Source organism: Micropruina sp., assembly GCF_047606365.1.
In the GTDB taxonomy this organism is placed as follows: Bacteria; Actinomycetota; Actinomycetes; order Propionibacteriales; family Propionibacteriaceae; genus Micropruina.
In genome coordinates this window covers 1-56,346 of the sequence record NZ_JASGEN010000145.1, presented here as the reverse complement: position 1 = coordinate 56,346, position 56,346 = coordinate 1, and the positions used below count along the sequence as shown (strand labels likewise).

General features: G+C 67.4%; 55 protein-coding genes and 1 other RNA gene. 14 read left to right on the top strand and 42 right to left on the bottom strand.

Features of this window, described 5'->3' with window-relative positions:
* Nucleotides 1–9: 9 nt before the first annotated feature.
* Nucleotides 10–2,796: a preprotein translocase subunit SecA gene (gene secA / locus QM624_RS16880; RefSeq protein ID WP_415093951.1), complete on the bottom strand. Its 2,787-nt coding sequence runs from the start codon at nt 2,794–2,796 to the stop codon at nt 10–12.
* A 309-nt stretch (nt 2,797–3,105) separates the two neighbouring features.
* On the opposite strand from secA, the gene QM624_RS16875 reads away from it, so the two are divergent.
* From QM624_RS16875 to QM624_RS16865, 3 genes are all read left to right on the top strand, one after another.
* Nucleotides 3,106–3,513: a YciI family protein gene (locus QM624_RS16875; protein WP_415093931.1), complete on the top strand. Its 408-nt coding sequence runs from the start codon at nt 3,106–3,108 to the stop codon at nt 3,511–3,513.
* A gap of 8 nt (nt 3,514–3,521) precedes the next feature.
* Nucleotides 3,522–4,661 carry an RNA polymerase sigma factor gene (locus QM624_RS16870; RefSeq protein ID WP_415093929.1) on the top strand — a complete coding sequence of 380 codons (1,140 nt, stop codon included), beginning with the start codon at nt 3,522–3,524 and terminating at the stop codon, nt 4,659–4,661.
* Between the two features lie 127 nt (nt 4,662–4,788).
* On the top strand, nt 4,789–6,255 hold the full coding sequence (locus tag QM624_RS16865; protein ID WP_415093927.1) for a diacylglycerol kinase family protein: 1,467 nt from the start codon (nt 4,789–4,791) through the stop codon (nt 6,253–6,255).
* Nucleotides 6,256–6,333: 78 nt separating this feature from the next.
* Here QM624_RS16865 and QM624_RS16860 read toward each other — a convergent pair whose 3' ends face one another.
* From QM624_RS16860 to QM624_RS16850, 3 genes are all read right to left on the bottom strand, one after another.
* Nucleotides 6,334–7,728: a GntP family permease gene (locus tag QM624_RS16860; protein ID WP_415093925.1), complete on the bottom strand. Its 1,395-nt coding sequence runs from the start codon at nt 7,726–7,728 to the stop codon at nt 6,334–6,336.
* 73 nt (nt 7,729–7,801) lie between these two features.
* Nucleotides 7,802–9,436: an N-acyl-D-amino-acid deacylase family protein gene (locus QM624_RS16855; protein WP_415093923.1), complete on the bottom strand. Its 1,635-nt coding sequence runs from the start codon at nt 9,434–9,436 to the stop codon at nt 7,802–7,804.
* A 9-nt stretch (nt 9,437–9,445) separates the two neighbouring features.
* Nucleotides 9,446–10,759: an amino acid deaminase gene (locus tag QM624_RS16850; RefSeq protein WP_415093921.1), complete on the bottom strand. Its 1,314-nt coding sequence runs from the start codon at nt 10,757–10,759 to the stop codon at nt 9,446–9,448.
* A gap of 150 nt (nt 10,760–10,909) precedes the next feature.
* On the opposite strand from QM624_RS16850, the gene QM624_RS16845 reads away from it, so the two are divergent.
* A complete protein-coding gene (locus QM624_RS16845; RefSeq protein WP_415093919.1) occupies nt 10,910–11,674 on the top strand; it encodes an IclR family transcriptional regulator in 765 nt (254 codons plus the stop codon).
* A complete protein-coding gene (locus QM624_RS16840) occupies nt 11,671–12,072 on the top strand; it encodes a RidA family protein (protein ID WP_415093917.1) in 402 nt (133 codons plus the stop codon). The genes QM624_RS16845 and QM624_RS16840 overlap by 4 nt, the downstream gene beginning before the upstream one ends.
* Before the next feature lie 75 nt (nt 12,073–12,147).
* Here the strand turns inward: QM624_RS16840 and QM624_RS16835 are convergent, their stop codons facing one another.
* From QM624_RS16835 to QM624_RS16820, 4 genes are all read right to left on the bottom strand, one after another.
* Complete coding sequence (locus QM624_RS16835; RefSeq protein ID WP_415093915.1) at nt 12,148–13,353, bottom strand: winged helix-turn-helix domain-containing protein; 1,206 nt, start codon at nt 13,351–13,353, stop codon at nt 12,148–12,150.
* A gap of 207 nt (nt 13,354–13,560) precedes the next feature.
* Complete coding sequence (locus QM624_RS16830; protein WP_415093913.1) at nt 13,561–14,310, bottom strand: transposase; 750 nt, start codon at nt 14,308–14,310, stop codon at nt 13,561–13,563.
* A 329-nt stretch (nt 14,311–14,639) separates the two neighbouring features.
* A complete protein-coding gene (locus tag QM624_RS16825; RefSeq protein WP_415085776.1) occupies nt 14,640–14,978 on the bottom strand; it encodes a P-II family nitrogen regulator in 339 nt (112 codons plus the stop codon).
* On the bottom strand, nt 14,975–16,342 hold the full coding sequence (locus tag QM624_RS16820) for an ammonium transporter (protein WP_415093911.1): 1,368 nt from the start codon (nt 16,340–16,342) through the stop codon (nt 14,975–14,977). The genes QM624_RS16825 and QM624_RS16820 overlap by 4 nt, the downstream gene beginning before the upstream one ends.
* Before the next feature lie 246 nt (nt 16,343–16,588).
* On the opposite strand from QM624_RS16820, the gene hpf reads away from it, so the two are divergent.
* Nucleotides 16,589–17,209, top strand: coding sequence for a ribosome hibernation-promoting factor, HPF/YfiA family (hpf, locus tag QM624_RS16815; protein WP_298133082.1), 621 nt, complete (start codon nt 16,589–16,591; stop codon nt 17,207–17,209).
* 144 nt (nt 17,210–17,353) lie between these two features.
* Here the strand turns inward: hpf and QM624_RS16810 are convergent, their stop codons facing one another.
* The 7 genes from QM624_RS16810 to QM624_RS16780 all read right to left on the bottom strand — a co-directional run bounded on the left by QM624_RS16810 (nt 17,354) and on the right by QM624_RS16780 (nt 23,593).
* Complete coding sequence (locus tag QM624_RS16810; RefSeq protein ID WP_415093909.1) at nt 17,354–18,046, bottom strand: ComF family protein; 693 nt, start codon at nt 18,044–18,046, stop codon at nt 17,354–17,356.
* 68 nt (nt 18,047–18,114) lie between these two features.
* A complete protein-coding gene (locus tag QM624_RS16805) occupies nt 18,115–19,869 on the bottom strand; it encodes a GerMN domain-containing protein (RefSeq protein ID WP_415093907.1) in 1,755 nt (584 codons plus the stop codon).
* Nucleotides 19,866–21,416: an MtrAB system histidine kinase MtrB gene (gene mtrB / locus QM624_RS16800; protein WP_415093905.1), complete on the bottom strand. Its 1,551-nt coding sequence runs from the start codon at nt 21,414–21,416 to the stop codon at nt 19,866–19,868. The genes QM624_RS16805 and mtrB overlap by 4 nt, the downstream gene beginning before the upstream one ends.
* Entirely contained in the window at nt 21,413–22,123 is a 711-nt protein-coding gene (gene mtrA, locus QM624_RS16795) for an MtrAB system response regulator MtrA (RefSeq protein WP_415093903.1), read from the bottom strand. The genes mtrB and mtrA overlap by 4 nt, the downstream gene beginning before the upstream one ends.
* Nucleotides 22,124–22,293: 170 nt before the next feature.
* On the bottom strand, nt 22,294–22,857 hold the full coding sequence (locus QM624_RS16790) for a YqgE/AlgH family protein (RefSeq protein WP_415093900.1): 564 nt from the start codon (nt 22,855–22,857) through the stop codon (nt 22,294–22,296).
* Between the two features lie 71 nt (nt 22,858–22,928).
* A complete protein-coding gene (locus QM624_RS16785) occupies nt 22,929–23,336 on the bottom strand; it encodes a type II toxin-antitoxin system VapC family toxin (RefSeq protein WP_415093898.1) in 408 nt (135 codons plus the stop codon).
* Nucleotides 23,333–23,593 carry a FitA-like ribbon-helix-helix domain-containing protein gene (locus QM624_RS16780; protein ID WP_415093896.1) on the bottom strand — a complete coding sequence of 87 codons (261 nt, stop codon included), beginning with the start codon at nt 23,591–23,593 and terminating at the stop codon, nt 23,333–23,335. Before QM624_RS16780 ends, QM624_RS16785 begins: the two co-directional genes overlap by 4 nt.
* A 101-nt stretch (nt 23,594–23,694) precedes the next feature.
* Between QM624_RS16780 and QM624_RS16775 the strand changes: the two genes are divergently transcribed.
* The gene (locus QM624_RS16775; protein WP_415093894.1) at nt 23,695–24,225 is read left to right on the top strand and encodes a YdeI/OmpD-associated family protein; all 531 of its coding nucleotides are present in this window, start codon (nt 23,695–23,697) and stop codon (nt 24,223–24,225) included.
* 57 nt (nt 24,226–24,282) lie between these two features.
* Nucleotides 24,283–24,816, top strand: a complete 534-nt coding sequence (locus tag QM624_RS16770; RefSeq protein ID WP_415093892.1) for a helix-turn-helix domain-containing protein — start codon at nt 24,283–24,285, stop codon at nt 24,814–24,816.
* Between the two features lie 187 nt (nt 24,817–25,003).
* On the opposite strand, the gene QM624_RS16765 is transcribed toward QM624_RS16770, so the two are convergent.
* Entirely contained in the window at nt 25,004–25,270 is a 267-nt protein-coding gene (locus tag QM624_RS16765) for a hypothetical protein (RefSeq protein ID WP_415093890.1), read from the bottom strand.
* A gap of 1 nt (nt 25,271) precedes the next feature.
* Nucleotides 25,272–25,481 (bottom strand): hypothetical protein, encoded by a 210-nt coding sequence (locus QM624_RS16760; protein WP_415093888.1) that lies wholly within the window; start codon nt 25,479–25,481, stop codon nt 25,272–25,274.
* 352 nt (nt 25,482–25,833) lie between these two features.
* On the opposite strand from QM624_RS16760, the gene QM624_RS16755 reads away from it, so the two are divergent.
* On the top strand, nt 25,834–27,882 hold the full coding sequence (locus QM624_RS16755) for an ATP-binding protein (RefSeq protein ID WP_415093886.1): 2,049 nt from the start codon (nt 25,834–25,836) through the stop codon (nt 27,880–27,882).
* A gap of 26 nt (nt 27,883–27,908) precedes the next feature.
* On the opposite strand, the gene QM624_RS16750 is transcribed toward QM624_RS16755, so the two are convergent.
* Both QM624_RS16750 and QM624_RS16745 read right to left on the bottom strand, forming a co-directional pair.
* Entirely contained in the window at nt 27,909–29,591 is a 1,683-nt protein-coding gene (locus QM624_RS16750) for a UvrD-helicase domain-containing protein (protein ID WP_415093884.1), read from the bottom strand.
* The gene (locus QM624_RS16745; protein WP_415093882.1) at nt 29,588–31,501 is read right to left on the bottom strand and encodes an ATP-dependent nuclease; all 1,914 of its coding nucleotides are present in this window, start codon (nt 31,499–31,501) and stop codon (nt 29,588–29,590) included. Before QM624_RS16745 ends, QM624_RS16750 begins: the two co-directional genes overlap by 4 nt.
* A gap of 267 nt (nt 31,502–31,768) precedes the next feature.
* Between QM624_RS16745 and QM624_RS16740 the strand changes: the two genes are divergently transcribed.
* Nucleotides 31,769–33,310, top strand: a complete 1,542-nt coding sequence (locus QM624_RS16740; protein ID WP_415093880.1) for a recombinase family protein — start codon at nt 31,769–31,771, stop codon at nt 33,308–33,310.
* Here the strand turns inward: QM624_RS16740 and ssrA are convergent.
* Nucleotides 33,309–33,678: a transfer-messenger RNA gene (gene ssrA, locus QM624_RS16735) on the bottom strand. The two genes, QM624_RS16740 and ssrA, sit on opposite strands and share 2 nt — an antisense overlap.
* A 52-nt stretch (nt 33,679–33,730) precedes the next feature.
* On the bottom strand, nt 33,731–34,345 hold the full coding sequence (locus QM624_RS16730) for a DUF1707 and DUF4870 domain-containing protein (protein ID WP_415093878.1): 615 nt from the start codon (nt 34,343–34,345) through the stop codon (nt 33,731–33,733).
* A 135-nt stretch (nt 34,346–34,480) separates the two neighbouring features.
* On the opposite strand from QM624_RS16730, the gene QM624_RS16725 reads away from it, so the two are divergent.
* Nucleotides 34,481–35,326 carry a maleylpyruvate isomerase family mycothiol-dependent enzyme gene (locus QM624_RS16725; RefSeq protein WP_415093876.1) on the top strand — a complete coding sequence of 282 codons (846 nt, stop codon included), beginning with the start codon at nt 34,481–34,483 and terminating at the stop codon, nt 35,324–35,326.
* 79 nt (nt 35,327–35,405) lie between these two features.
* Here QM624_RS16725 and QM624_RS16720 read toward each other — a convergent pair whose 3' ends face one another.
* The 11 genes from QM624_RS16720 to QM624_RS16670 all read right to left on the bottom strand — a co-directional run bounded on the left by QM624_RS16720 (nt 35,406) and on the right by QM624_RS16670 (nt 46,817).
* A complete protein-coding gene (locus tag QM624_RS16720) occupies nt 35,406–37,466 on the bottom strand; it encodes a glycosyl hydrolase (protein WP_415093874.1) in 2,061 nt (686 codons plus the stop codon).
* On the bottom strand, nt 37,463–38,200 hold the full coding sequence (locus QM624_RS16715; protein ID WP_415093872.1) for a hypothetical protein: 738 nt from the start codon (nt 38,198–38,200) through the stop codon (nt 37,463–37,465). Before QM624_RS16715 ends, QM624_RS16720 begins: the two co-directional genes overlap by 4 nt.
* A 40-nt stretch (nt 38,201–38,240) precedes the next feature.
* The gene (locus QM624_RS16710; RefSeq protein ID WP_415093870.1) at nt 38,241–39,965 is read right to left on the bottom strand and encodes a glycosyltransferase family 2 protein; all 1,725 of its coding nucleotides are present in this window, start codon (nt 39,963–39,965) and stop codon (nt 38,241–38,243) included.
* A 319-nt stretch (nt 39,966–40,284) separates the two neighbouring features.
* Nucleotides 40,285–40,758 (bottom strand): SsrA-binding protein SmpB, encoded by a 474-nt coding sequence (gene smpB / locus QM624_RS16705; RefSeq protein ID WP_415093868.1) that lies wholly within the window; start codon nt 40,756–40,758, stop codon nt 40,285–40,287.
* 73 nt (nt 40,759–40,831) lie between these two features.
* On the bottom strand, nt 40,832–42,199 hold the full coding sequence (locus QM624_RS16700; RefSeq protein WP_415093866.1) for a peptidoglycan DD-metalloendopeptidase family protein: 1,368 nt from the start codon (nt 42,197–42,199) through the stop codon (nt 40,832–40,834).
* A 51-nt stretch (nt 42,200–42,250) separates the two neighbouring features.
* The gene (gene ftsX, locus QM624_RS16695) at nt 42,251–43,153 is read right to left on the bottom strand and encodes a permease-like cell division protein FtsX (protein ID WP_415093864.1); all 903 of its coding nucleotides are present in this window, start codon (nt 43,151–43,153) and stop codon (nt 42,251–42,253) included.
* A gap of 51 nt (nt 43,154–43,204) precedes the next feature.
* Complete coding sequence (ftsE, locus tag QM624_RS16690) at nt 43,205–43,891, bottom strand: cell division ATP-binding protein FtsE (protein WP_298131160.1); 687 nt, start codon at nt 43,889–43,891, stop codon at nt 43,205–43,207.
* Between the two features lie 208 nt (nt 43,892–44,099).
* Entirely contained in the window at nt 44,100–45,209 is a 1,110-nt protein-coding gene (prfB, locus tag QM624_RS16685) for a peptide chain release factor 2 (protein ID WP_415093862.1), read from the bottom strand.
* A gap of 60 nt (nt 45,210–45,269) precedes the next feature.
* Nucleotides 45,270–45,701: a VOC family protein gene (locus tag QM624_RS16680; RefSeq protein WP_415093860.1), complete on the bottom strand. Its 432-nt coding sequence runs from the start codon at nt 45,699–45,701 to the stop codon at nt 45,270–45,272.
* 59 nt (nt 45,702–45,760) lie between these two features.
* Nucleotides 45,761–46,171, bottom strand: a complete 411-nt coding sequence (locus QM624_RS16675) for a helix-turn-helix domain-containing protein (protein ID WP_415093858.1) — start codon at nt 46,169–46,171, stop codon at nt 45,761–45,763.
* Nucleotides 46,172–46,226: 55 nt separating this feature from the next.
* Entirely contained in the window at nt 46,227–46,817 is a 591-nt protein-coding gene (locus tag QM624_RS16670) for a TetR/AcrR family transcriptional regulator (RefSeq protein WP_415093856.1), read from the bottom strand.
* A gap of 85 nt (nt 46,818–46,902) precedes the next feature.
* On the opposite strand from QM624_RS16670, the gene QM624_RS16665 reads away from it, so the two are divergent.
* A complete protein-coding gene (locus QM624_RS16665) occupies nt 46,903–47,685 on the top strand; it encodes a hypothetical protein (protein WP_415093854.1) in 783 nt (260 codons plus the stop codon).
* Here the strand turns inward: QM624_RS16665 and QM624_RS16660 are convergent.
* On the bottom strand, nt 47,641–49,932 hold the full coding sequence (locus QM624_RS16660) for an excinuclease ABC subunit UvrA (RefSeq protein WP_415093852.1): 2,292 nt from the start codon (nt 49,930–49,932) through the stop codon (nt 47,641–47,643). The two genes, QM624_RS16665 and QM624_RS16660, sit on opposite strands and share 45 nt — an antisense overlap.
* 82 nt (nt 49,933–50,014) lie before the next feature.
* On the opposite strand from QM624_RS16660, the gene QM624_RS16655 reads away from it, so the two are divergent.
* Entirely contained in the window at nt 50,015–50,980 is a 966-nt protein-coding gene (locus QM624_RS16655) for an arsenic resistance protein (RefSeq protein WP_415093850.1), read from the top strand.
* Nucleotides 50,981–51,058: 78 nt separating this feature from the next.
* Here the strand turns inward: QM624_RS16655 and QM624_RS16650 are convergent, their stop codons facing one another.
* The 7 genes from QM624_RS16650 to QM624_RS16620 form a co-directional block, all read right to left on the bottom strand.
* The gene (locus QM624_RS16650; RefSeq protein ID WP_415093848.1) at nt 51,059–51,406 is read right to left on the bottom strand and encodes a TfoX/Sxy family protein; all 348 of its coding nucleotides are present in this window, start codon (nt 51,404–51,406) and stop codon (nt 51,059–51,061) included.
* Nucleotides 51,407–51,420: 14 nt separating this feature from the next.
* The gene (locus QM624_RS16645) at nt 51,421–51,780 is read right to left on the bottom strand and encodes a nuclear transport factor 2 family protein (RefSeq protein ID WP_415093846.1); all 360 of its coding nucleotides are present in this window, start codon (nt 51,778–51,780) and stop codon (nt 51,421–51,423) included.
* 44 nt (nt 51,781–51,824) lie between these two features.
* Nucleotides 51,825–52,259, bottom strand: coding sequence for an SRPBCC family protein (locus QM624_RS16640; RefSeq protein WP_415093844.1), 435 nt, complete (start codon nt 52,257–52,259; stop codon nt 51,825–51,827).
* Nucleotides 52,252–52,587 carry an ArsR/SmtB family transcription factor gene (locus tag QM624_RS16635; RefSeq protein ID WP_415093842.1) on the bottom strand — a complete coding sequence of 112 codons (336 nt, stop codon included), beginning with the start codon at nt 52,585–52,587 and terminating at the stop codon, nt 52,252–52,254. The genes QM624_RS16640 and QM624_RS16635 overlap by 8 nt, the downstream gene beginning before the upstream one ends.
* 205 nt (nt 52,588–52,792) lie before the next feature.
* Nucleotides 52,793–53,425, bottom strand: coding sequence for a maleylpyruvate isomerase family mycothiol-dependent enzyme (locus QM624_RS16630; RefSeq protein ID WP_415093840.1), 633 nt, complete (start codon nt 53,423–53,425; stop codon nt 52,793–52,795).
* A gap of 110 nt (nt 53,426–53,535) precedes the next feature.
* Nucleotides 53,536–54,108: a dihydrofolate reductase family protein gene (locus tag QM624_RS16625; RefSeq protein ID WP_415093838.1), complete on the bottom strand. Its 573-nt coding sequence runs from the start codon at nt 54,106–54,108 to the stop codon at nt 53,536–53,538.
* A gap of 175 nt (nt 54,109–54,283) precedes the next feature.
* Nucleotides 54,284–54,976, bottom strand: coding sequence for an alpha/beta fold hydrolase (locus tag QM624_RS16620; protein WP_415093836.1), 693 nt, complete (start codon nt 54,974–54,976; stop codon nt 54,284–54,286).
* Between the two features lie 49 nt (nt 54,977–55,025).
* On the opposite strand from QM624_RS16620, the gene QM624_RS16615 reads away from it, so the two are divergent.
* Entirely contained in the window at nt 55,026–55,724 is a 699-nt protein-coding gene (locus tag QM624_RS16615) for a helix-turn-helix transcriptional regulator (RefSeq protein ID WP_415093834.1), read from the top strand.
* A 149-nt stretch (nt 55,725–55,873) separates the two neighbouring features.
* On the opposite strand, the gene QM624_RS16610 is transcribed toward QM624_RS16615, so the two are convergent.
* Both QM624_RS16610 and QM624_RS16605 read right to left on the bottom strand, forming a co-directional pair.
* Nucleotides 55,874–56,023 (bottom strand): hypothetical protein, encoded by a 150-nt coding sequence (locus tag QM624_RS16610; RefSeq protein WP_415093832.1) that lies wholly within the window; start codon nt 56,021–56,023, stop codon nt 55,874–55,876.
* A 105-nt stretch (nt 56,024–56,128) separates the two neighbouring features.
* Nucleotides 56,129–56,346 (bottom strand): integrase core domain-containing protein (locus tag QM624_RS16605; protein ID WP_415093830.1); only part of this gene is annotated, 218 nt, incomplete at its 5' end.

The window sequence follows — 56,346 nt, the reverse complement described above, 5'->3', positions numbered from 1 at the left end:
GAGTGGTGCTCAGCCGCGGCGGCCGCGTCCGTGGCAGAGCTTGTACTTCTTGCCCGAGCCACAGGGGCAGGGGGCGTTCCGGCCGACGCCGGCGTACGGGTCGTCGTCTTCCTCGCGGCTGCTCACGGCCTCGCCGGTCTCGGAGGGGGCCGAGTAGGCCATCGGACGCTGCTGGCGCTCGCCGAGGCCCTTGGCCTTCACCACGGGACGGGCCTTCGGCTCTTCGGCTTCCGGCTCTTCCTCATCGGCGGTCGCGCCGATCAGCTCCTCCATCACCTCGGCCGACATCGGGACGCCGGTCGGGTCGGTCTGCAGGCCGACACTCGGCTGCTGCACGTTGACCTCGAGGTTGAACAGGAAGCCGACGACCTCCTCCATGAAGGCCTCCATCATGGCGTTGAACATGTCGCCGCCCTCGCGCTGGTACTCGACCAGCGGGTCGCGCTGCGCCATGGCGCGCAGCCCGATGCCCTCGCGCAGGTAGTCCATCTCGTAGAGGTGTTCACGCCACTTGCGGTCGAGCACGGTGAGCAGCACCTGGCGCTCCAGCTCGCGCATGGTCTCCTCGCCGAGCTCCTCCTCGCGGCGGTCGTAGGCGGCCTGAGCATCGGCCTTGAAGTCCTCGACCAGCTCGTCCGGGGTCATCTCGACACCCTCGTACTCGGAGCGGTCCAGGCCGACCGGGTACAGCGTGCCGACCTGGGTCCAGAGCTGCTCCAGGTCCCACTCCTCGACGAAGCCTTCGGTGTTGGCCCGCACATACTGCCCGACGACCGAGTCGACGGTGCCGCGCAGCTGCGTCTCGACGTCGGCACCCTCGAGCACCCGGCGCCGGTCGCCGTAGATGGCGTGCCGCTGCCGGTTCATCACGTCGTCGTACTTGAGCACGTTCTTGCGCATCTCGAAGTTCTGCGCCTCGACCTGCTCCTGGGCCTGCTGGATGGAGCTGCTGACCCGCTTGTTCTCGATCGGGACGTCGTCGGGCACCTTCAGCGCCACCATCACCCAGTTGATGATGTCGGACTTGAACAGCCGCATCAGGTCGTCCTCGAGGCTCAGGTAGAACCGGCTCTCACCCGGGTCGCCCTGACGTCCGGAACGACCACGCAGCTGGTTGTCGATGCGCCGCGACTCGTGCCGCTCGGAGCCCACCACGTACAGACCGCCGAGCTCCACCACCTCGTCATGCTCGGCCGCGACCTGCTTCTCGATCTCTTCGATGGCCTCGGCCCAGGCCGCCTCGTACTCGTCGGGGTGCTCGACCGGATCGAGTCCCTTGGCGCGCAGCGCGGCGTCGGCCATGAACTCGGAGTTGCCACCGAGGATGATGTCGGTGCCTCGTCCGGCCATGTTGGTGGCCACGGTCACCGCACCCTTGCGTCCGGCCATCGCGATGATGGCGGCCTCACGGGCGTGGTTCTTCGCGTTCAGCACCTCGTGCTTGACGCCGGCCTTCTTCAGCAGCTTCGACAGGATCTCGGATTTGGCGACGGACGCCGTGCCGATCAGGATCGGCTGGCCCTTCTCGTGCCGCTCGGCGACGTCTTCGACCACCGCGGCGAATTTGGCCGCCTCGGTGCGGTAGATCAAGTCCTTGCCGTCGACCCGGATCATCGGCTTGTTGGTCTCGATCGGCAGCACACCCAGGCCGTAGATCTTCTGGAACTCGCTCTCTTCGGTCTTGGCCGTGCCGGTCATGCCGGCGAGCTTGTCGTACATCCGGAAGTAGTTCTGCAGGGTGATCGTGGCGAGCGTCTGGTACTCGTCCTTGATCTCGACCTTCTCCTTCGCCTCGAGCGCCTGGTGCAGGCCCTCGTTGTAGCGGCGTCCGATCAGGGTGCGGCCGGTGTGCTCGTCGACGATCAGCACTTCGCCGTCTAGGATGACGTAGTCCTTGTCCTTCTTGAACAGTTCCTTCGCCTTGATGGCGTTGTTCAGGTAGGAGATCAGCGGCGTGTTGACGCTCTCGTAGAGGTTCTCGATACCGAGCCGGTTCTCCACCTCGGTGATGCCCTCTTCGAGAATCGCCACGGTGCGCTTCTTCTCGTCGACCTCGTAGTGGGTGTCGCGGGTCAGCCGCTCGGCGATCTTGGCGAACTCCGGGTACCACTGGTGGTTGTCCTCGGCCGGGCCCGAGATGATCAGCGGCGTCCGGGCCTCGTCGACCAGGATCGAGTCGACCTCGTCGACGATCGCGTAGTGGTGGCCGCGCTGCACGCAGTCCTCGAGCGAGAGCGCCATGTTGTCGCGCAGGTAGTCGAAACCGAACTCGTTGTTGGTGCCGTAGGTGATGTCGGCGGCGTACTGCTTGCGCCGCTCGGCCGGCGTCATGTGCGCCAGGATCACGCCCACCTCGAGACCGAGGAAGTGGTGCACGCGACCCATCTGCTCGGACTGGTACTTGGCCAGGTAGTCGTTGACCGTGACGATGTGCACGCCCTTGCCGGTCAGCGCGTTCAGGTAGGACGGCATCAGGGCGACGATGGTCTTGCCCTCACCGGTCTTCATCTCGGCGATGTTCGCTCGGTGCAGCGCCACGCCGCCCATCACCTGGACGTCGTAGGGGCGTTTGCCGAGCACCCGCCTGGTGGCCTCGCGGACGGTGGCGAACGCCTCCGGCAGGATCGCGTCGAGGCTCTCGCCGTCCTCAAGGCGCTTGCGGAACTCGTCGGTCTGACCGCGCAGCTCCTCGTCGCTCATCGCCTCGAAGTCGGGTTCGATCATGGCCACCTGATCGGCGACCTTGCGCAACTCTTTGAGCTTGCGCCCGTCGCCCATGTGCAGCAGCTTGTCCAGAACACCCACGGTGGTTTCAACGCTTCCTGGTCGATGACAGTCGCGCGCCATCTTAGTGTGCTCGGCCGACACCAGACGCGCAGGGTCGCCGCAGCCCTCGGCCGGGCCTCCGGTGGACCGTGGCGACGGTTCTTTTCGTTCCGCTTTCGGCGCAAGCGGTACGAAAAGAACCGTCCCCGCGTACCGCGTCCCGGGAACCTGAGCGTTCCGGTCGGAGAACTTTGCGCCAACGATGTCGAGAAACCGTGAGCGGCTCCGTCCCCGGTGTAGAGCCGACCACAATGGTCGGCACCGAACCGAGGAGTCACGATGGCCAAGTACCTGCTGCTCAAGCACTACCGGGGTGCCCCGAAGGGCGTCAACGACGTGCCGATGGAGTCCTGGACGCCGCAGGAGATCACCGACCACATCCAGTACATGAACGACTTCGCCGCCCGGCTCGAGAGCACCGGTGAGTTCGTCGACGGCCAGGCGCTCGCCCCGGAGGGCGCCTGGGTCCGCTACGACGGCGAGGGCCGGCCACCGGTCACCGACGGTCCGTTCGCCGAGACCAAGGACCTGATCGCCGGCTGGATGATCATCGACGTGGACGGCTGGGACCGCGCCGTGGAGCTGGCCGGGGAACTGTCGGCGGCACCGGGCGCCGGGGGCAAGCCGATCCATGAGTGGCTGGAGGTCCGTCCCTTCCTGACCCACGCGCCGAACGTCACCGACTGAATCCGGACGTGGACGAGACCCTGCTGCGCGGCCTGATCCCGGCCGTCCTGGCGATCCTCGTCCGCCGCGGAGCAGACTTCGCGGCGGCCGAGGACGCCGTCCAGGACGCCCTGGTCGAGGCGTTGCGCAGCTGGCCGGACGACCCGCCGCGCGACCCCAAGGGCTGGCTGATCACCGTCGCCTGGCGGCGGTTCCTGGACGCGACCAGGGCGGATGCGTCCCGTCGGCGCCGCGAGGAGCGCGTCGAGGACGAGCCACCTGCAGGCCGGGTGGCCGAGGGCGACGACTCGCTGTGGCTGTATTTCCTGTGCGCGCATCCGCGGCTCACCCCGTCGTCGGCGGCGGCACTGACCCTGCGTGCCGTGGGCGGCCTGACCACCCGGCAGATCGCGCAGGCGTACCTGGTGCCCGAGGCGACGATGGCGCAGCGGATCAGCCGGGCCAAGCGCACGGTCGCCGACGTCCGGTTCGACCGGCCCGGCGACGTCGCCACCGTGCTGCGGGTGCTGTACCTGATCTTCAACGAGGGCTACACCAGCGACGACGCCGATCTGGCCGCTGAAGCGATCCGGCTGGCCCGCCAGTTGGCGGCGCTGCACGACCACCCCGAGATCGCCGGGCTACTGGCGCTCATGCTGCTGCACCATGCCCGCCGGGCCGCGCGTTTCACCGCCGACGGCGCCCTGATGCCGCTCGCCGACCAAGACCGGGGTCGCTGGGACACCACTGCCATCGCCGAGGCCGTCGACATCCTGCAGGCCGCATTGGCTCGCGACGCCCTGGGCGAGTTCCAGGCGCAGGCCGCGATCGCGGCGCTGCACGCCGATGCCCCGAGCACCGCCGAGACCGATTGGGTGCAGATCGTCGAGTGGTACGACGAGCTGGTCCGGCTGACCGACTCGCCGGTGGTCCGGCTGAACCGCGCGGTGGCGCTCGGCGAGGCGGACGGAGCACGGGCCGGGTTGGCGGCGCTGGCCGACCTGGACGCCGCACTGCCCCGGTACGACGCCGTCGCCGCCCATCTGCACGAACGCGCCGGCGACCTCGCCGAGGCCGCTCGGCGCTACGCGGCAGCCGCGCGCGCCGCGCACAGTAGTGCCGAACGCGACCATCTGTATCGCCAGGCCGCCCGGCTCAACGGTCACTGAGCCAACCGTCCCGATCACAAGGCTGTCCAGACCAGGCATCAGCGTCGGAGAAGGGGTGACGCACAGGTGACCCGCGGTTAGGGTCAAGCCCAGGCCTGGCCGTCCGGTCCGGCGGATCGAGGACGACATGACCATTCCCAGGCACCGCACCGACACCCTTCACCAGCTCGACGTAGCACTCTTCCATGCGGTCGCCGACACCGAGAGCGACACCCTGGACTGGACGATGCCGCGGCTGACCGGCCTGGCCGACCACTCGAAACTCTGGATGGGGATCGCCGCCCTGCTCGCGGCTACCGGGTCGAAGCGGGCACGGAGGGCCGCCGTCCGCGGACTGACCACCCTCGCGGCGACCAGCCTGATCGCCAACCAGGTGGCGAAGCGGCTGAACGGACGCGCCCGGCCCTCGCTCGACCGGGTCCCGTTGGTCAGGATCGCGCGACGGATGCCTGCCTCCACGTCGTTCCCGAGCGGGCATGCCGCCAGCGCCGCAGCCTTCGCCGGTGCGGTGGCGACCGAGGTGCCGGCGTTGCGGGTCCCGCTCACCACCCTCGCCGGACTGGTCGGCCTCTCCCGGGTGGCGACCGGTGCGCACTATCCGTCCGACGTCGCGGCCGGCTTCCTGCTGGGAGCCGGCGTCGCCGCAGTTGGGCGCCGCCTGGTGCCGCCGCCCACCGCCTCGGAGCACCGCGATCCGCATCCCGCGTCGGAGCAGGTCGATCCTCGTCCCAAGGGCGCCGGGCTGACCCTGGTGGTCAACCCGGCCTCGCACAGCGGGGGCGGCGCCGAGGTGCTGCGTGAGGTCCGGCGCCGACTGCCCAAGCTCGCGGTGGTGGAACTCGACGAAAACGACGACGTCGCGAAGGTGATGCGAAAGGCCGCAGCGGAGGCGGAGGTGCTCGGGGTGGCCGGGGGCGACGGCACGGTCGCCGCAGCAGCCGAAGCGGCGATGGCGGCCGGCATCCCGCTGGCAGTCTTCCCTGCCGGGACGTTCAACCATTTCGCCAAGGCACTCGGCGTCGGCCGGCTCAATCGGGCGATCCGGGCCGTCCGACGCGGCACGGTCACCACCGTCGACGTGGCGTACCTCAATGACAAGCTCTTCCTCAACACCGCCAGCGTCGGCGCCTACAGCGATTTCGTCGCGGCCCGGGAACGCCTCGAAGGAATCATCGGCAAGCCGCTCGCGGCCTGCTACGCCGCGCTGCGCACCCTGCGCGAAGACTCCAGCGTCACCCTGCGGGTCGACGGGCGCAGCTACCGGGCGTCGTGGGTGTTCATCGGCAACTGCCGGTATCAGCCCAGCGGCTTCGCACCTGCTTTCCGTGACCGGCTGGACGACGGACTGCTCGACGTCCGGATTCTCGACCTGCCCCGCGGACGAGGCTGGCTCAGCCTGCTGGCCGCCCTGGCCAGCGGACGGCTCGCCTCCAACCGGCACTATCACGAGCTGACGGCGTCCGAGCTGGCCGTCGAGGTGCAGTCCGGCCCGGCCGAGGTGACCCGGGACGGCGAGCTGGGCGAGACCTGCGACATCCTGCGGCTGCGCGCCGACCGACGCGCGCTCACCGTCTTCGGTGCCGCAGGCAAGTAGCTGGGAGCGCCTCGGACACGGTTCGGCCCGGCTCAACAAAGGCGTTGAGCCGGGCCGAAACAGATGCTCCGCTGCCAGCTATCTGACGAACAGGAACAGGATCGACGCCATCGCGAAGCCGACCACCGACAGCACGGTCTCCAGCACCGTCCAGGTCTGCAGGGTCTGCTTCACCGTCATGTTGAAGTACTTGGCGATGATCCAGAAGCCACCGTCATTGACGTGGCTGGCGATGATCGAACCGGCCGAGATCGCCATCACGATCAGCGCCAGCTGCGGCTGCGAGTACTCCCCGCTGGTCAGCACCGGCGCCAGGATGCCGCCGGTGGTGACGATCGCCACCGTCGCCGAACCCTGCGCGATCCGCATGCCACAAGCGATCACATAGGCCGACACGATCAGCGGCAGGCCAGCGGCCGAAAGCGTACCGGCGACCGCTTTGCCGACACCGGTCGCGGCCAGCACCGCCCCGAAGAAGGCACCCGCGCCGACGACCAGCAGGATCATGCCGACCGGCTTCAGCGACGAGCCGCTCAACTCGCCCAGTTCCTCGGCGGTCATGCCCTGCCGGAAGCCGAGCAGCCACATCGCCACCAGGACGGCCACGGTCAGTGCGATACCCGGGTTGCCGAAGAAGATCAGCGTGTCGCGCAGCGCACCCTCGGGGGCGAAGATGTTGCCGAACGTGCCGCCGAGAATCAACAGCATCGGTAGCCCGATCACCAGCAGGACGACGCCGATGCTCGGCTCGTGGCCCTTGGCCTCCTCGGCCTCGGGAACGATCCGGTCCTCGGGCACCGGGACGATGATCCGCTTGCCGATCCAGGTGCCGAACAGGATGCCGCCGACGAACCAGGCCGGAATGCCACAGGCCAGGCCCATGATGATGATCCAGCCCAGTTCGACGTGGAACAGGCCCGCCGCGGCGACGGGGCCGGGGTGCGGCGGCAGGAAGGCGTGGGTGATCGACAGGCCGGCCAGCAGCGGCAGCGCGTACAGCACCAGCGACTTCCCGCCCCGGACGGCGGCGACGTAGATCAGCGGCGCCAGCACGAAGATGCCGATGTCGAAGAAGACCGGAATGCCCAGCACGAAGCCGGTGATGCCCATGGCGAGCGGGGTGCCCTTCTCGCCGAAGATGCCCACCAGCTTCCCGAGCAGCACCTCGGCGCCACCTGATCGTTCCAGGATCGCGCCGAGCACCGTACCGAGGCCGATGATCAAGGTGATGTGGCCGAGGATGCCGGCGAAGCCCTTCTCGATCAGGGCGTCCGAACTCTTGATCGGGGTACCGACCAGGTCGGGAATGCTCACGCCGCCGGCCAGCGCCACCAGCACGCCGACGCCCACGAGTGCGATGAAGGGTTCGACCTTCAACTTGATGATCAGGAACAGCAGCAGCGCGATGCCGAGCCCGGCCAGGGTCAGCAGACCTGCCGTGTCCTGGCGGAGCCAGGTGAGGAAGGCGTCCATGTTTCTCCATTCAATGGTTGGGGTGACCGGGCAGGGTCAGCGCGGCTGAGACGTCCGGACATCAGGGGTGGGGTCAGCCGTCGACGATTGCCGTCCCCTTCGCGGTGCGGCGCAGGGCTCGCCCGGCCCGGGCACCGGTCGGTGCGCCGTCGGCGATGGCGGCGACACCGTTAACGAATACGTGGCTGATGCCGGCCGCGGGCTGCCGCGGCTCGGGGAAGGTCGCCGTGTCGGCGATGGTGTCCGGGTCGAAGAGCACCAGATCGGCCGCGTACCCTTCGCGGACCAGGCCGCGATCGACCAGCTTGAGCCGGGCCGCGGGGCGTCCGGTGAGGTGATTGACGGTCTCCTCCAGGCTCATCAGTCCGAGCTCGCGGCAGTAGTGGCCGAGGTAGCGCGGGAAGGTGCCCCAGGCGCGCGGGTGCGGCTTGCCGCCGACCAGCAGCCCGTCGCTTCCACCGGTGTGCACCGGGTGCACCATGATCGCCCGCACGTTCTCTTCATGGCCGACGTGCTGCAGGATGCCGGTGCCGCAGCGGTCGCGGACCAGGATGTCGACGAAGGTGTCGAACGGCTCGGCCCCCCGCTCGGCGGCGATCTGCTCGACGGTTTTGCCGACGATGTCGGCCAACTCCGGGTTCTGGACGCCGCTGATCTCCAACGTCTCCCATTCGGCGACCACGCCGTGGCAGCCGTCCGAACCGTCGACCTCGAGGGCTTGGCGGATCCGGGCCAGCGTCTCCGGGTTCTGCAGCCGCTCCAGGGTGGCGTCGATGCCCCCGGACGCGCTCCAGCTGGGCAACACCGCGGCCAGCGTGGTGGCACCCGGCAAGTAGGGGTAGGTGTCCAGGGTGATGTCGACACCGTCGGCGCGGGCGGCGTCGATCAGCGCCAGCAGCTCGGGGCCACGGCCCTTGTTGACCCCGAAGTTCATCGTCGCGTGGGCCAGATGCAGCGGGCAGCCGGTGGCCCGGCTGAGCTCGATCATCTCGGCGTAGGCCTCCAGCGCACCCTTGCCGTAGGAGCGCTGGTGCGGGTCGTAGAAGCCGCCCAGCTCACCGACGGTGGTGAGCAGCGCCTCGAGTTCTGCGGTGTCGGCATACATGCCGGGGGTGTAGGTGAGGCCGGACGACATGCCGATCGCACCCTCGTCCATGCTGTCGCGGATGACCTGCTGTTGCCGCGCGATCTCCTCGGGGGTGGCCGGTCGTTCGTCGAAGCCGACCACGAGTCCGCGCAGGGTGCCCTGCGGGATCAGGTAGGCGGCGTTGGTGGCGATCCGGTTGCCGTCGGCGTCCGGACGGTCGAGCCGGTCGAGGTACTCCCCCACGCTCCGCCAGTCCCAGTCGAAGTCGTCCGGGTTGGAGTTCCAGCCGGCGATCTGTTTGCGGACGCCGTCCAGGGTGCGGTCGTCGACCGGCGCATAGGACAGGCCGTCCTGGCCGAGCAGTTCGGTGGTGACGCCCTGGCTGAGCTTGGCGTAGTGGTCGGGGTTGACCAGCAGTTGCAGGTCGGAATGGGCGTGCATGTCGATGAAGCCGGGGCTGAGCACCAGTCCCGTGCCGTCGATCGCCGTGCCGGCGTCGGCCAGGGTGCCGGGGTCGGCGATCCGGGTGATTCGGCCGTCGGCCAGTTCGACGTCGGCCAGGTAGCGGGGGTCACCGGTGCCGTCGACGACGGTGACATTGCGGATCAGCGTGCTGGTCATTTCTCTCCCTCAGAAGAACGTGCGGACCGTGCCGACGACGACGGGGTTGTCGGGGTCGACGGCCGTGTCGAGCACCGGCATCAGTGTCCACTTGTCGAGCGCGGTACAGGGGTGCGACAAGCCGAGACGCACCACATCGCCGGGACGGACGTCCAACTCGGCCGGGTAGGTCATGAAGGCGTGCTGGTCGTTGACCTGGGTGATTCGGGCACCGGTCAGTGGTTGCAGGGGCTGGCCCAGGTCGCGGGCGATGCCCTGCGGGACGGGCAGACCCTCGTCGACGGGAAGGTCACGCTTGCCGCCCTCGAGGATCGCCAGCCCGGGCTCGGTGCGCGAAACGACCCGTGCCCAGCCGTGCATCGCCGAGACGAACGCGTCCTCGGCGTCCGGATTCTTGCGGGAGAACGGGGAGATGCCCCGGTAGAAGCCGTCGTCGTGGATCACGTAGGCGCCGCTGCGCAGCAGCACCTGGACGCCGGGCGCGGCCAGCGGGCCGAGGATCTCGACCACGTCGTCGAAGTAGGCGCTGCCGCCGGCGGTCAGGATCACCTCGTCGGTCTCGTAGGCGTCCTCCGCGGCCAGGGTCTCGTGCAACCGCCGGAAATCGGTGAGGTAGGCGCGGACGGGCGCCAGGCCGGCCTCGTCCCAGGTGTGTGAGAGCGCGCCTTCATAACCGCTCACCCCGCCCAACCGGAGCCGCGAGGCCGCCTTGATGGCGCGGGCGACCTCGAGCGCAGCGTCCGCGCCCCGGGCACCGGTCCGGCCTCCGTGACCGCCGATCTCCACCAGCACCTCCAGCGGACCCGCCTCGGCGGCGTCCAGCACGCTCTGCAGGTGTTCGACGCCGGCGACCGAATCGACCCAGGAGCTGATCCGGGCACCGCCTGCGACCTGGTCGGCCACCCAGCGGATCGCTTGGGGGTCGGTGACGCTGTTGGCCAGCATCAACGTCTCGACCCCGAACCGGCGCCCGACCCTGAGTTGGGCCGCGTTGGCCAGCGTGATTCCCCACGCTCCGGCTGTGAGCTGCTGGGCCCAGAGCGCGGGCGCCATGGTGGTCTTGCCGTGCGGCGCCAATCCGACGCCGTGCGCGGCACACCAGGCCGCCAGCTTGGCGACGTTGCCACGCAACGCCGCGTCGTCCAGGGTCAGCAGCGGAGTTTGCAGATCACCCAGGCGAACCGAGCCCGAACTGAACTCAGCCGCCGTCCGGCCGTGCAGGGTGGCCGGGACGGCCTTGTGCCGCCAGTCGAGCACTTCGCCGCCGAGCTGCGCCACGGCGTCCGTATCTATTCCGAGTCGCCGGGATTGACCCTCGCCCATGACTGGTTCACCCTTCTCTCAGACCGCGTCGTCCAGATCCGTCATGCGTTGCGCATTTTGCAATGCTGATTGCATTTTTCGCGAGGCCATGTCTAGCATTGGGCTCCTCCAGCGTCAATAGACGTGCTGGTGTGGCCGAGCGGAGTCCCGATGAGTCAGAGCGTGCGACGCGCCCTCGACCTGCTCGCCCAACTCGCGTTCGGACCCGCGTCACTCGACGACCTCGCACAGGACGCGCCGGTGCACAAGACCACGGTGATGCGGCTGCTGCACAGCCTCGCCGAGAAGGGCTTCGTCGTCCGCGACTCCCAGCAGCGGTACACGCTCGGCCCACGGTTCTTCGAGTTGTCGACGTTGGCGTTGGAGCAGCGCGACATCCGGACCATCGCCCGGCCTCATCTCACCCAACTGGCGGTCCGGACCGGGCACACCGTGCACCTGGCCGCGTTCGAGGGCCCTGACGTGGCCTACCTGGACAAGATCGAGTCACGGCAACCGGTCCGGATGTATTCCCGGATCGGCCTGACCGCGGCGCTGCATGCCGCCGCGGTGTCGAAGGTGCTGCTGGCCGGCCTGCCCCCGCAGCGCAGAGAGAGCGTGGTGGCCGGCCTCGCCTACCGTCCGCTGACGGCGCGGACCATCACCGACCCGGCCGTGCTGCTCGCCGAACTCGACCGGGTGGCGGCCCAGGGCTGGGCCGTCGACCTCGCCGAACACGAGGAGTTCGTGCACTGTGCCGCCGTCGGGGTGCGCGACGCCCGTGGCAGCGTGGTGGCCGCAGTGTCCTGCTCGGTGCCCGCGGTGCTGCTCGAGGGCGGACGCGACATTCACGACCTGATTCCCGACATCAAAGACTGCGCCGAGGCGATCTCCACCGATCTCGGCTGGATCCCCATCGAAAGGACCGAAGAATGACCAAGGAAATCGTCCTCACCGCCGACGCCCCCGCGCCGGCCCACGTCTTCTCCCAGGGGGTGAAGAAGGGCGGCCTGTTCCAGGTCTCGGGTCAGGGCCCGATGGACCCGGTGAGCAACACCTACATCGGCGACGGCGACGTCCGGGTGCAGACCCGGCAGACGCTGGAGAACGTGAAGGCGATCCTGCTCGCCGGCGGCTCGTCCGTCGAAGACGTCATCATGTTCCGCGTCTACCTGACCAAGCGCGAAGACTTCCCCGCGATGAACGAGGTGTACGGCGAGTTCGTCCAGGAGAACTGCCCCAGCGGTCAACTGCCCGGCCGCACCACCGTCTTCGTCGACCTCCCCCACGAAGTGATGCTCGTCGAGATCGACGCCCTCGCCGTCACCGACTGAACGTCCCGGCCCCCTTCCGTTGGTTGAGCTTGTCGAAACCAAAGCGAGGTCTCGACAAGCTCGACCGACGGATGATCAGAAGACCGACGCAAGATCGCGCGCCAGCGTGCCGCGATCCGCTACCGCGACGGCGTCCAGCCCCAGCCACCCTGCCATCAGCCGCAGCTCGTCCCTCAATCGCGACGCTACTTCGGGTCGCCGCGGTTCGGCGTCCGGCTCCAACCAGGCGGATTGCACCTGCAGGACGCCGAGCGCCCGCTCAGCCTTGAGGTCGACGCGTGCCACCAGTTCGTCGTCGGCGAGGAACAGGTACACGTAATAGCCGTAGTCGCGCTGGGCTGCGGGGGTGTAGATGCCGATCCGGTAATGGACCCCGAACAGCTCCAGTACTCGCGGCCGGTGATGCACCAGCGTGTCGAACGGCGCGATCAGCGCCTGTCCCTGGAGTCTTCGCGGACGCCGCGCATCGGTCGCCAACCAGAACTGTCGCGGTAGCCCCGCCACCTGGACCGGTTCGAGAAGTCCTGCCGACTCCAGCCGTGCGATGGACGCCTGCACCGCGGCCCCGCGCAGATAGAAGTACTCGGTGAGCGTCTTGAGGTCGGCGATACCCAGGGCGTTCGCCGCCCTGGTGACCAGCATGTCGTAGGACTCTTCGTCACTCGGGTCTTCCCGGGCCAGCACCGTGGGTGGCAGAACGCGCGCAGCCACGTCGTAGCGCCGTTCGAAAGCGCTGTTGCGGTCGGCGACGCCGACGGTGCCGCTGTCGAACAGATACTCCAGGACGTGTTTCGCCTCGGACCAGTTCCAGCCCCAGTGCTCCTTGCGGCGTTCCTCGGCGTTCTCGATCTGCCGGGCGGACAGCGGTCCGCCCTGGGCGACGTCGGCGAGCACCCGGTCGACCAGATCAGGCTTGGCCTGCAGGATGCGGCTCAGCGCCCTCCGCTCCCCCGCGGCGCGCCGCCGCATCGCCATCCGTAGTGCCGGTTGCAGGCCGACGTCGATCAGGCAGGCGGCATGCCCCCAGTACTCGAACAGCCGTCGCGGCGCCCGTCCGGCAGCCCGGTCGAGGAGGCCCCGGTCGTAGTCACCGAGCCGACTGAACAGCGGCATGTAGTGCGCGCGGACCGCCACGTTCACCGAGTCGATCTGGAACTGCGCCACCCGGTCAATCACCTGTTGCACCTGCCGCATGGTCACCGGCCCGGACGGCCGCGGCCGTCCGAAACCCTGGGCGGCCAGCGCGATCCGGCGCGCCTGGGCAATGCTGAACGTCGGCATGGCCCGCATGCTATCCACCCCCACCGACAGATTCTCCGCGCCCGCGTCCGGCACGAGGGGACGGTTCTTTTCGTCCCACTCCCGGTACGAAGGGACGGTTCTTTTCGTCCCACCCCCGGTACGAAGGGACGGTTCTTTTCGTCCCACCCCCGGTACGAAGGGACGGTTCTTTTCGTCCCACCCCCGGCGTGATCTTGGCAGTCCGAGTCACGCAACCTGCATGCGCGCCACCGTCGACTTCGACGTTCCTACGATCCGCGCGATCAGGGAATAAGAGACTCCGCGAGTTCTGAGCTCCCGCACCACGAGGCGCTGAGCTTGCCGGGAGAGCGTGCGGAAGTCCTGCGGCGTCCTGACTCCGGCCACCGCATGCAGTAGCTCCACTGCGTCAGCCTGTGTGTAGCGGAGAGGCTTGAGTAGGTCGAGTTCGACGCCGTCCGCTGCATGTACGTCCGCCAACTCCTCGGCGTCCACCGACAGCAGCTTGCCCAGGAGGTCGTGGTCGAGCAGCGGCGACTCATGGCTGAGCCAACGCCGGCTGCTCCACCGGTAGTCCTCGGGCCGAGTCGCCATGCCCGCCCCTACCGGGTTGTTCCAGATGTAGGGCAGCACGGCGCTCAGATAGGCATCATCTTCGATGGGCTTGCTGACGAAGCGATCCTGAAAGACGTGCCCGACGCGTCCGTACTTGCGATTGAACCAACTCGCGTAGCGGACGCCGAGTCGCTTCATCACGACACCGATCGGCTCCCGCTCTGTACGCAGCACCAAGTGGACGTGATTCGTCATCAGGCAGTACGCCAGGACGGCAATGCCCGAGACGGTTTTCGTGTCTTGTAGGGCCCGCAGGAAGTGCTCGAAGTCCTCGTCCTCCAGGAAGATGACGTCGCGATTCACTCCGCGCAGCATGACGTGGTGCACGCCGGTCTCGGACGGTCTTCTGGGTTGACGAGTCATCGGGTACCTCCGCCTCTTCGGTGCTCGCCCTGAGCCTAAGAGCGAACGCGACGGTTGGGGCGATCTTTCTGCTGCCCTGTGGATAACTCCTTCGGCGATCGGTCGGGTCGACGTCGGCATGGGGTCCGATCTCGTCCGAAGTGGGACGAAAAGAACCGTCCCTCCGTACCGGAAGCGGGACGAAAAGAACCGTCCCCCCGTACCGGAAGCGGGACGAAAAGAACCGTCCCCCCGTACCGGGACGCGGAAACGGGGCTCCGAGCGAACTCGGAGCCCCGTCTTCCACCACGCTGTTGCGGGTCCCCCCAGGTCTTGTAGTGACGGTTGATTCAGACGGCCGCGAGGCCGCTCTCACCGGTGCGGACGCGGACGACGTTCTCGACCGGGACGACCCAGACCTTGCCGTCCCCGACCGAGCCGGTGCGGGCGGCGCCGGCGATCACCTGGACGACCTCCTCGACCTCCGGGTCGTCGACCAGGATCTCGAGGCGCACCTTGACGATGAAGTCGATGGTGTACTCCTCGCCGCGGTAGACCTCGACGTGACCCTGCTGACGCCCGTAGCCGGATACCTCGCTGATGGTCATGCCGCCGACGCCGTGCCGGACGAGGGCCTTCTGGGTCTGTTCCAGCATCTCGGGCTGGATGATTGCGGTGACCAGCTTCACTTCGAGGCTCCCGTCTTGTTGGTCTCGGGGAAGTCGTCCTTGGTCAGCACCAGCGTGTGCCCCACCCGGCTGGAGTAGTACACCGGGCTCAGGTCGTAGCCGGCCTCGCTGTGCTCAGCCAGGTCGATGCCGCCGAGTTCGTCGGAGGTGGAGACCCGCCAGCCGACGGTGTGCTTGACCACGAGCGCGATCAGGTAGCTCATCACGAACGAGAAGGCCATCACCGAGAAGGCACCCACGGCCTGCCGCCACAGCTGATCGAAGCCGCCGCCGTAGAAGAGGCCGGCGACAGCAGGCGAAGCCGGGTCGCCGGAGGTGGCAGGATCGGCCAGCAGACCGATCAGCAGGGTGCCGACCAGACCACCGACCAGGTGGACGCCGACCACGTCGAGCGAGTCGTCGAAGCCGAACTTGAACTTGAGGCCGACCGCGTAGGCACAGGCCACGCCGGCCACCAGGCCGAGGATGATCGCGCCGATCGGGCTGACCGCGCCGGCCGCCGGGGTGATCCCGACCAGGCCCGCAACGATTCCGGACGCCGCACCCAGCGAGGTGGGATGGCCGTCCCGGAGCTTCTCCACGATCAACCAGCCGAGCATCGCGGCCGCGGTGGCGGCCAGGGTGTTCACCCAGGCCAGGCTGGCCAGGCCGTTGGCGGCAGCGGCCGAACCGGCGTTGAAGCCGAACCAGCCGAACCACAGCAGGGCGGCGCCGAGCATCACCAGGGTCATGTTGTGCGGCCGCATCGGCTTGCTGCCGAAACCGATCCGCGGACCGACGACCAGGGCTAGCGCCAGGGCCGCCGTACCAGCGTTGATATGGATGGCGGTGCCGCCGGCGAAGTCGATGGCCTTGATCTGGTTGAGGATCCAGCCTCCCACCAGCCCGGATTCCGGATCACCCAGTGCGAACACCCAGTGCGCGGCCGGGAAGTAGACCAGCGTCCCCCACAGGACGGCGAACAGCGTCCAGCCGCCGAACGAGGCACGGTCGGCGATAGCGCCGGAGACGAGTGCGACGGTGATGATGGCGAAGCAGGCCTGGAAGGCGACGAACGCCAGGGCCGGGTAGCTGGCTTCGGGATCGTTGGTGAGCAGGCTCTCGAGTCCGGCGAACTCGAACGGGTTGCCGATGATGCCGGCACCCCCGACGGAGTTGCCGAACGCCATGCTGTAGCCGAACAGCACCCACAGGACGCCGATCACACCCATCGAGATGAAGCTCATCATCATCATGTTCAGGACGCCCTTGGCACGAACCATGCCACCGTAGAAGAAGGCGAGACCGGGGGTCATGAGCAGCACCAGCGCGGCACTGATCAGGATCCAGGCGGTGTCGCCGGAGTTGAGTTCTAACAGGGTCATGCCGCAACGATCACCCGCTGGTGTTTCGCCGGAGTTCGAGTCCGGTTACGCCACGATTTCGCGGTGTTACAGCTGTATTGCCGACCAATCGGCGACGCACAGGTGAGAGCCTGGTAAACCCCAGGATGCGCCAGTAGGTTGGACACATGGCGCCAGGGCCACCGACCTCGCATCAGAGGTAGTGCCAGGCGCCTTTCGGGTTCCGCCCGGCTCGACGAGCCGGGCCCGATCGATCAGGAGGTTGCAGTGGACGTTCTCGTCACCGGCCGGCATTGCCAGATCAGCGACGACTTCCGTGCGCGCGTCACCGAACGACTGCGCGGTGTGGAGAAGTTGCGAGATCGGGTCATCCGGGTCGAGGTCCAGGTGTCGGCAAACCCGCACGCCCGACAACCCGACCAGGCGACCGCTGTGGAGATAACGCTGCGCAGCCGCGGTCCCGTCGTGCGGGCCGAGGCCAGCGCGGACGAGAAGCTGATCGCCTTCGAGCACGCCCTCGACCGGCTCAAGTCGCAACTGCGCCGGGCGGCCGACCGTCGCAAGGTGCACCGCGGACTCCGGGCGGGTCAGCAGTTCGGTGCGCCGCCACTACCCACCCCGCAGCACGAAGAAGATCGTCCGGAGATCCGCAAGATCGCCGGCCTGGAAGTGCACGGCGACGGCCCGCTGGTCGTCCGCGAGAAGCTGTTCAAGGCCACTCCCCTGACCCTGGCGCAGGCGCTGGACGAGATGGAGCTGGTCGGCCACGACTTCTTCCTCTACGTGGACGCCGAGAGCGGCGCTCCCAGCGTGGTCTACCGCCGGAAGGCCTACGACTACGGCGTCATTCATCTCGACGTGGAGACCGCGGCCGAGCAGAGCGCCTGAGCCGCACGTCGCCGTTCGATTGAGCTTGTCGTTGGTTGAGCTTGTCGAAACCCCTGTAGTTGATGGGGTCTCGACAAGCTCGACCAGCGGTGCCCACCACCGGCTCGACCCCGCGGTAGTCTCGACAAGCTCGAGCGGCGGTGGTTACGGCGACCTCCAGCGGTGACCGTCCCGACGCGGCGTGGCCGCGATCACCCCCGCCCCGAGCAGTTGGTGGCCGGCGGCGCGCAGTTCCTGCGCCGCCGCGGTGAGCGTGGCACCGGTGGTGACAATGTCGTCGACCAGCACCACCTGTCCCGCCGGCCCTGGTAGGGCACGCAGGCTGTGCTGCCGGTTGACCGCGCGGTCGACGACACCCAGGCCGACCTGATCGCGGGTGCCGGCGGTCAGCACGAGCCCGCGCCGCGCCCGGATCTCCAGCCCCAGGCGGCCCAGTCGTCGCGCCACACCCCTGGCCAGCAGCCAGGTCAGATCGAACCCGCGGGCGGCCACGGTGGCGCGGCTCGACGGGATCGGCATCAACACCACCGGTCCTGAACGCCAACTCTCCCGCAGCACCGCCGCCACGCTGCCCACCGCAAGTTCGGCCAGCAGCGGCACCAGTCCGAGACCCTGCCGCTCCTTACAGGCCAGGATCAGGGCGCGTAGTTCGTCGGCGTACTCGCCCCGTGCCCACACCTTGCCGGCCAGCTCGTCCAGCGGTACCGGATGCGGCGGCTGCTCGCGCACCAACCGCGCGCATGCCGGGCAGCAGACCGGTCCGGGGCGTCCGCACCCGGCGCAGCTACCGCCCCAGGCCAGGTCGGCCGCGGCCTCCAGCAGCCCGCGCCATTTCATCGTCCGAGTGTGCCGCGAGCGGCCCGTCCGGATGGAGTTATCCACAGCCCCACGCGCCGAGACGAGCCTCAGGGCAGCGAAACTGCCGCCACCCGGTCCAGCCACGGCTCCCAGGTGAAGCCGTCGACGAACCGCCAGGTCTGGCCGTCCGGTCCCCGCAGCACGGCCCGTCCCGACGGTGAGGACGCCAACTGCACCAGTGCCGCCGTGTCGTTGAGGCGGGCATCGGTCGCGACGGCTCCCTCACTGTCCACACCGACCACGCGAGCCCCGGTGCTACCGCCGAGCAGCACCAACAGGCTGGCCGTGCCCGTCCACCCCACGTCGACCGGCGGCTGGTTGCTCTTCGCCCAGCTGGACGGCGTCAGCTGCCGCCAACCGACCACACTCATCCCCGTCTGGCCCCGGACGACGGCCGCCACCCCCAGCACGGTGCGGCCCTGATTCTCGATCACCAGCGCCACCCGGACGCCGTCCGGTGCCGGCGCGTAGCTGCGGATCCGGCCGGCCGGCAGCGCGTCGGTGTCGACGGGAACCTCCCGGCCGTCCCTCAGCGCCCGCAGCCGGGTGCCTCGCGTCCGATCGAGAACCACCCACAACTCACCCTGCCTGGTCCACCGGACCGCGGCGAAGCCCGAGCCGTTCAGCTCCTCGCGACTGGCACCGTCGCGCACCGACACGCTGCGCACCCGAGTGCCGTCGTCGGTGATCAGCGCGAGAGTCTGGCCGTCGGCCCCGACGGCGAGCCCACTGGCCGGGCGGGTGGTGCCGGGGAGTGGTTGCGGGGCCGCCAACGGCTCCGACCAACTGGCCCGCTCGACCGCGTCCCCGCGCAACAGGTAGACCCCGTCGCCCGGATCGGGGGGCACCGGTGCGCCCTGCCCGAAATCCGCCGTGGTGAGCACTCCGGTGCCGTTCAGTTCCCAGACCACCCCGCTCCCGCGCACCCTCACGCTGAGCACGCCCTCCAGTGAGGACAGCGACCAGACCAGTTCGGCGGCCAGCCGGCGACGCGCCGCGGCGTCCAGCGCGTCGGTATCGCCGGTGAGTTCCACTGTCGCCATCCCGGCGGTGCCGAGGGTCACCGATGACACTTCGAGGTGGTCCGACAGCGCCGGCGCATAGGCGGCCGAGGCCTGGGGGGCGGGTCCGGTGAGCACCGCCCGAGCGGTCGCCAGCATGCCGAACGCTCCGGACGGGAAGAATCGCGGGTCGGGCACCAGCCAGTTCCCGGTGACATCCCAGAAGCACACGTCAGCGCGTGCCCACGAGCCGGTGAACAGCGATTGCGAAACCAACAGGCCGCGTGGTGGCCGAGAGATCCGCCACTGGTTCTCGGCGTCGCGGACCAGCCCGAAGTCATGCAGGTAGGGCGTGTCCACCGGGGTGAACGAGCCCCGCGGATCGAGCGTGCCGACCAGCGGCGCAGTCAGCACCACCCCCGCATCGCTGACCTGAGGAGGAAAACCTGCGGCGTAGATCTCGACTCCCGATTCGGGCTGCCACGCCTCGGCCGCCTCCGGTGTGAGGAATTCGCGGGCCACCGCGTAGCCCGGCTGGTAGGTGGCCATTGCATGCAGGAAGCCCTCCACAATCAGGCCGGGCGAGGCGCCCTGCGCCGGCGGCACCGGTGCGATGTCGACTCCCGGGTTGGCTTGTTGCTCGGCCGGCGCATGGCGTTCCACCGGTCCGCTGGTCGGCACCGCGACGCAGCCGGCCAGCAGGGCCAGGAAGCACAGCGTCCCCACGATCGTCGCCGGCCATCGACCGGCACCGGCCGTCCGGACGAGCCGTGCGCGCCGCGCCAGCTGTGCCCTGGTCATGCCGTCACCCCCGCGTCGTCCGGCACCACCGGCCACGGCGACGAGACGAAACTCTCCCCCGCCTTGCGTGGCAGGGTGAGCCGGAACTGCGCACCCTGACCGGGCCGTCCCCAGGCGTTCAGCCAGCCGTTGTGCAGTCGCGCGTCGCCCAGCGCGATGGCCAGGCCGAGGCCGCTGCCACCCACCGTGCGGCGGCGGGCCGGATCGGCCCGCCAGAACCGGTTGAAGACCAGGTGCGCCTCGGCGGCGCTGAAGCCGACGCCGTGATCACGCACCGCCACGGCGACCGCACCGTCGTCGGCGCGCACATGCACCGTGACCGGACGCCCCTCGCCGTGCTCGATGGCGTTGGTGATCAGGTTCCGCAGGATGCGCCGGATACGCCGGGGATCCATCTCCGCAAGACACGGTGCGGGAGCATCCAACTCGAGCGTGATGCCGTGCTGCTGGGCGAGCCGGTTCTGCGCGGTGAGCTCTTCGGCCGCGATCTGCGCCAGATCGACCTCTTCCAGGCTCAGCTCGGCGGCCCCGGCGTCGAAGCGACTGATCTCGAGCAGATCGGTGAGCAACTCCTCGAACCTGCCCACTTCGGCCGACAGCAACTCGGTGCTTCGTGCCGCGAGCGGATCGAAGCTTTCGCGCTGCCCGTACAGAACGTCAGCGGCCATCCGGACGGTGGTCAACGGGGTGCGCAGTTCGTGGGTGACGTCGGAGACGAACTGCTGCTGCACCTGGGAGAGGTCCTCCAGTTCGGTCAGCTTGCGGTCCAGCTCGGTCGCCAGGTGGTTCATCGACCGGGCCAGCCCGGCCAGGTCCTCGGTGCCGCGCACCGCCATCCGATCGTCCAGGTGACCAGAGGCCAACCGCTCGGCCGCCAGCCTGGCGGCTCGGATCGGACGCAGCACCTGCACCGCGATCAGGTACACGGTGGCGACGACGCCGACCAGCACGATCAGACCGGCCACCACGGTCGCGCGCTGCACCACCGCGAGGGTCTCGGCTTCGGACTGCTCCGTGAACAGGAAGTAGACCGGGTACGGGGTGCCGCCGGGTGCGGTGAGCGCCGACCCGATCGCCAGCCCGGGCACCGCCGGCCGGGCATCGGTGAACCGAATCTCGGTCGGTGTCGAATAGATGCCGTCGGCGCGCAGCACTGCCCGCCGCAACGATTCGGGCACGCTGCCGTACTCCAGTCCCGCCGAGCCGATGTCGGAGACCGGGCCCGCCACCACCACGTAGTACTGGTTGCCGACCGAACCGCGGTAGGCGGCGTCCCGGGCCAGTTCGGTGAGCTGCTCGTTGATGGACGACGTGCGCGGGTTGAGGGTGCGCAGCGAGCGTTGCATGCCGTCCAGCACCACGGACGCCTCGGCCAGGCTGGCTTGCCGTTTGCCGTCCAGGATGCCGCGCGAGGACTGGTCCATCAGGAACCAGCCGGTGGCGGCCAACACCGTCAACGCCGCCACCAGTGCGGTCACCACCACCCGGAACGGCAGCGAACGTGACCAGGGCGTCCGGCGGATCCGGTCACCGGCCTCGACGGTCATAGGGCTTCGCGTGGCTCCCCGGCCCGGTAGCCGATGCCGCGGACGGTGACGATGATCTCGGGATGTTCAGGATCGCGTTCGATCTTGCTGCGCAGCCGTTGCACGTGCACGTTCACCAGCCGCGTGTCGGAGGCGTGCCGGTAGCCCCAGACCTCCTCGAGCAACAGTTCACGGCTGAAGGCGTGCCGGGGCCGCTTCGCCAACGCCAGCAACAGGTCGAACTCCAGCGGGGTGAGCGTGATCAGCTCGGAGCCGCGCCGGACGGTGTGCTCGGACACGCTGATGGTGAGGTCGCCGATGGGCAGGGTGCCGGCATCCTCGGCGGGCACATGACGCCGCAGCCGGGTGCGGATCCGGGCCAGCAACTCCTTCACCTTGAACGGCTTCGCCACGTAGTCGTCGGCGCCGGCCTCCAGGCCTTCGACCACGTCACGGGTGTCGGACTTCGCGGTCAACATCACGATCGGGACGCCGGAGACGGCGCGAATGTCGCGGCAGACGTCGACCCCGTCACGGCCTGGCAGCATCAGGTCGAGCAGCACCAGGTCGGGCCGGTAGCGGTGGAACGCCTCCACCGCGCGCAGACCGGAACTGCACCAGGAAGCGTCGAATCCGTCGGCGCGGAGCACCAGCTGCAGCATCTCGGACAGTGCGACATCGTCGTCGATCACCAGGATGCGTTGTGCGCGCTGTATTCCGTCCGACACTGCACTCCCTCGTTCCGGACGCCAACCGTTCCCGCAGTGTAACCCGCGACCCGAAAGCGTCGACGAGTGCTTGACTCGCTGTCGAGCTTGTCGAGACCTCGGACTCCGGGCATGGCACAAGGTTTCGACAGGCTCAACCAACGGTGAGGCGCGGCCTTGGACGGCGCTTGTCAGTTCCGCTCGGGATGAGTGGTCCAGGTGGCGAGCAGCGCGAGGTCACCGCCCTGCCGTCGCAGGACCCGGCGCCACAGCGTGTCGGGGTCGCGGTCGTACACGTCGGCGTAGCTGGCCGGCACCACATGCCACCAGCCCTGTTCGAGCTCGCGTTCCAGCTGCCCCGGCGCCCAGCCGGCGTAGCCGGCGAAGATCCGCAGGTCGCGGTAGGCGCCCTCGGCGATCTCCACCGGGGTGTCCAGGTGCAGCAGGCCGACCGTGTCGAACAGCGACCGCCACCCGGGCGGTTCCTCGTCCGCGCGCTGCGGTGAGGCGAGGCAGATCGCACCCTCTTGGGAGACCGGGCCACCTTCGAACAGCACCTGGGGCTCGCTGACCAGCGGCGCCCAGGCAGGCAGCGCGCTGCGCAGGTCGATGGTCGATTCGCGGTTGATCACGACGCCGAGCGAACCCGATTCGTCGGAGTCGAGCACCAGCACCACGCTCTGGTCGAACACGCCGTCGCCGAGCTCGGTGCTGGCCACCAGCAGCACGCCGGGCGTCACCTCACCGGTCGTCATGCTCGCCCCCTCATGGCCCTAAGCATGCCACCCGATGGCAGGCCCGACGAGCATGTGCCGTTGCCTCACGATCAGGCTGTTCCGGGCACGACGACACGCGCACCGATCGCTTCAGCCGCACGAGCGAGACGCTCGTCGAGTGTCGCGAGCGGGACATCCAGGGCCAGTGACAATGCCACGTACGGCGCGTCATAGGGGCTGATCGTGTGCCGATGCCGCCAGACCCCGGCTAGCAACCACGGCTCGGCGCCGACGTAGCGAACCTCCGCCGCCACCACAGTTTCGGCATGGGCGTCGGCCTGTGGCCTGGTCAGTAGGCCGACCGCTTCGTAGCGGCGCAGCGTGCGTAACGTCTCTATCGCGGCGTGGGAAGGTGCCACCCAGTCGGGATCTGCGGAGAGCAGGACGCGGCACGCCTCACCGGCCGCGCCCGCGTCCACCAGTGCACGGACCCAGACTCCGGCATCAACGACGATCACGCGGTGTCGCTGCGGTCGATGGCGAACCCGCTGTCCCGACCCTCGCGGATCACGCGCTCGGGACTCAGCTCCTCCGGGATCTCGATGCGGAGATGAGCGGATCGGCGGAGGATGTCCACGTTGGCCGCCATTCGCGCCTCACGACGAAGCAACTCAAGTAAGTACGTCTGCATCGACTGCCCCCGCTCGGCGGCGCGGGCCGCGATGACGTCGCGCACATCCTCGGGAACGTCGCGGATCTGAAGAGCAACAGCCATGCATGCATTTTACATGCGGCAGCCGGTCGTCGAGGTATTTCCGCAAACGACCGGTCACAAACAAAGAAGCTCCGAACGCCCGCCGCACCTAGCCTGAAGACATGACCACGATCAGCTTCGAGAGCAAAGTGCAGAGAATCGGCGATCGCATCCTGGTGCGCCTGCCTGCCGACGCGAGTGCAGAGCTGCCCTCTCGCGGACAGGTCGCCGTCAAGGCCACGCTCCACGATCATCCCTTCGACACAGTCCTCGAACCGGACGGTCGGCGCGGCCACTGGGTGGCCCTCGACGGCGAATTGTTGCAGTCCCTCGCAGTCGCCGTGGACGACATGGTCAAGCTCGAAGTGGAGCCGAGGAAAGCATGGCCCGAGCCCGAATTGCCCAAGGACTTGGAGTCGGCGTTGGACGAGGCGTCCGACATCGCCGGCGAATGGGACGACATCACCCCGATGGCGCGCTGGGAGTGGGTGCGGTGGGTGAATGCGACCAAGAACCCGGAGACTCGGCAGCGGCGCGTCGAGGTCACGATCTCGAAGCTGCGGGCAGGTAAGCGGCGTCCCTGCTGCTTCGATCTGTCCTCGTGCACCGATCCGGAAGTCTCCAAGAGCGGCAAGCTCATCGAGTCCGTCTAGCTCGCGCCCGGACGCGAAGAAGCCCGCGGCGGCTGCCGCGGGCTTCCCGTCATCAGGGTGGTCCTCCGTAGAAGCCTCTCAAACCCCTCGGCTCCACTCAGATCGCTCATCACCCGTAGTCAGCGCAAGGCCCAATCCCCCGCCGCTCGCCCCGAACGATCGTCCCGAAGCGATCAGCGCGGCCCAGTCCCAACCCAAGCACTCAAATCTCAAACTCGTTTGAGCTACCCGCAACGTCAAAAGCTCGTCGACGCCTACGCATCCGGGACGCCCGTGAAGCAGATCGCTGAACGCTTCGGAGTCCATCGAACCACCATCACCAAGATCGTCACTAGCGCCGGAGTCAAGGTGCGCAGCCAGCCACTCGCGTCCTCCACCCGTGATGAAGCTCGCCATCTGTACAACAGCGGCCGGAGCCTCGCCCAGGTGGCGGAGCAGTTGGGCGTCAGCGCCAGTGCCGTGCGCAGCGCGGTGCTCGTTGCTGGCGGCACACTACGGCCGGCAGGAGGGTCCACGCGAAACCGCGCCCACGGTGACGCCGCCGCGTCAGCGCGCTCGACCCGCAGGCCGACGAGACGGCTGTTGGTGTAGCAGGCGAGGCACGCGGGTCAGACGCACGACGTGCAGTCGGTGACGGTGGTCGCCATGGGCGAGCCCTTCGGACATGAGAAACCAGCCGGGGTCCGTCTCCCGGCGGTGCTCAGCGTCGCGGCTCTGCCGCGTTGGTTGATCTGGGGCGTGGCGACTCTTCCCCGTGCGCCACGCCCCGGACGTTCTGCTACTCGCCGACCTGCATCTTGATGCGGGTGCCCTCGTTGATGAGTTGGGCGTAGTCGGTCAGTTCGGCATCGGAGATCGTCCCGCCGAGCCGAGACCACTCGCGCCGGAGCGCGGCCTTGACCTCGTTGACGGGGCGTCCCTTGTACTGACGGCCCAGCCGATCGAACATCTTCTGGTAGTCGTCGGCGACGTCGCGCACCGCGCCCTGAACCATGCGGTTCAGGTCACGTTCCCAGTTGCCGTTCATCTTGATCTCGATCCCCATGTCACACCTGCTGGGTGATCGTGGTGTCGGGATGGCGCTGGGCCGTGGATTCCTTGACGAAGCGGCCGGTGATCGTCGAGCGATTGACCGCCGTCTTGCTGGAAGTACCCCGACCGACGGTCTCGGTCGAGGTGGTGCGCGGGCTCCGACGGGCCGTCGAAGCCTTCACGAAGCGCCCGGTCCGAGCGCTCCTACTTACTGTTCGTGCCATGGTGGCACTCCTAACTGAGCCGAAGCCCGTATGGAGCACAACGCCATGGGAGCGCTAGGGTTGGGATCTCTAGCGCCAACTAGACCCGTCGCCCTGAGCGGTCCCCCCTGGGATTGCCCAGGGCTTCGGTGCTCATGGCGAAGTCTAGTTGTTGACGCCGACAAGAACTACGTCGTTGTAGTTCGAGGCTGTAGCCAACTCGCAGGGTCAGCGGTCCCCTTGCTCCGGTTGCGCGGCACGCGCGACATCTCTCAGTTGTTGAGTGATTGACCTCCCGCCAGCGTGGACTTACAAGTCCTGTCTGAGCTGGCCGATAGAGTCCTGATCACTTGCGGATCGAAAGGGGGCAACGGTGGCTCTCACGACGTCACTCGCGGGACGCGTGCGCAACACGAACCTTCCCAGGAGACACTCGCTCCTCCCTCTGCTGGAGGCTGTCATCAACGGTCTCCAAGCCATCGACGTGCGCTTCGGCGACGGGATGAGCCAAGGACACCTGCGAGTGACCATCGAGCGGAGCGGGCAGGACGAGCTCGACTTCGGACCCGCCGGCCCCGGTCGTGTCGCCTTGAAGCCGATCACGGGCTTCGTCGTCGAGGACAACGGCGTCGGCTTCACGCCGGACAATATGGACTCTTTCGAGACGCTGGACACTGACTACAAGGCCAGCCTCGGGTGCCGCGGTGTTGGCCGGCTGCTGTGGCTCAAGGCGTTCGACAAGGTGTCCGTCCGCAGCGCGTACATGGCCGACGACGGCGAACTGTGCACGCGCCAGTTCAGGTTCTCGATCGCTGGCGAGGTCGAGCACACCGAGAATCCCGAAGACCTCGGCGATGCCGGTACCGCAGTTCACCTGGACGGGTTCAAAGAGGCCTTCCAGAAGAGCGCGCCGAAGTCGGCAGATGCCATCGCTCGCGAGATCTTCGAGCACTGCATCTGGTACTTCCTGCGACCCGGCGGCGCTCCGGACGTTACCGTCGTCGACGACGAGGTTGTCTCACTCAACAGCCTGATGGAAGAGTTTGTCTTCTCCGAACTGCCCTTGACAACGGTTGAGATCAAGGGTCAGAAGTTCGAGATGGCGAACCTCTGCCTCAAATCGTCAACCCGCAACCCCACGCCCCGGCTGTACTGGTGCGCTGCGAACCGCCTGGTCATGGAGGAGAACCTCACCGGGAAGATCCCCGGGCTATACGGACGACTCAAGGACAAGACCTCAGCCGAGTTCGCGTACGCCTGTTACCTCTCCTCTGACTACCTCGACTCGCATGTGCGCGCCGACCGCACGGCTTTCGATATCAGTGAGCGAATCCCCGGAGCCACGATCGAAGACGACATCTCGATCGAGGACATCCGGTCCGGGGTGCTCCACGCAATGGAGGAACTCCTGGCCGACTCGCTCACCGCGGCACGCGAGGAAGGCAAGGCCAGAGTCAACGAGTTCGTGAGTAACCGAGCGCCCAGATACCGACCGGTGCTGGCACGACTGGAGCTTCTGGGCGTAACGGTCGACCCGTCGATCAAGGATCAGGACCTCGAGCTCGTCCTGCACCGCCACCTGCAGAAGCTGGAAGCGGACATCATCGAGCAGGGCCATGCGGTCTTCGCCGAGGCTGACACCATGACGCCTGAGGCCTACCAGGAGCGCCTAAGCAAGTACCTCCAGACGGTCACGGACATCAACCAGTCCGATCTGGCGGCCTACGTCTCACGGCGACGGTCGATTCTCGACGCCCTTTCCAAGCTGATCCGATCCAACGAGATCGGTAAGTACTCCCGAGAGGACGCCATCCATTCGCTGCTGATGCCGATGCGCACAGACTCCAACGAGATCGGAACCGACGCCTCGAACCTATGGATCATCGACGAGCGGCTGGCTTTCCACGAATACCTCGCCTCGGACAAGACGCTCAAGAGCATGCCGATTACTGGATCCGACTCCACGAAGGAGCCCGATATCCTGGCAACACGGCTTGTCGGTTCTCCCGGGTCGCCGGTACTGGCCGCCGAGGGTGAGACGCTGCCATTGCCCTCGATCGTCGTCGTCGAGATCAAGCGGCCGATGCGGAATGACGCCTCGGAGGACAAGGACCCCATCCAGCAGACGCTCGAGTATGTGAAACGCGTGCGTCGCGGCGGAGTCATGACGGCGTCGGGTCGCCCGATTCCTGCCTCGAAGGACCAGCCCGCGTTCTGCTACGTGCTGGCCGACCTCACACCCACGATGGTCAGCCGGTGCGAGTATGCCAGTCTGCGCCCGACCCACGATGGCATGGGCTACTTCGGCTTCAACGAGCCACACAAGGCCTATATCGAGGTCATGTCCTTCGACCGCCTGGTGAACGCGGCCACCGAACGCAACCGCGCCTTCTTCGACAAGCTCGGGCTGCCGTCGACATAGTCAGGTCACGATCCACAGACGAGTTGCTAATTCTCGCTCGCGTAGTCCAGAAACTCCTTCTTCGGATTACGGCGCTCGTCCCACCGATTGACTGCGCCGGTTGGTCGGTGACGCCGCTGAGACCAGGTCAGGATGAGCTCGTTCTTCGCACGTGAGATCGCGACGAAGAACAACGAGCGGAGGGCATCAAGCTGCTGCCTTTGGTCACGGTCTCGGCGAATCCAGAAGAGCTCGTTCTCCACGCCGAGCACGACGACCTTCTCGAACTCGAGCCCCTTACACTTGTGGATCGTGAGGATCCGAACGGCGTCCTCTTCCGACAAGCGCATCAGCGCAGCAACCGGATCACCGTCCTCCGCGAGTTCCTCCTGGAAGGCCGTGATCGTGTCCTTGATGAGCTTGTCGAGCCATTCCCCCTGCTGGTACTCCGGCGACAAGGCATACAGCACCGGGCGAGTCACCAGCGCGAGAAACTCGGAGATGACCTTCTTCCACTCAGCCGAGTCCGACCTCGCAGCACTGCCTTCCCGCAATCGCTCACGCTTCGCAGCCAAGAATCGGGTCACGGCTCGGGTACCCCGGAGAGCTATCTCCTCCGTCAGGCTTGTACGGGAGATTAGGCGCATCAGGTGCTCGTAGGCCGACGACCGTCGTTCGTCGGCGAGAACCCGGATCAGATTGAGGATCAAGGCTGCAACTGGCTCAGCAGTCAGATCTTGCCGACGCTGCTCGTTGCGTGAGGAGATGCCGCGAGCGTTAAGCGCACCGATCAGCAGCTCGCACACCAGGTGCGGTTGCTGGCGGACCAGGATGGCGATCTCGCTCGGAGGGACGCCTTCCGCGAGCCAAGCCTCAATCCGGTCGGCTATCTCAACCGCCTCATCCGCCGACGTAGCGAAGCGCAGCACCTCGACAGATCCTTCGCTCCCTGCAAGCTCGGCGTCCGGCACCGCAGCGGGCGGATCCATGAGCTGGACCATGCGGTTCTGCATCCGGCGCAGGACGGGTTCGGAGCGGTAGTTCTGGTATAGCGTCAGTGATTTGGCCGCGAAGTCGGTGGCGAAGCTCTGCATGATGCCGTCCAGGGCGCCAGCGAAACTCATGATCCGTTGCTTGACGTCACCGACAGCCGTGAGCGCGGCGCCGCTGCCAAGGAAAGCTTCCTTGAGCAAGGTGTACTGACTGCTCGTGGCGTCCTGGAACTCGTCGAGAAAGACGTGAGTGTAGGTCTGCCGGATCGCGTTCCGTGCATGCGGACTCATCCGGAGGATCTCGATCGCCAACCCGACCAGCTGTTCAAACGTGATCTGCTTGCCGGGGATTGGGTAGTCCGGATCGATCGTGTAGTCCGGATCGAGCGCATCCATCCCAGCTAGTAGTACGCGGTAGTTATCGACGATCCGCTTGGCGAAGGCGTGGAACGTGAAGCTGTCGAAGCGGGCTGAGAGCTGGTCCCCACAGCGCTTGCGCACACGCTCGCGGATGTTCCGCGCTGCATCGACCTTGAACGAGATGGCGAGGATGCGTCGCGGGTAGCGACAGTGGCCCGTCCGAAGCAGAAAGTCAGCTCGCTGAGCGAGCAGCTCCGTCTTACCAGCACCCGGGCCCGCGGCGACAACAACGTTGGTGGTTAGTTCATGTACCGCACGCAAAGCGTTCGGCTCCAGCGCCATGCCGTCTGCCGGACGCCAGTCCTCCGGCTGGATCATTCGGGGATCGACTCCAGTCGTTCCCGGATTGCGTCGACCATCCGATCAAGCGGCTCCGGCAGGTCAGCGAGTAGTTCGTCGTCCGCGAGTTCAGCCATGGCGGCGATGTGGCTGGCCGGCTTACTGCCCCGCTTGAACTGCTTCTGGTACTCGTCGAAGAGCTCCAGCTGAGTAGCGTCGAGCCGGTCGACGTTGGCCCGAGCCTTACCGAGAACTGCCTCCTGGGTAGCTCCGGTTGGAGTGGACGTCGTCACGTCGTAAGCGTCGGGGTAAGCCTCCAGCAGCATCAGATCGAGGTCGAGCGGGTACGAGAAGAAGACACCGTGCTTCTCCATCGTGTGCAGGGCACCCGAGCCAGCCTTGTAGACAGGAAAATCGGCGTCTGCGTCCCAAGCCTTGATCTTGGCGACGCGGTCAGCCGCGAAGGTGCCCGGTCGGAACCTGTTCAGCTGCTTGGCGGCATAGCTCACCCTGCCCCAGCCACCCTGGAAGCGCGCGCAATCAAGGTCAAGAAGCGTGACGTAGGGGATCTCCAGACGCTCGAGCAAGCGCCAGAAGTGATTGACGTGCCGACCACCGAGTGGAACGACACAGACCGAGACACCGTCCTCGGCAATCCCGGCCGCTGCGAGCACCCGCGGCAGGACGATCTGCTCGCTATCGCCCTCGCCGAGAACCACCAAGCGGGCGAAGTAGAGCTCCGGATGGGCCAGAACGGCCTCACGTACATACTTGGCCGCCTCATCTACCTTCGCGGGCATTAGGATCGTGCGGACCGCCGTCTTGCGATCCGCTGTGAGCCGCAGGAAGCGGATGTCCTCGGGCGGTACCCGCCGGAGCAGCGCAGGCGCGTGTGTCGCCACCACGCCCTGTACGTCGCCCTCGCCGCAGGCCTCGCGGAGCTGACGAACGATCCGGCCCAGGTACTGCGGCGCGAGGCTGTTCTCGGGCTCTTCCAGGGCCAGCACGATGTGTACCGGTGGTCTCAGCTTGTCGGGGTCGAAGGCCTTCCCGGTGCCAGCAAGGACACTCCGGGCGATGCCCTGCCAGGCCAGAACCAACGAAATGTAGAGCAGCGACTTCTGGCCATCGCTGAGCCGATCGAAGCTGACGACCCCTCTGGCCGGCCCGGGCTCGAACGTCACCGTTAGCTGACGCAGCACACCATCGATATCGCCTCGGCCGAATGCAATGCCGGGGTCCTTGAAGAAGTCGCCTTTGTGGAGCCGCGACCAGGCTTCCTGGAGCCCAGCACCGATGTTCGTGACCGCGTCATTGCCGGCCATCGCGGTGGATATCTCGTCTGTGAGACGAGCCAGGTCGGTTCGCTCGCTCGTCCAGTCGGCTGCCCGAAGCATCCGCCCCAGCAGGGACGCTGTCGTATACGCGATGTGGTCAACCGGGTCGCGCCTGGCCGGCAGGTAGTGCACCTCAATCGAAGCTCGATCGTGGCGCGACATGTCCGCGCGCTTCGTAGGCTCGCCATCGGCATCGATCTGAGTGATGTATTCGATCTTCTCGTCGATGTACCCGTCAGCGTCGAGCGTGGCCGTCAGGCGGATCCGAACCCCCGGCACACCGTCCCCGGACGCTAGCGCCATGTGCGTGAAGAACGGCGGAATCGAAGGGTGCGCCTGGTCTTCGTCGGCTGCTTCCTCGAACTCGATGTCGACCTCGAGCCAAAGCTCCGTAGCGGCGGGCTCGTCATCCCCCGCAGGCACATGGAAGTCCTCTGCCTGGATACGCCGAAGGGATGCCACCGGACTGAACAGCCGAGCGAGCGCCACCAGCGCCGCCGTCTTGCCCGCCCCATTTGGGCCCAGGATGAACGTGAGCTGGCTGAGCTCGATCTCGGTTGGGTCTTGTCCAAACGACTGAAAGTCCTTGAGACGAAGCGTGCGCATTCTCATGGCTGGTTGGTGGTCTCCTCGTAGCGGGAACCAGTGCAAGACCGGGTTAAGCGCGCTGACACAGCCTTGACGGTAGTAGAGACCTCCGACACGAACCGGCCCGGCACGCCGCTCGCCATGAGCTCAGTGAACCAAACCGTCAGACGATCGACTCTGTAGGTCGCCCGCTCGCGCGGAGACGCGTCCCCTACCTGATCCAAGGTCTGAGAAATGAGCTTCTCAGCAGACCAACCGCTGTCTCCACTACGCGCTGTGTCCTAGGTCCGTGTGTCCACCACTGACCAAGCCCGACGAGGAACCGATCCCGACGGCCTGTCGATTCCGGCGCAGCGGGAGGCGAACCGCCGGCGGGCGCTAGAGATGGGCGCACTGATAGTGGCCGAGTTCATCGAGCGAGGATGCTCGGGCAGGTCGCTGGAGCGGCCCGAACTGCAGCGGATGCTGCGCTATATCCAGGACACGCCGGTGGACTTCGTGATCGTCCACAAGATCGACCGACTGGCTCGCAACCGCGCCGACGACGCCGCGATCACGAAGACGATCCTGGAGACCGGCGCGCACCTGGTCTCCACTACGGAGGCGATCAGCACCTCACCGAGCGGAAGGCTGCTCCATGGGATCATGGCGTCCATCGCGGAGTTCTACTCCCAGAACCTCGCAACCGAGGTGACGAAGGGCATGCGACAGAAGGCAACTCAGGGAGGAACCCCTGGCCGCGCGCCGCTGGGGTACCTCAACCAGCGCCACATCGAGGATGGCCACGAGATCCGCACCGTCACCGTCGACCCCGAGCGCGGACCACACCTCGCGTGGGCATTCCGCGCCTACGCCACCGGTGAGTGGAGCATGGACGAAATCGCCTCCGAGCTCAATGCCCGCGGGCTGACGACCAGGCCAGGCCCGAACACATCCGCCCGGCCGCTGACGATCCGCAGCGTCCACCACCTCCTGCGCAACCCGTACTACGCGGGCATCGTGACGTTCAACGGCGTCGAATACCCAGGCACCCATGAACCTCTCGTCGACGCGGCGACGTGGGCGTCGGTGCAGGACATCCTGGTCGCGCGACGCAACGGCGAGCGCTCCCGCACTCACGACCACTACCTGAAGGGCACGGTCTACTGCCTCGCGTGCGGGTACCGGTTGATCCTGCAACACACCCGTCGCCGCGAGCGCCAGTACGAGTACTTCCTGTGCCACCGCGGCAAAGCCGGATGCCCCCAACGCAAGGCACTTCCCGTGGCCCAAGTCGAGCAGCGCATCGCAGACTGCTACCGCAACGTCGCGTTGACCGTCGCGCAACGCGAGCGCATCGAGGGAGTCGCTCTCGCGCGCCTGCGCCGCCAACACGAGACGAGTACGGCGCGGATCGACGACCTCAACCGAGAGATCGCGAGACTGGAGGCGAACCGGGCCAAGCTCCTCGACGCCTACTACGCCGACGCCGTCCCACGCAGCCTCTTCCTGGCCGAGCAACGTCGACTCAAGGCAGAACACGCCAGGATCGTCCTCGAGCGCACGACCGCCGCGACGGACCTCGCCGACCTTGAGGACGGCATCCGCGAGGCACTCAACCTTCTGCAAGACGCACACGCGACCTACGAACGGTCTCCTGCCCACATCCGCAAGCAACTCAACCGGACACTGTTCGCGCGCATCCTGCTCGGCCCTGATGCGGACGACATCCGTGTCGAGCTGAACGAGCCCTACACGACGCTCTCAGCCGGCAACCCGGACGAAGACGACGCCACAGAACACCAGAACCTCGCGCAGCAGGTCGCTGCACGAGGTTCTGATAAGGACATCTAAGTGGAGGTGGGGGGAGTCGAACCCCCGTCCTCAGAAGGTGAACCAGGACTTCTCCGGGCGCAGTTGACTAGGCGGTTTTCTCGGCTCCTACCCTCGCGTCAACACGTGGTAGCCAAGCCCAGTTCCAGTAAAGTCCCGAGCCGCCCCTGGAACCCAGGCGGCTCAGCAAGCCTTCTATACGAGGCCAGTAACCGGACGGAAGGCTACGTCCGGGCTGACCCTTCGGTCACTGCTCAGGCAGCGAGAGCGAAGTCTGCGCGAGAATTGTCGGCAGTTATTGGTTTTCCAAGGATCGTTAACGAGATGTCCTTGGATCCTCGGCCCGCTTCTCCTGGGACTACCGTCCCGAGTCGAAACCAGTCACCCCCTGTTGAGTTGTCATCCCGCCCGGACCACGGCCCGGACGAGCATGTCAGCCTATCAACGTTTGCCCTCGGACAAAACTTCCCACGGCACCAGGGCACGGACGGGGTTGCGCCAGTCCTTGCCGCGGGCCGCACCGACGGCACCCAGGATGGTGAGGATCACCCAGACGATCATCCAGATCCGGGCCACCGGGTTGCCGTCGCCGGACAGGATCCAGCCGACCGCGGACGTCGCCAGCCCGACCGCCGAGGCGACCAGTTGCCAGTTGAACGCCTTGGCCGCCTCGCGTTTGGCGTACGAGCCGGCCGGGCTGATCGCCCACACGACCAGCGGCCCGAACAGCCAGAACAGGAACGCCGAGAGGTGGGCAACGGCGGCCGTCACGTTGCTGCGATCGGCGCTGGGCCGTACCGGCAGCACCTCGCCGGAGACCGCACCGGACGGCTCATAGGCGCGATAGCCGGATCCAGCCGCGGCGAAAGGCAGCGGACCATCGACCGCGGCGGCCAGTTCCTCCAACCGTTCGGCGGTGATCACTCGCGACATCCTGGCCTCGAACTCGGCGACGTCCATCCGGCCGAGTCCGTACGCTTCGCGAAGGCGCCGCTCGGCGCCGTCGCGATCCTGCTTGGAGACACTGTCAACGGGTGCGAAGAAGTCCTGGGTCATGCGACAAAGCTTTCCTCGTCGCGCCCGTGCGCCATATCGGGCGCGGCCCTGCTTGAGCCCGGATGCCCCAGCTCAGGGTGCCCGGCCACCTCGGCCATCGCACCGGCGAGAGCAGTTGGCAGCCCAGGTGGAGAGGTGGGCGGACAGGTCTCCGTGATCGTCGGCCACCTGACGGCTGCGGAACTCTCGGCCGAGTGGAGGCTCTACGGTGAGGGCATGCCCAACACCCTGGATTTCCGCGATCTCGGCGAGGGGATCGGCGACGCGACGGCCGTGCTGCGCAACAACGCGGCGTCCGCCGGCCTGGATGCGCCGGTGCCGACCTGTCCGGGCTGGACGGTTCGTGATCTGGTCACCCATCAGGGCCTGATTCATCGCTGGGCGACCGCGAACGTTCGTGGCGAAGAGCCACGCCCGGACGCCGAGGTCGAAGCCGAGGCGGCCGCGTCCGTCGACCTGCTGGAGTGGCTCGACGACGGCCTGGTCGACCTGCTCAACGCCTTGGCTGCGGCGTCGGAGGACCTGGACGTGCAGTTCTTCCTGTTCGACGCTCCCCCGCCCCGCCAGGCCTGGACCCGGCGGCAATGCCACGAAACGACCATCCACGCTGTCGATGCGATGGCGGCCAAGCTGGGCCGCGCGCCCCGTTCGGACGAGTTGTGGTTCTCCCCCGCGCTCGCCAGGGACGGCATCGACGAGTTGCTGCTCGGGTTCGCCCCGCGGCCCAAGTACGGCCCGCGCCGTCCGGAGCCGGCCGAGATCGCGATCACCACCGACGACGGTCTGGGCGCCTGGACGGTGTCACTCACCCCGGACGGCTGCACAGCCCGGGTCGGGGCCTCCGACACCGCCGGCACCCGGGTCACCGGCAGCGCCCGGGGCCTCTACGCCGGCCTGTGGAACCGCGGCCGGAGCTACACGGTGACCGGGGACGCCGCCGTCCTGGAGTCATTCCTGGAGCAACTGCGGGTGTCCTGGTAACCGCCGGTAGAGCCCTGCCTAACTAGCTCTGGCCTCCCGTCGACGGGAGGCCAGAACTAGTTAGGCAGGGCCTTTCGGGTTACGGCTTCAGGCTGAGCAGCCAGGCCAGCAGGTAGCTGTAGCTGTTGCCGTCGTCGATCGTGGAGCGGTCGAAGCTGCGGGCGGCCTTCAGCGCGGTCTGCCGAGCGTCCTCCCCTGCCAGCGCCGAGTACATCAGGATGTAGTCCCCGTACTGTTGCTCGAAGCCCTTGCTGCCGATGCCCTCCTTGACGTTCTCGGCGATCCGGCCGGCGTCGCCGCCCAGCTGGTCGGAGGACGGGCTGACCGGGATGAGCAGAATGGCCAGCGCGGCCGCCGGCTCGGCGGAGAACCAGGTGGCGTAGTCGCGTTTGCCGCCGAAGTTCAGCGGCAGCACCTTGTGGCCGAAACCGGCATAGACCGGGTCACTGGTGTCGAAATCGGTCCAGTACGCGCGCGCGGACGCCGCCTCGAGCGCCTGCATCCACCGGGCCTCGACCTCCAGGTCGTGGTTGCCGCTGGCGCGTGCCCACAGGGTCAGGCCGGCGTAGGCGGTGACCGCCTCGGACGCCGACTCCTGGTTATTCCCGTCGGCGAACGGCGCCGTGCCGGACGCCCACGAGTGGGACGCGTAGCTGTCGAAGTTCCGCCGCGCCGGGAAGTGCTCGTTGGCGGGCGAGGTCGCGATGTCGGCGGCGAGCAGGTTCATCACCGGCGCCAGCTTCTCGGCCAGGCCGGAATCATCGGCCGCGAGCACCCCCGCGGCGTACAGGAAGTAGCCGTAGTGGAAGTGGTGGTCGTTGAACTCATCCGAACCGAAGGACGGCGTCCTGCCCACCATGCCGTGGTTGCGGGTGTCGTAGAAGAAGCAGAACGCGTCCCGGACCTCGCAGCCCTTCGGCTCGGCCCACTGCAGCAGCTGGGTGGTGACCCGCTCCTTCAGCTTCGCGGCCTCGGCGTCGGCACCCACCTGCTTGGCGATCTCCCAGAGCTGGGCGTCCCGGTACAGCGCCTTGCCACCGAAGTAGGTATCGGCCGGGTAGGGCTTCAGGGCCGCGACGTCGGCCTTGACCGCGTCCGCGAGCTCGGAACGCTCGGCTGCGGAGAGCCGGGAGAGGTCCAGGCCGGCGCGCGCCGCCTGCAGCGGCTCCGTCCAGGTCAGCTTCTTCCCCGCATACAGGGTGAGGGTTCCGTACGAGCTGGTGTAGCTGCCGATCGGGTCGCCGGCATCGACCAGGCTCTTGGCCTGGTGCGGCATAGCCGCGAAGGCGGTGTCACCGCCGTTCGTGGTGTCGTAGGCGAGCGTGGTGGTGGCCTTGTCACCCACCTGATAGGACGCCGAGGTCGCCTTCAGCGGGTCGCCGGCCAGCTTCGCCATCGTCTCGAGGTTGCCCCCGTCGGGGACGGCGAACCAGGTCGCGGTCTGGCCCGAGGACAGGTTCACCGACGTCCCCGACACCTGGCCCGACGTGACCAGACCGTAGGTGGCCGCGCCGCCCTGCACCGACCAGGCAGTCCCGGACGCCGCGAACGGCAGGTTGCTGGTCAGCGCGACGGAGCCGGCCGCGGTGAAGCTGACGAAGGGCGAGCCTTCGGCGATCCTGACCGAGCCGACCGGCTTTCCGGCCACGGCGGCCTCGAGCGTGACCGACAACTCGTCGTAGCCGGTCACCGTCCAGGTGGTGCCCGAGCCGGTGCCGACACTGATGATCGGCGCGTAGCCGCCCATGATCGTCTTCGCGGTGGTGGTCACCGTCGGCAGCCCGAAGGCGAAGCCTTTGGCGTCCACTCCGAAGCTGAGCGGCAGCGGGAAGACCGGCTGCGCGGTGTCGCCGAACACCAACCCGGAGAACCACTTGTTGGTCGGTGGCACCAGCCCGTCGGCGAGCCGTTCCGGCTTGAGATCCTTGCCGGCCGCCTGGCTGACGTCCTGGAGCAGCGGACCCACCTGATCGGCGCCCAGCACGCCGGCCGAGTCGCCCTCGGCGCCGGACCGGCCGACACTGGGGCTGGGTGCATCGGTCGCCGCGGGCGGTGCCGCCGAACAGGCCACCAGAAGACCGATCAGGCCGGTGGCGACCAGGCCGGTGAGCGTTCTGTTGAGCGCGGTGATGGTGATCACCTCAGTCCGATCTTGGTCAGGAAGGCGAGCATCGTCTCGGAGGGGCCGGACAGCCAGCCGTCGTCGCGCAACTCCACGATGGCGGTGACCGGGGTGTCCAGCCTGGTCAGATTGGCCAGCGCCGGATCGGTCAGGCCGTCGCTGCTGATGGTCACGTAGGTGACCGGCGCGCCGCCCTCGGTGACCACCTGCACACCCGACACCGTCCCGGTGACCAGCTGGTTGTTGGGCAGCACGATCCGGGCGGACGCGCCGTGCTCGATCCGGCCGTAGTCGATGGGTTCCAGGACGAAGCGCCCGATAACGGTACGTTGCCCGTCCGCCACGATGGCCGCCATCTGCGAACCGTTGCCGAGGAACGAGCCACGGACGGCGCCGAGCGAGGCGACGTAGCCGTCCGCCACGGACTTGTAGGTGATGGTGCCCTTGCTCAGGTCGATGTCGTAGGCGTCGGTGGACACCGGCCTGATGCCGTTGCCGACGTCCTGCTGTAGCTGGACGCTGGAGAGCGTGAACAGCTTCTGGCCGGTCTTCACCTTCTCGCCCGGCTCGACGTAGGTGTCGGTGACGACGCCGCCGTAGGACGATCCGACGATCGAGGTGGGTGCCTGCACGGTGGCGCTGACGCTGGCCACTTGGGACTGCCGTTGGTTGAACACCACGGTGAGCGCGAATACGAGCGCGGCGATGCCCAGGATGCCGCCCCAGAGCTTGAGTCGATTGATCCAGGTCATGATTGCTGTGCCTCAGAACTTTCTTGGTCGATCGTGGTGATCAATGGACGGAGCCGGCCGCTTCGCGGGCGCGCTCGGGACGGGTTTCGAAGGCGGCCGGGGCGTCGGCCGATGAGCCGGACCGGGGAGCCGCGGCGGCGAGCAGTTCGACCTCGCGGTGTGCCCTGGTGATCGCCTCACGGCTCAAAGCCGCGGGGCGTTCGGTCTCGACCACGGCGTCCGCCAACTCGACGTCGATCGGGTCGGCGACACCTTGGACCTCGGCGGCCTCGTGGAAGGCGACCCCGATCAGGGCACCGATCGCGACGGTGTTCACCACGCTCCAGAAGGTGGCCACGTTCAACTGCCCCAGGGTCAGGTCGCGCCAGATCGACACGATCGAGGTGCCCAGCAGGAAGACGAAGGTCAGCACCTGCGGAATGATGAAGTTGAACGCCGACGAGCGGGTGGTGGTGCCGGTGACGTGCCACTTGGTGTCGACCCCGGTGAACGCGTTGCGGAGCGCCCGCAGGTAGATCGGGAACGAGTTGGCCGCCAGCAGCAGCACCTCCCAGCGGAAGCTGCCCAGGGTGAGAGCCGCCAGCAGGATCTGCAGCAGGTAGAAGCCCGCGTAGAAGAGGAACCAGGTCAGCACGTCCACCTGCAGGTTCACCGGGTGCAGGTCGAAGAAGACCTCCAGCGCTGGGACGAAGAGCAGGATGCCCGGCGCGATTCCGGTCAGGTAGAAGGTGGCGGTCACGAAGTACATGAACCGCTGGTCGAGCGACAACCGCCGCCGCGGATTGAACGGGTTGTGGGTGAACAGGATCTCGAAACCGCCGGTGGCCCAGCGCAACTGCTGCTTGGTGTAGGCCTCGATGGTGTCCGGGGCATCACCCACCGCCAGCGTCTGCGGAATGTAGATCGACTTCCAGCCGCGTTCGTGCAGCATCAGCGACGTCCAGACGTCCTCGGACTTCGACTGCGTGTACATGCCGCCGATGTCGAGCACGGCGGAGCGCCGGAACAGCACGTTGGTGCCGACGCAGAAGGCGGCGTTGAAGTGCGTCCGCCCGGGCTGGATGAACCGATAGAACATCGACTGCATGTAGCCGGCGCCGCGGGAAATGATGTTGTGCATGTTCCCGTAGGTCTGCGGCGTCTGCACGAAGGCGACGTTGGAGTCGACCATGAACGGCAGGGTCTCCTCCAGGAACTCCGGACGCGGCACGAAGTCCGCGTCGAGGATGACGAAGAAGTCGCCTTTGGCTACGGTCAACGCGTTGTTCACGTTGCCCGCCTTGGCGCCATGGTTGGTCAGCCTGCGGAGGTAGCCGATCTGCAGGGCCGCGGCCAGGTCGCGCACGGCGTCCGATTTGCCGTCGTCCAGGATCCAGGTGCTGTGCGCACCCCGGACGGCCTTCGCCGCCTCCGCGGTGCGCCGGATCACGTCGAGCGGCTCGCCGTAGACCGTGATCAGCACGTCGACCGCGACGGATTCGCCGTCCACATGCAACGGCCATTGGGTCGGATCGTCGGTCACCCGGAGACGTTCGTTGACCGCCGGATCGTAGAGCGTCCGCTGCGTCTCGTGGAAGGCGAAGGTTCGCGGGTCCTTGTAACCCGCGAGGATCGCCCACATCGCCATCAAGGCGTGGAACATCAGGATCGTCTCGGCGACGATCACCATCGTCCAGGGCAGGATGTCGCCTCGGTTGGCCGGGTTCAGCAGGAACCAGGCGTAGGCCAGGATGCCGAGCGTGGCCGCGATGGAGACCGCGATCATCACCGGACCGTAGGAATTCTTGGTTCGCGCACGTCTGGCTTGCGGCCCGAGGCCGTCGACGGACGCGAAGTCGTCAGTGATTACTGGTGTGGACATAACTCTCCCCCCGAAGAGCACATCGTTGTTGGTGAACCGCCCTAATCCGCGCTCCCGACGCGGGGCCGTTCAACGGCCGCTGTGGCCGGCTTCGGCGAGTTCGCTAGCACCCCGTCGCTCGAAGCTGAGTCAAGAGTAGGCACGACCGACACCCGAAAGCAAAATATTGGTCTATGTAACTAAAATATTACGAGCGGGTGGCGCGGCGATGACCGGCCGAGGACTACTCGCCGCGGTTCCGGGAGGCCAGCTCGCGGGCGGCGTCCCGATTGGCGTCGCGCTCGGCGATGGTCTGGCGCTTGTCCCAGGCCTTCTTGCCGGTGCCGACGGCCAGTTCGACCTTGGCGTAGCCGTCCAGGAAGTACAGCGCCAGCGGGACGATGGTGCGTCCCGACCCGGTGGTGGCGCGCTCCAGCTTGTCGATCTCGCGGCGATGCAGCAGCAGCTTGCGGTTGCGCCGCGCGGCGTGATTCGTCCAGGTGCCGAAGGCGTATTCGGGAATGTAGGCGTTACGCAGCCAGACCTCGCCGTCGTCGACCGTGGCGAACGCATCGGCCAGGGACGCCCGCCCCGACCGCAACGACTTCACTTCGGTGCCGGTGAGCACCAGGCCCGCCTCGAAGTGGTCGGACAGGTGGTAGTCATGGCGCGCCCGGCGGTTCTGGGCGACCATGATCCGGCCCTTTTCGCGTGGCATGGTCGCGCTCCCCTGGTCAGGTGCTGGTCGATGGAAACCGACAGCTTACCAAGGGAGCGCGATCAGGCTGAGCTCAGAGCCAGTTCATCGGGTTGACCACGCCACCGTTGACGTAGACCTGCAGGTGCAGGTGGCAGCCGGTGGAGAGGCCGGTGGTGCCGACGTAGCCGATCAGCTGGCCCTGCTTGACCCGCTGTCCGGTGCGAACGATGATCCGCGACTGGTGGGCATAGCCGGTCGAGACGTACTTGCCCCTGATCCGGCCGTGGTCGATGACGGTGTAGTTGCCGAAACCGCCCTGGCGGTAGGCGCTGGCCACCCGGCCGCTCGCCGCCGCCCGGATCGGGGTGCCGCAGGCGGCGCCGAAGTCGGTGCCGCGGTGCATCCGCCAGACGTGCAGGATCGGGTGGTAGCGAAGCCCGAACGGCGAGCCTGCGGGCGCGTTCACCGGGCGGATGAATCCTCGGGACGACTCGCGAGAGACCGTCGTCCGGGGCACGTAGCGCTTGCCGGCCTTCTTCGCCGCAGCCTTGCGCCTGGCTTCCGCGGCCCGGCGCTTCGCCTCGGCCGCCGCGGCCTTCTTGCGGGCGATCTCGGCCCGGCGCCGGATCTCCGCGCTGATCGCCGCGTCCTGGGCCTGCAGCTGACGGAACTTGGCCTGCTCGGCGTTCAGGTCGGCCTGCGCCGCCTTGCGGGCGACCGCGAGCTTCGCCACGCTCGTCGCGACAGCGTTGCGGGCCAGCGCCGCCTTGCCCTGCAAGACCCTCATCTGAGCCAGGTTGGCCTCGGCTTCGGCCTTGTCGGCGGCGATCTGCTTCTCGATGACCGCCTGCGCCTTCTCGGCCGCCTCCAGCTTGGCCTGCAGCTCACGCAGCCGGGCCATCTGCGCGCTGGTCGCGTCGAAGATGGTCGTCGACCACTGCAGCCGCTGGGACAGGTCGCCGGTGTCGGCGGAGTCGAACACCACGCTCAGGCCGACCAGGTCGGTCTGCTGCTGGTAGGCCTCGCGGGCCGCCGCACCCATCATCTGCAGCTGGGCGTCCACCTCGGCCTTGGCCTTGGCGACCGCCTTCTTGGCTGCCGCCAGCTTCTTCCGGGCCTCGGCCAGCCGGCGTCCGATCGCGGCGTCGAGCGCCCGTGCATCGTTGACGGCCTGGTTGGCGGCGTTCAGCTTGCGCTGCGCCTTGGCCTGCGCGGCCTGCGCCTTGGCCAGGTTCTGGATGGCCTTGGAGACTTCGGCCTTCGAGTCCGCGACGTCCGACTTCGACGACACGATGGCCTTGCGGACGTCGTCGCGACGATCCTTCAAGCCGTCGGCCGCTGCCGGCGAGCCCAGGCTCACGGTCAGGCCGATGGCGAGTACCGCGACCAGCGGACGCCACAGGCGCTTGGCGGTGCTGAGCGACGTTTCCTTCGTGGTTCGGCAGGTGGGGGAAGACACCTGATTCACGATGGGGCCCCAATCGGTTCGGTCGAGGGCCCACCGGGAGGCTCAGACCCTCAAATACTTACGAGTGGCTATCACTGTCGGAACGACCGAAAGGACGACACCAACGGCGACAACGCCGAGCATTGCCAAACCGACGTGGGACCAGCCAATCCACTCGATACTCTTAAGTGAGGGTTGAGCCCTGTCGATGATCAGGAATTTTTCGATTGCAGCAAGCGATCCGCAGGCTAAAGCCGCGCCAGCGAGGGCTGCGACGAGAGATTCGATCAGGAACGGCAGCATGATGTACCAGTTCGACGCACCCACCAGCCGCATGATCCCCAGCTCGCGACGGCGCGAGAAGGCGGCCATCTTGATGGTGGTGGCGATCTGCAGAGCGGCTGCGAGAAGCAGCCACAGACTGAGCCCGATGGTGGCCCACTTGGCGATGTTCAGCCATTGGAACAGCGGATTCAGATACTGCCGCAGGTCCTGAACGGCCTGGACGCCGGGCAGGCCGGCGATCGCGGACACCACACCCTCGTACTGCTCGGGATCCTTCAGCTTCACCCGGAAGGAGTCCTGCATCAGGTCGACGCTCATGTCGGCCAGCACCGGCGAATCCTTGTAGACCCGCTTGAAGTCCTCCCAGGTGTCGGCCTTGCTCTCGTAGTAGACGGTCTCGACCTCGGAGTTGGTCTCCAGCGCGGTCCGGATCGCCTGCTTCTGGGCGTCCGTGGCGTCCTGGCCGGGCTCGCAGTTGCGACCCGACGAGGCCTTCACGCACAGGAAGACGCTGATCTCGATCTTGTCGTACCAGCGGCCCTTGGCGAGTTCGACCTGTTGGGCGCCGAGCAGGCCGCCACCGAACAGGGTCAGCGAGACCCACATGGTGATGATGACGGCGAAGGTCATGGTCAGGTTTCGGCGTAGGCCGGACCAGGCCTCACGCAGGGTGTGCCGCATGGCGGACTCCTTCGAGGATTCGGGACGGGCGGGCCAGGTTCATCGCGGTGCTCACTGGTAGCCGTAGACGCCCTTGCTCTGGTCGCGGACGAGTTCGCCGTCCACGAGTTCGATCACCCGTTTGCGCATCTGGTCGACGATCGTCGCGTCGTGGGTGGCCATCACGACGGTGGTGCCGGTGCGGTTGATCTGGTCGAGCAGCTTCATGATGCCGATGCTGGTGGTCGGGTCGAGGTTGCCGGTCGGCTCGTCGGCCAGCAGGATCGCCGGACGGTTCACGAACGCCCGGGCGATCGCCACCCGCTGCTGCTCACCGCCGGAGAGCTCTTCGGGAAGCCGGTTCTCCTTGCCGTTCAGGCCGACCAGCTCGAGGGTCTCCGGGACGACCCGCTTGATCGTCGCCGTCGGCTTGCCGATCACCTGCAGCGCGAAGGCCACGTTCTCGAGAACGGTCTTGCCGGGCAACAGCCGGAAGTCCTGGAAGACCACGCCCAGTTGGCGGCGCAGCCCGGGGACCTTCCAGCCGTGCAGCCGGCCCAGATCCTTGCCGGCCACGAAGATGCGGCCCTTGGTGGCCCGGTACTCGCGCAGCACCAGCCTGATGAACGTCGACTTGCCCGAGCCGGAACTACCGACCAGGAAGACGAACTCCCCCTTGTCGATGGTGACGCTGACGTCGGACAGTGCGGCCCGGCGTTGACCCTCGTAGATCTTGGTGACGTCTTCGAACGTGATCACGGTGCGGCTCCGGTCGGTCTCGATGATGGGGGAAGTTCCTGAGAAACACTCAGCCGACCACGGTCGAGTGTAGGCGAGGTCCGCGCCGCGTCCAGGAACGCCACGCCCGCCCGTACTCCCACCGCTCGCCGAACTATTTGGGGCTCGCTGAATTCAGCGAGCGCCAGACAGTTCGGCGAGCGTTTCAGGGTCACGCCAGGCGCGAGGATCAGCGGTCCCCCTGCTGGCGACGCCAGCGGATGCCGGCGTCGATGAAGCCGTCCAAGTCGCCGTCGAAAACGGCGTCCGGGCTGCCCACCTCGTAGTCGGTGCGCAGGTCCTTGACCATCTGGTAGGGGTGCAGCACGTAGGAACGCATCTGCGAACCCCACGAGTTGCCACCGTCGCCCTTCAGTGCGTTCAGCTCGGCCTCGCGGTCACGCCGGGCACGCTCCAGCAGCCGGGACTGCAGCACCTTCATCGCCGCGACCTTGTTCTGCAGCTGGCTCTTCTCGTTCTGGCAGCTGACCACGATGCCGGTCGGCAGGTGGGTCAGCCGGACGGCGGAGTCGGTGGTGTTGACGCTCTGGCCGCCGGGACCGGAACTGCGGAACACGTCCACCCGGACGTCGGCCTCGGGAATGTCGATGTGGTCGGCGTCCTCGGTGACCGGCAGCACCTCGACGCCGGCGAAGGACGTCTGGCGCCGGCCCTGGTTGTCGAACGGGCTGATCCGGACCAGCCGGTGGGTGCCCTGCTCGACGCTCAGCGTGCCGTAGGCGAACGGTGCCTTGACGGTGAAGGTGGCCGATTTGATGCCGGCCTCTTCGGCGTAGGAGATGTCGTAGACGTCGGCGGAATAGCCGTGCCGCTCCGACCAGCGCAGGTACATCCGCAGCAGCATCTCTGCGAAGTCGGCGGCGTCCACTCCCCCGGCCTCGGAGCGGATGGTGACCACGGCGTCCCGCTCGTCGTAGTCACCGCTGAGCAGGGTGCGGACCTCGAGCGCCTGGATGTCGGTGGAGAGCCGGCTGAGTTCCCGCTCGGCTTCGGCGAGGGTGTCCGGATCGGACTCCTCCTGGCCGAGCTCGATCAGCACACTCAGGTCGTCGACGCGCTGCCGCAGGGCGGTCAGCCGGTCGACCTCGGCCTGCAGCGCCGACAACCGGGAGGTCACCCGCTGGGCGTTCTCCTGGTCGTTCCACAGGTCGGGTGCGGACGCCTGCTCCTGCAGCTCGTCGATCTGCTGCTTCTTGGCCGCGGGGTCGAGCACCGTCTCGATCGACGTCAGCGTCTTGTCGAGTTCGGCGAGGTCGGAAAGCAGATCAGCGGAAGCCACGAGGGTGCAGTTTACTGGACGCACGCCGGACGACCGGCACGGCCCACCGGGACCCGGGAGTCAGCTGCCGTGCTGCTGGATGCGGACCGCGTTGCCGGAGGGATCGCGGACGCCCATGTCGATGCCGTAGAAGTGCTCGGTCGGCTCGTGGGTGAAGTCGGTCACCCCTCGGTTGCGCAGCTCGTCGTACGTGGCGCGCACATCGTCGCAGAGCAGCACCAGGCCACTGCCGACGGCCCCCTTGGCGATCAGTTCGCGGAACTGTTCCGCGGTCGCCGGATCATGGTTCGGCGCACCCGGCGTCTCGAGCATGATCTCGGGGCCCGCACTGCCGGGAACTCGTACGGTGAGCCAGCGGTAGTCGCCCTGCTGAACGTCATTGCCCTTCTCGAGGCCGAGCTTGTTGACGTAGAAGTCCAGCGCCTCCTCCTTGTCGAGGACGTACACGGTGACAACGTTGATCGCGGTGAGCATCTCGGTTCGCTTCTCCATTCCCTCCGGACGGCTCCACCGTAGGCAGCGACCGCGCGTTGCGCCTTATCCAAACGTGCTCAGTTCGGGCGCACGCCGGGGCCTGAGGGCCTCATGGTCGCGAGTTGGACGCAATGCGGCGTGACGATCGGCTCGGTCCCCGCTCGGTAGTCGCTCGGCGTCCGTCCGACGATGCCCTTGAACGTGCGGCTGAACGTGCCGACGCTGCCGAACCCGACGTCGAAGCAGATCTCGGTGATGGTGCGATCGGTGTCGCGAAGCAGGAACATCGACCGTTCCACCCGCCGACGCTGCAGGTAGCGGTGCGGTGACTCGCCGAACACCTGGCGGAACGTCCGGCTGAAATGCGCCGGCGAGACGTGGGCGACCGCGGCGACCGCCCGCACGTCGAGCGGGTCCGCGTAGCAGCGATCCATGGCGTCCCGGGCGCGGAGCAGCCGCCGGTTGCGTTCTTCGGCTTCGCGGCTCACCCGCAAAGCCTACGAGAGGCCGTCGAGACCTACCTGGTCACGGGTTCCGACGAGCTCAACCGGCGAATCCGGCCAGAATGGATCGCACCGCGGCATCGAACATCGCGTCCTCATCGTCGTCAGACGAGCGGAACACCAGGGGGAAGCGAGCCCGCATCTCGTCCATCGACAAAGGGAACGGGTACGGGTTGGCCGCCTGCAGCTGCTCCTGGTGGACGAATCCGGTCAGGTAGGCCATCAGGGTGTCGGCGGCCAGATTCGCCCGTTCGGCCGGGATGCCGCGCTGCACGAGTTCGATCAGACGTTCCATTAGCGCCAGGGAGCCCAGACTGCCGTTCAGCGGTCCGCTGGCCAGGATCAACGCCCCGTCGCGGTGGGCGTGCAGCGTCGCACGCAGACGACCGCATGCCTGCGCCACCGCGTCCGGCCAACTCGGCGACGGCGGCACTTCGTCGATGGCTGCCAGCGCCCGTGCGCACAGCTCGTTGGCCATCGAGCGCAGCAGTGCCGCTTTGTCAGGCAGGTGGTAGTAGAGGCCGCCGACCTGGACGCCGAGCCGATCGGCCACCAGCCTCATGGTCAGCCTCTCCAGACCGACCTCTTCCACCACCTCGAGCGACGCCATGGTGATCTGGCTGGTGTCCACGCACCCGATGGTAGCGAGTGTTGAACGCTGTTCAACAACTGCCTACGCTGGAGGCGATTCGAACAACGTTCAAAGTGGGTTCACGATGATCATCGAACGGACGATCGAAGCGGTGCTGATCCTCACGGCGATCCGCGCCGGAATACGACTACTGGCGCGCAAACGCGCCGTCACGAGCGAAGAGCTCGACCTGGAGAAGGAACTCCGCGGGCTGGCCCCCGCGAAGCGGCTGCCGATCGCCGCACTGGCGCTACTCGTCCTGCTGACCGTCGGCGCGCTGGCCGAGGTGATCTGGCCGGGCACCCTGAACGTGCTGCGCAACGACCCGTCGAACCCCGACTGGTGGCGCCCGCTGACCGCCCCCTTCGTTCAGGACGACGGGGTCATCGGCGCGATCTTCAATCTTGTGACGGCGGCCGCAGTGATGGCACTGGCCGAGTGGTACTGGGGAGGCCTACTCGCCCTCGGAATCTGGGCAACCGGAGCCTGGGCACCGGTCGGAGCCGTCGCGGCCCTCGCCGGCTACCGGGTCGCAGCCGCCAACACGGACGCCTACACGGCGGGCAGCTCCGGCGCGACCTACTTCACCGCGGCCACGCTCTGCGCAGCGCTGCTCTGCGCCGGCACCGGCCGGGACCGGCTGATCGGGCTCGTCGGGCCGGTCATCGGGGTGATCAGCTGGCTCGTACTCGGCGATGGGCACGGACTGCTGTTCACGGCCGGAGTGATCGTCGGCGTGGCGCTATGGGTCATAGTCCACTTGATCGGACGCCTCAGCCGGGGGTCGGGTGCTGGCAAGCTCGCCCCGCGGGCGCCGACCAGCTCAACCGGCGGAGGAAGCGATCGCGAGAGCTCGTCCGGTCAGTGAGGACTCGTCGTCGACCAGCTCGGCCGGCGGGCCGGCGAACACCAGGCGTCCGCCGTCGATGCCCGCGCCGGGACCGATGTCGATGACATGGTCGGCGCGGGCGATCACGCGCAGGTTGTGCTCGACGACCACCAGCGTGGTGCCGAGATCGAGCAGGTCGTCGAACAGCACGTTGATCCGGTCGACGTCGCTGGGGTGCAGTCCGGTGGTGGGTTCGTCGAGCACGATCCACTCTGACGCCAGGTCGGTCGATGACGCCAGATGGCGGGCGATCAGCAGTCGCTGCTTCTCGCCGCCGGACAACGTGTCCAGCGATTGGCCGACGGCGGCGTAGCCGAGGCCGACCCGATCCATCCAGCCCACCGCGGCGACGATGTCGGGACGTCCGGCGAACAGCTGGGCGACCTCGTCCGCGGTCATCGCCAGCACGTCGGCGATCGTCCGGCCATCGATGGCGACGGCCAGCGCCGTCGGATTGAACCGGGATCCGTCACAGGCATCGCAGGGGGTGGCCACGTCGTCGAGGAAGGCGAGTTCGGTGGTGATGTAGCCCTTGCCGTTGCAGCCCGGGCAGGCGCCCTTGGAGTTGAAGCTGAACCAGGCCGGCTCCAGCCCCGACGCCTCGCTGAACGCTTTGCGAATGCTCTCCGCGACCCCGAGCACGCTGAGCGAGGTGGACCGGACGCCGCCGCGCAGGGCGTCCTGCCCGACCACGATGAACCGGCGTTGTTGCCGCGGCAGTTCCAGGGTGGCCAGCGAACTCTTGCCAGAACCCGCCACACCGGTGACCGCCGTCAGCACCCCGATCGGAATGTCGACGTCGAAACCGGTCAGGTTCCGGGCTCGCGCGTTCTTCACCGACACCCAGGAGCGAGCGGAGCTCGCCTGCTGCTTCACCGTGAGGCGTTGCGCGAGCACGCGTCCGGTCGGCGTATCACTGCCGGCCAGCGCCTGCGGCGTCCCTTCGAACAGGATCCGGCCACCGTCATGGCCCGCCCCGGGTCCCATATCGACGACGTGGTCGGCGATCCGGATCACCTGCGGGTGATGCTCCACCACCAGCACGGTGTTGCCGGCGTCCCGGAGCCGTTGCAGCAGCCGGGTCAGCCGCAGCACGTCGGCCGGATGCAGACCGATGGACGGCTCGTCGAAGACATAGCTGACGTCGGTGAGGGCGCCACCCAGGTGCCGCACGATCTTGACCCGCTGCGCCTCACCACCGGACAAGCTGGACGACTCACGATCCAGACTCAGATAACCCAACCCGACCGAGATCAGCGCGTCCAGGATGGTGCGGATGCCGTCCAGGGCGGGCGCGACCTGCGGAATCGCGAGGTGTTCCAGCAGTTCGTGCAGTTCGTTGACGCTGAGCGCCATCCAGTCGACGATCGAGCGGCCCTCGATCAGGCTGGCTCGGGCCGCGGCGTTGACCCGGGCGCCGTGGCAATCAGGGCACGGCCGCTGCGTGGTGATCCGATCCAGCTCCTCGCGCACCTTCTTGGAGATCTTCGGCGGGCGGTTCTTCACGTACACATCGCGCAGCCGGGTGACGACCCCGTCGAACCGCCCGGACGCCGGGAAGCGCGGATCGGGATGGGTCGGCTTGACGCCGTCCGCATAGAGGAACAGGTCCATCTCTTCGGGGGTGTAGTCGCGCATCGGCTTGGACCGGTCGAAGAAGCCGCAGTAGGCGAATCGCTTCCAGCGGTAGACGCCCGGCCGGAAATTGGAGAACCGGACGGGCCCCTCGTCGATGGTCTTGTCGAGGTCGATGAGTTCGTCGACGTCGATGTCGACCACCGTGCCGATGCCCTCGCAGGCCGGGCACATGCCCTTGGGATCGTTGAACGAGTAGGCCGGCGAATACCCGGCCGACGGCACCCCGGCCCGCGAGAACACCAGCCGCAGCAGCGGGGCGAGATCGGTCGCGGTGGCCACCGTGGAGCGGGCGTTCGGGGTGAACCGGCGCTGATCGATCAGCACGGTGAAGGTGAGCCCGGCCATCGCCTGGACGTCGGGCGCCGGCAGCTGTGGCAGCCGAGCCCGCAGGAACGCCGGGTAGGAGTCGTTGGCCAGCCGTTGCGCGCCGGCGGCGACGGTGTCGAGCACCAGGGACGACTTTCCCGAGCCCGAGACGCCGGTGAAGACGGTCAGCGCCTTCTTGGGGATCGTGAGGCTGACCTCACACAGGTTGTTGGTGGTCGCGCCGATCACCCTGATCTGATCGGGTGCCTCGTGGTCGTCCATGCCGAGGAACCCTAGTGGCACCCTGCCCACGACGGGGACGCCCCACCGGGTAGTTCCCGCGGACCCTGCGAGGATGAGCGTCATGCGGTCGGTCGTAGCTGCGCTGGAGCGACACCAGCTGTGGCTCTACCTCGCAGCTCTCGCCCTGAGCGCCGTGCTGGGGCTGCTTGTGCCGGCGGTCGCGCAGCCGGCCGAGGCCGCGATCAGTCCGGTCCTGGGGCTGCTGCTCTATGCGACCTTCCTCGGCGTCCCGTTCGCGAGGCTCGCACGGGCGGTGCGCGACTGGCGGTTCCTGGCCACCGCCCTGGCGGTCAACTTCGTGGCGGTGCCGTTCGTCGTGTTCGGGTTGTCCCGGATCGTCGCCCACGAGCGGGTGCTGCTGGTCGGGGTGCTGCTCGTGCTGCTCACGCCGTGCGTGGACTACGTCATCGTCTTCACCGGCATGGCTGGTGGCGCCAAGGACCGCCTGTTGGCAGCGACGCCGCTGCTGATGCTCGTCCAGATGCTGCTGCTGCCGCTCTACCTGTGGCTGTTCGTCGGAGCCGAGTTCGCCACCCACGTCGACCCGGCGCCGTTCGTCGAGGCATTCCTGCTGCTCATTGCGCTGCCGCTGACCGCTGCGGTCGCCACCCAACTGGCCGCCGATCGCACACGCTGGGGTGCGGGTGTGCAGGGTGTGGTGTCCGACGCGATGGTGCCGCTGATGATGCTCACCTTGGCGGTCGTCGTCGCTTCACAGATCGCGGCTGTCGGACACCGGTTCGTGTCGCTGCTGCTCACCGTCCCGATCTACCTGCTCTTCGCCGTCCTGATGGTTCCGATCGGCATGCTGGCCGGACGCCTCACCCGGCTGGATGTCGCCGGTCGACGCGCGATCGTGTTCAGCGGCGCGACCCGCAACTCGCTCGTCGTGCTACCGCTCGCGCTGGCCCTGCCCGTCGGCTTCGATCTCGCGCCGCTGGTGGTCGTCACCCAGACCCTGACCGAACTGGTGGTGATGGTCGTTCTTGTCCGCTTCATCCCGCGGGTGATCCCAGCCCCTGATTGAGCGTGTCGAAGCCGGTCATCGAGGGGCCGAGGGTCTCGACGAGGTCGCGGGTCACGACAAGCTCGGTCGGCGGCATACTCAGGTGTTCGAGCCGGTGAGCGCGCGGTTGTGTTCCATCGCGATCCCGACCCAGGTGGTCAACTGCTCGTCGTCGTTGATGGCGTCGGCCGCGACCTCGATCCAGCCGGGCCCCATCGTGCGTCCCGTACCCATCTCGGCTTGCGTCGCACCTGGCCTGCTCAGCAGTTCGTCGTGCCGACCGGCGTCGACGCGAATCAGCAGCCCGCCGCCTTTCAGCGCGCTGACGACCATCTTCTCGTTCACCATGAACGACCGGACGCCGAACATGGACGTCTCGCGCACCACCCGCTCGGACGCGAGCAGCGTGCGCAGGCGTTCGACGAGGGCGACCTGCTCGGGAGTCATCTCCTGCTCCTGTGTCAGTCCTGCCCGGGCGGGCCGTAGGCGAGCCTGTCGAAGATCAGCACGCTTTCGCTGATCTTGCCGTCGGTCACCGTGAAGAACTCGGCGGCGGGGGCCGTCGAGGTCGCTGCGGTCTGCGGGTAGTAGAACAGGGCGACCCGGTTCCCGTCGGCGAACTCGGCGATGTCACCGATGCCGGTGAGCATGGGTGCGAATCCACCGATGAAGCTGCGGTAGGCGTCCTTGCCGTCCAGGTCACCGCCGGGTGCACGGCAACTGATGTCGTCGGCGACACAGTTCATCGCGCCGTCGATGTCGCCGCTCGTCCAGGCGCGGTGGTACTTCGTCACAACGTCGTACGCGGTCTCGGGTGCCATCGGTGTGTCTCCTTCGTTCGTGCCACGAGGTGGCAGTTGTTCACCTAGTCAGGGAGCGGTTGCCAGTCGTCCGGCCCGGCATCGCCGCCGGCCCCGGCGATCCCCAGCCGGGGCAGGAAGTGCATCCAGCCATCGGCGTGCCCGGGCACTTCGGTGTCGGGCAGACCGGAATGACACAGATCGACCCTGGTGCCGCCGCCGACGGCCGTCAGCCGAAACTCGACCCGTGAGGCACCGGCCGGCAGCAGGTCACTGCCCGCGAAGCCCCAGGAAACCACGACGCGGCGCGGATGTTCGACCTCGAGGTATTCGCCGCGCACCGGGTAGCCGGCGATATCGACGGCGAAGCGGCCGCCCGGGGTAGGGTCGAGCTCGGCGTACTGGCCCATCCACGCCGTCATGCCGGCGTTGGTGACGAGGTAGTCGAACACCGTCTCGGGCGGCGCCGCGATGTCGATGGAGTCGCGGAACTCAGCCACGATCGTCACTGTCCCGAGACTCGATCGCACTCTTGAGTGCGGCCAGCTTCGCCGGCCAGAAGTCGTCCAGGTACGAGCGCACCGCGGCCAGGCCGTCGACCTCCACCGCGAACAGGTGCCGCGTGCCGTCGCGGGTGGCTGCGGCGAGGCCTGCCTTCCTGAGCACGCCGAGGTGGTGGGACGTCGTCTGCTGCGACAGCGAGACCCGCTCGGCGATCACCCCGACCGGCTGCGGCCCGGAGCGGATCACCCGCAGGATCGCTCGGCGGTTGCCGTCCGCGAGGGCACGCAGAGCCAGATCAAGATCCGCCGCGGCCTCAGCGCTCATCGTCACTCTCCTTGGTTCGAGCCTCGACCATACCACAAGTAGTCATTTGTACTCATAAATATGCGTGGATATGCCCAGCGCCTCGCGATGAGCCTGAAACAAGGATCGGGATCGGGCACGGCTGTCCGTACCCGATCCCGATCGCCCAATTCCTGCCGGCACGGCGGATAGCCAGACAGAGGATCAGCGCGTCCCCTGGAGCGCGTCAGCCGAGCCGGCGGCGCAACTCGTCCACGCCGTCCCCGCTCAGCTCGGCGCAATAGGCCGTCCTTCCTGCCATTGCCATCACCAGGTCGAGCAGCCGCCCGCGCACGACGGGACCGCTGCCGGTGCTGATTGCGGCGTCGGTCGCGTCGAGCCTGAGTCCTTTGACGGCGCTGCGGGAGTGGACGGCGAAGTCCTTGGCGACGAAGAAGTCGGCGACTTCGCGCACAGCCACCGGGTCGGGGGTGAGCTCGATGCCCAGCGGACGCGCCATGTCCTGCCCGTGGACGATCACCTCGCCGAGGAATGCCGCATAGTCCTTGGTCGGAGCGATGGTCAGCGCCACCGAGTCACGGAAGGCGGTCAAGGTCTCCTCCGGGGTGCGGCCCAGATACCGCGCAAGCAGACGGGCATTGTGCGTGTCGGCGTTGAGTCCGGCCCGCACGATGCTGCGAATCCAGGCCCATGTCCCGGTGCGTGCGGCCGCCGTCAGATGCGCGGTGACCTGCTCCACCGTCCAAGCCGCGCACAGCGACGGCGAGCGCCACTGTTCCGCGCTGAGCCCGTCGAGCATGTCGGCGAGCCGCGCACGTTCGGCGTGGATCAGTACCCAGAAGTCGGTGGCAGTCGTCACGTTCCCAGAGTCGCACGGAACTCTCCCCTGCTCACGCTCGACAGGCGCCCGGCAACAGGGCTGCCGCACCAGGCTCGATGAGCGAAGGAGGACGCCTCAACCGTGCCGGGTCAGGACGCAGCTCCCCCGGAGCGGTACCGCAGGGCGACCGCCCCCGATCGGAACTCATGGCGGTCCACGAGTTCGAGTTGGATGCGCTCCCGCAGCCCGGCGAGCAGCGTCGGCCCTCGTCCGGCAAGAACCGGCTGGACGACGAACTCGTACTCGTCGATCAGCCCCAGATCTGCCAGCGCCAACGGCAGCGTGACGCCACCCACCCACAGGCCTTCACCAGGCTGCTGCTTGAGCCGCCGAATCGCTTGCCCGAAGTCTTCTCGAACCAGCTCCGCGTTCCAATCGGCCTCGCTCAGCGTGCTCGACACGACATACTTCTTCGCGCCGTCGATGGCCCCGGCGAACGGAACCTCCCACTCATCCATCCAGTCGGGCCAGCCGCCGGTGGCCGGACGCCGCCACGCCGACTCCATCATCTGGTAGGTCACCCGGCCGAACAGCAGGGCATCGGCGCGCTGCATCTGCGCGGTCCAGTAGCTCATCGACTCCTCGTCCGGCGGAAGCCCCGCCTCGTGATGGCAGCAGCCGTCGAGCGTGACGTTGATCGAATAGCGAAGTGGTCTCGGCATTCCAGCTCCCCTGATAAGTGATTGCACTTTACCATCACTCCTCCATCTGGCGCACTCACGTAACTCGACAGTCCGGATGCGTCATCGTCGAAGACGACCCCGCGCGTTCGTTCGCGAGGTAGCTGCGAGCCAAGGCACGGCGAACGCCGTAGTCGGACGCGACACCGAACCTGGTTCAAGCGGGGCGCGCATCGAGGAACTCGGCGATCGTCTCTGCGAGCACTTCCGGGTTCTCGAGCATCGGAAGATGCCCCAGCGGGAGTTCCCGTTGCCAGGTCGCCCCGAGGTTGGCAGCGAAGCCGCGCTGGAGTGCCACCGGGAACTCGCGATCCTCGGTCGTGCTCACATACCCCCGCACGTCCGCGGTGCGGTACTCGCCCACTCGTTCCCGGTAGTAGCTCTGCGACTCGGGCGTGAAGTCGTCGATGAGCCGATCGGTGACCCGTCCGTCGAGACCGTGGGCGAGGCCCTTACGGATCGCGGATTCCGGCGGTCGGGTTCCGGCCAGGCGCATCGCAGTGCTGAGAATCCAGCGGTTCGGAGCGGGCATCGCGGTGAGGAAGGAGTCCCCCGGCCGCGGCACAATCGCGCAGACTCCGAGCAGACCGGTGACGCGTCCGGGTGCCAACCGCATCACCTCGGCACCCACGACGCCGCCGGCCGAGTGCGCGACGATGGCGAAACGCTCGGTCGGCGCGGAACCGATCGCGGCGTCCGCATAGCGGCGAATCCCGGTCGCGCCACCGACGGGCCTGGGCGCGACCTGGGTCTCATATGAGTCGCGCAGACGGTCACGCACGTCATCCCAGATCCACGCGAGAAGCCCCGCACCGCTGAGAAAGAGGATCGAGGGATGCGATGTGTTCATGCACCCATGATCGCCACCCGATATGTCACTGGTATGTCACTATTTATGCATGAATCGAACCGATCGCCTCTATGCGATTCGCGAGGAGTTGCGTCGCGCGGGATCGACAGGACGCACCGCCGAACGCCTTGCCACGCTCTTCGAGGTCAGCGTGCGCACCGTCAAACGCGACATCTCGACTCTGCAACACGGCGGATTCCCCGTCTGGGCGCAACCTGGACCGGGGGGCGGATACGTCGTCGACGCCTCGGCGACGCTGCCGCCGGTGAACTTCACCGATGCCGAAGTGTCCGGCCTCGCCGCCGCAGTGGCCGCCCACCGCGGTCAGCCTTTCGACAGCCATGCCCGCGCCGCGCTCGCGAAGGTGTTGAGCGTCATGGATGCGGCTACCAGGGAACGCTCGGAAGAACTCGGCAGCCGCATCTGGATAGACCACACCGAGGCACTCAGCGGGGGTCCGGCCAGAAAGGCGATCGAGCAAGCGCTCCACGAGCGGCGCGTTCTCTCGATGCGCTACCGGAGCGGGAACGGCGAGGAGACCACCCGACGGGTCGACCCGGTGCTCCTCGCCCACACTCAAGGGCAGTGGTATCTCGTCGCCCACTGCCGCACCCGTGAGGCTATCCGCTGGTTCCGGCTCGATCGCATCGCCACGGCGCACCCCACTGCCGAGCCCTCTCGAGCCATTCCGGTCGACAGTGTCGGCACACCCCCACCGGCGGCCAAAGCCATCGCAGACCATAACTGAGGGAGATCCGGACGCGGATCGATCACATCGTCAATGTCGTGCGAACGGTCTCCCACCGCAAGTCCACCGCCCCAAGACGGTCCCCGGCTGGCTATCCCGGGTCGCAGTTCTGTCGACGGACCGGGAAGCTCTCCTGACGACGGCATGGTCTACCGCCCCGTCTGCTGGGCGACCGAGCTGCCCGCAACCAGTTCGAATACCTCCTGATTCCCCATCGTTTCGACAACCAGTTCACGCATCTTCCAGATCAGCGGCCAGGCGGCTAGATAGCGTGGTTGCGTGGTATCCATCTCGTTCACGCTCGCGAGACAAACGTTCGAACTATCGGACGACCATGTACGCGCACGCCTGGTCTCGCACTGTCCCTGAGGTTGACCCCGGAATCCGGACAGGTGGTTGTTTGGTCAGGCGGCTTTCGGGGCCGTCTGGGTGGCCTGTCGGGCCAGGTGGTGCTCGTACTGTAGCGGGCTGATGTAGCCGATGGCGGAGTGGCGCCGGCGGGCGTTGTAGAAGCCGTCGATCCAGGCGTAGACGCCTTGGCGGGCGGCGGCGATGGTGGGGAATACGTGCCGCTGGTAGTACTCGGATTTCAGGGTGGACCAGAACGATTCCGCAGCAGCGT

Coding starts and splice junctions, on each gene's coding strand:
- QM624_RS16875 (WP_415093931.1), top strand. CDS start 3,106: ATGGCCAAGTACCTGCTGCTCAAGCACTACCGGGGTGCCCCGAAGGGC.
- QM624_RS16865 (WP_415093927.1), top strand. CDS start 4,789: ATGACCATTCCCAGGCACCGCACCGACACCCTTCACCAGCTCGACGTA.
- QM624_RS16860 (WP_415093925.1), bottom strand. CDS start 7,728: ATGGACGCCTTCCTCACCTGGCTCCGCCAGGACACGGCAGGTCTGCTG.
- QM624_RS16855 (WP_415093923.1), bottom strand. CDS start 9,436: ATGACCAGCACGCTGATCCGCAATGTCACCGTCGTCGACGGCACCGGT.
- QM624_RS16850 (WP_415093921.1), bottom strand. CDS start 10,759: ATGGGCGAGGGTCAATCCCGGCGACTCGGAATAGATACGGACGCCGTG.
- QM624_RS16845 (WP_415093919.1), top strand. CDS start 10,910: ATGAGTCAGAGCGTGCGACGCGCCCTCGACCTGCTCGCCCAACTCGCG.
- QM624_RS16840 (WP_415093917.1), top strand. CDS start 11,671: ATGACCAAGGAAATCGTCCTCACCGCCGACGCCCCCGCGCCGGCCCAC.
- QM624_RS16835 (WP_415093915.1), bottom strand. CDS start 13,353: ATGCCGACGTTCAGCATTGCCCAGGCGCGCCGGATCGCGCTGGCCGCC.
- QM624_RS16830 (WP_415093913.1), bottom strand. CDS start 14,310: ATGACTCGTCAACCCAGAAGACCGTCCGAGACCGGCGTGCACCACGTC.
- QM624_RS16820 (WP_415093911.1), bottom strand. CDS start 16,342: ATGACCCTGTTAGAACTCAACTCCGGCGACACCGCCTGGATCCTGATC.
- QM624_RS16810 (WP_415093909.1), bottom strand. CDS start 18,046: ATGAAATGGCGCGGGCTGCTGGAGGCCGCGGCCGACCTGGCCTGGGGC.
- QM624_RS16805 (WP_415093907.1), bottom strand. CDS start 19,869: ATGACCAGGGCACAGCTGGCGCGGCGCGCACGGCTCGTCCGGACGGCC.
- mtrB (WP_415093905.1), bottom strand. CDS start 21,416: ATGACCGTCGAGGCCGGTGACCGGATCCGCCGGACGCCCTGGTCACGT.
- QM624_RS16790 (WP_415093900.1), bottom strand. CDS start 22,857: ATGACGACCGGTGAGGTGACGCCCGGCGTGCTGCTGGTGGCCAGCACC.
- QM624_RS16780 (WP_415093896.1), bottom strand. CDS start 23,593: ATGGCTGTTGCTCTTCAGATCCGCGACGTTCCCGAGGATGTGCGCGAC.
- QM624_RS16775 (WP_415093894.1), top strand. CDS start 23,695: ATGACCACGATCAGCTTCGAGAGCAAAGTGCAGAGAATCGGCGATCGC.
- QM624_RS16765 (WP_415093890.1), bottom strand. CDS start 25,270: ATGGGGATCGAGATCAAGATGAACGGCAACTGGGAACGTGACCTGAAC.
- QM624_RS16760 (WP_415093888.1), bottom strand. CDS start 25,481: ATGGCACGAACAGTAAGTAGGAGCGCTCGGACCGGGCGCTTCGTGAAG.
- QM624_RS16750 (WP_415093884.1), bottom strand. CDS start 29,591: ATGATCCAGCCGGAGGACTGGCGTCCGGCAGACGGCATGGCGCTGGAG.
- QM624_RS16745 (WP_415093882.1), bottom strand. CDS start 31,501: ATGAGAATGCGCACGCTTCGTCTCAAGGACTTTCAGTCGTTTGGACAA.
- QM624_RS16730 (WP_415093878.1), bottom strand. CDS start 34,345: ATGACCCAGGACTTCTTCGCACCCGTTGACAGTGTCTCCAAGCAGGAT.
- QM624_RS16715 (WP_415093872.1), bottom strand. CDS start 38,200: ATGACCTGGATCAATCGACTCAAGCTCTGGGGCGGCATCCTGGGCATC.
- QM624_RS16710 (WP_415093870.1), bottom strand. CDS start 39,965: ATGATCGCGGTCTCCATCGCGGCCACGCTCGGCATCCTGGCCTACGCC.
- smpB (WP_415093868.1), bottom strand. CDS start 40,758: ATGCCACGCGAAAAGGGCCGGATCATGGTCGCCCAGAACCGCCGGGCG.
- ftsX (WP_415093864.1), bottom strand. CDS start 43,153: ATGCGGCACACCCTGCGTGAGGCCTGGTCCGGCCTACGCCGAAACCTG.
- QM624_RS16680 (WP_415093860.1), bottom strand. CDS start 45,701: ATGGAGAAGCGAACCGAGATGCTCACCGCGATCAACGTTGTCACCGTG.
- QM624_RS16665 (WP_415093854.1), top strand. CDS start 46,903: ATGATCATCGAACGGACGATCGAAGCGGTGCTGATCCTCACGGCGATC.
- QM624_RS16660 (WP_415093852.1), bottom strand. CDS start 49,932: ATGGACGACCACGAGGCACCCGATCAGATCAGGGTGATCGGCGCGACC.
- QM624_RS16655 (WP_415093850.1), top strand. CDS start 50,015: ATGCGGTCGGTCGTAGCTGCGCTGGAGCGACACCAGCTGTGGCTCTAC.
- QM624_RS16650 (WP_415093848.1), bottom strand. CDS start 51,406: ATGACTCCCGAGCAGGTCGCCCTCGTCGAACGCCTGCGCACGCTGCTC.
- QM624_RS16645 (WP_415093846.1), bottom strand. CDS start 51,780: ATGGCACCCGAGACCGCGTACGACGTTGTGACGAAGTACCACCGCGCC.
- QM624_RS16635 (WP_415093842.1), bottom strand. CDS start 52,587: ATGAGCGCTGAGGCCGCGGCGGATCTTGATCTGGCTCTGCGTGCCCTC.
- QM624_RS16625 (WP_415093838.1), bottom strand. CDS start 54,108: ATGCCGAGACCACTTCGCTATTCGATCAACGTCACGCTCGACGGCTGC.
- QM624_RS16620 (WP_415093836.1), bottom strand. CDS start 54,976: ATGAACACATCGCATCCCTCGATCCTCTTTCTCAGCGGTGCGGGGCTT.
- QM624_RS16615 (WP_415093834.1), top strand. CDS start 55,026: ATGAATCGAACCGATCGCCTCTATGCGATTCGCGAGGAGTTGCGTCGC.